The 43,177-nt window shown below is 64.5% G+C and carries 41 protein-coding genes; 27 read left to right on the top strand and 14 right to left on the bottom strand.

The features are described from left to right. Both IVB46_RS30720 and IVB46_RS30725 read left to right on the top strand, forming a co-directional pair. On the top strand, nt 1-466 hold a 466-nt coding region (locus IVB46_RS30720; RefSeq protein ID WP_276010585.1), incomplete at its 5' end, for a UDP binding domain-containing protein. 124 nt (nt 467-590) lie between these two features. After that, the gene (locus IVB46_RS30725) at nt 591-1,475 is read left to right on the top strand and encodes an aldose 1-epimerase family protein (protein WP_247314503.1); all 885 of its coding nucleotides are present in this window, start codon (nt 591-593) and stop codon (nt 1,473-1,475) included. Nucleotides 1,476-1,501: 26 nt separating this feature from the next. On the opposite strand, the gene IVB46_RS30730 is transcribed toward IVB46_RS30725, so the two are convergent. After that, nucleotides 1,502-2,350, bottom strand: a complete 849-nt coding sequence (locus IVB46_RS30730; protein WP_247314500.1) for an MBL fold metallo-hydrolase — start codon at nt 2,348-2,350, stop codon at nt 1,502-1,504. 111 nt (nt 2,351-2,461) lie between these two features. After that, nucleotides 2,462-3,619, bottom strand: coding sequence for an acyltransferase (locus IVB46_RS30735; protein WP_247314498.1), 1,158 nt, complete (start codon nt 3,617-3,619; stop codon nt 2,462-2,464). A gap of 298 nt (nt 3,620-3,917) precedes the next feature. On the opposite strand from IVB46_RS30735, the gene IVB46_RS30740 reads away from it, so the two are divergent. Further along, nucleotides 3,918-4,733, top strand: coding sequence for a response regulator transcription factor (locus tag IVB46_RS30740; protein ID WP_063979731.1), 816 nt, complete (start codon nt 3,918-3,920; stop codon nt 4,731-4,733). A gap of 34 nt (nt 4,734-4,767) precedes the next feature. Here the strand turns inward: IVB46_RS30740 and IVB46_RS30745 are convergent, their stop codons facing one another. Continuing rightward, nucleotides 4,768-5,910 carry an alpha/beta hydrolase gene (locus IVB46_RS30745; protein ID WP_247314495.1) on the bottom strand — a complete coding sequence of 381 codons (1,143 nt, stop codon included), beginning with the start codon at nt 5,908-5,910 and terminating at the stop codon, nt 4,768-4,770. 146 nt (nt 5,911-6,056) lie between these two features. On the opposite strand from IVB46_RS30745, the gene pgm reads away from it, so the two are divergent. The 5 genes from pgm (at nt 6,057) to IVB46_RS30770 (ending at nt 11,485) form a co-directional block, all read left to right on the top strand. Continuing rightward, a complete protein-coding gene (gene pgm, locus IVB46_RS30750) occupies nt 6,057-7,703 on the top strand; it encodes a phosphoglucomutase (alpha-D-glucose-1,6-bisphosphate-dependent) (protein WP_247344162.1) in 1,647 nt (548 codons plus the stop codon). Between the two features lie 285 nt (nt 7,704-7,988). Beyond that, entirely contained in the window at nt 7,989-9,038 is a 1,050-nt protein-coding gene (locus IVB46_RS30755; protein ID WP_247314491.1) for an aromatic ring-hydroxylating dioxygenase subunit alpha, read from the top strand. A gap of 5 nt (nt 9,039-9,043) precedes the next feature. Beyond that, complete coding sequence (locus IVB46_RS30760; RefSeq protein WP_028148569.1) at nt 9,044-9,805, top strand: GntR family transcriptional regulator; 762 nt, start codon at nt 9,044-9,046, stop codon at nt 9,803-9,805. Nucleotides 9,806-9,815: 10 nt separating this feature from the next. Further along, nucleotides 9,816-10,796: a PDR/VanB family oxidoreductase gene (locus IVB46_RS30765; protein ID WP_247314489.1), complete on the top strand. Its 981-nt coding sequence runs from the start codon at nt 9,816-9,818 to the stop codon at nt 10,794-10,796. Nucleotides 10,797-11,041: 245 nt separating this feature from the next. After that, entirely contained in the window at nt 11,042-11,485 is a 444-nt protein-coding gene (locus IVB46_RS30770) for a DoxX family protein (RefSeq protein ID WP_247314487.1), read from the top strand. A 6-nt stretch (nt 11,486-11,491) separates the two neighbouring features. On the opposite strand, the gene IVB46_RS30775 is transcribed toward IVB46_RS30770, so the two are convergent. From IVB46_RS30775 to IVB46_RS30785, 3 genes are all read right to left on the bottom strand, one after another. Further along, the gene (locus IVB46_RS30775) at nt 11,492-11,641 is read right to left on the bottom strand and encodes a hypothetical protein (protein WP_193375987.1); all 150 of its coding nucleotides are present in this window, start codon (nt 11,639-11,641) and stop codon (nt 11,492-11,494) included. A gap of 293 nt (nt 11,642-11,934) precedes the next feature. Then, nucleotides 11,935-13,896 carry an EAL domain-containing protein gene (locus tag IVB46_RS30780; RefSeq protein WP_247344165.1) on the bottom strand — a complete coding sequence of 654 codons (1,962 nt, stop codon included), beginning with the start codon at nt 13,894-13,896 and terminating at the stop codon, nt 11,935-11,937. 370 nt (nt 13,897-14,266) lie between these two features. Next, the gene (locus IVB46_RS30785) at nt 14,267-14,632 is read right to left on the bottom strand and encodes a nuclear transport factor 2 family protein (protein WP_247314482.1); all 366 of its coding nucleotides are present in this window, start codon (nt 14,630-14,632) and stop codon (nt 14,267-14,269) included. Between the two features lie 100 nt (nt 14,633-14,732). Between IVB46_RS30785 and IVB46_RS30790 the strand changes: the two genes are divergently transcribed. Genes IVB46_RS30790 through hemC form a run of 3 tightly spaced genes read left to right on the top strand, consistent with a single transcriptional unit; the run spans nt 14,733 to nt 18,006 of the window. Further along, entirely contained in the window at nt 14,733-15,323 is a 591-nt protein-coding gene (locus IVB46_RS30790) for a TetR/AcrR family transcriptional regulator (protein ID WP_247314480.1), read from the top strand. 51 nt (nt 15,324-15,374) lie between these two features. Next, complete coding sequence (locus tag IVB46_RS30795) at nt 15,375-17,000, top strand: choline dehydrogenase (RefSeq protein ID WP_247314479.1); 1,626 nt, start codon at nt 15,375-15,377, stop codon at nt 16,998-17,000. A 25-nt stretch (nt 17,001-17,025) separates the two neighbouring features. Continuing rightward, nucleotides 17,026-18,006: a hydroxymethylbilane synthase gene (hemC, locus tag IVB46_RS30800; protein ID WP_247314478.1), complete on the top strand. Its 981-nt coding sequence runs from the start codon at nt 17,026-17,028 to the stop codon at nt 18,004-18,006. Between the two features lie 202 nt (nt 18,007-18,208). On the opposite strand, the gene hemE is transcribed toward hemC, so the two are convergent. After that, the gene (gene hemE / locus IVB46_RS30805; protein ID WP_247344169.1) at nt 18,209-19,243 is read right to left on the bottom strand and encodes a uroporphyrinogen decarboxylase; all 1,035 of its coding nucleotides are present in this window, start codon (nt 19,241-19,243) and stop codon (nt 18,209-18,211) included. 108 nt (nt 19,244-19,351) lie between these two features. Here hemE and IVB46_RS30810 point away from each other — a divergent pair, with 108 nt between their 5' ends. Beyond that, a complete protein-coding gene (locus IVB46_RS30810) occupies nt 19,352-19,567 on the top strand; it encodes a hypothetical protein (RefSeq protein ID WP_014497480.1) in 216 nt (71 codons plus the stop codon). A 188-nt stretch (nt 19,568-19,755) separates the two neighbouring features. Continuing rightward, nucleotides 19,756-21,660, top strand: a complete 1,905-nt coding sequence (locus IVB46_RS30815; protein WP_247314474.1) for a diguanylate cyclase — start codon at nt 19,756-19,758, stop codon at nt 21,658-21,660. Nucleotides 21,661-21,670: 10 nt separating this feature from the next. On the opposite strand, the gene IVB46_RS30820 is transcribed toward IVB46_RS30815, so the two are convergent. Next, on the bottom strand, nt 21,671-21,889 hold the full coding sequence (locus IVB46_RS30820) for a SlyX family protein (protein ID WP_063985210.1): 219 nt from the start codon (nt 21,887-21,889) through the stop codon (nt 21,671-21,673). Next, a complete protein-coding gene (locus tag IVB46_RS30825; protein ID WP_247314472.1) occupies nt 21,879-22,646 on the bottom strand; it encodes a rhodanese-related sulfurtransferase in 768 nt (255 codons plus the stop codon). Before IVB46_RS30825 ends, IVB46_RS30820 begins: the two co-directional genes overlap by 11 nt. Nucleotides 22,647-22,868: 222 nt before the next feature. On the opposite strand from IVB46_RS30825, the gene ggt reads away from it, so the two are divergent. Further along, nucleotides 22,869-24,455: a gamma-glutamyltransferase gene (ggt, locus tag IVB46_RS30830; RefSeq protein ID WP_063985209.1), complete on the top strand. Its 1,587-nt coding sequence runs from the start codon at nt 22,869-22,871 to the stop codon at nt 24,453-24,455. A 67-nt stretch (nt 24,456-24,522) separates the two neighbouring features. Then, nucleotides 24,523-24,987 carry an FKBP-type peptidyl-prolyl cis-trans isomerase gene (locus IVB46_RS30835; protein ID WP_028148582.1) on the top strand — a complete coding sequence of 155 codons (465 nt, stop codon included), beginning with the start codon at nt 24,523-24,525 and terminating at the stop codon, nt 24,985-24,987. A 70-nt stretch (nt 24,988-25,057) separates the two neighbouring features. Here IVB46_RS30835 and IVB46_RS30840 read toward each other — a convergent pair whose 3' ends face one another. Then, nucleotides 25,058-25,276: a CsbD family protein gene (locus IVB46_RS30840; RefSeq protein ID WP_028148583.1), complete on the bottom strand. Its 219-nt coding sequence runs from the start codon at nt 25,274-25,276 to the stop codon at nt 25,058-25,060. A 128-nt stretch (nt 25,277-25,404) separates the two neighbouring features. Between IVB46_RS30840 and IVB46_RS30845 the strand changes: the two genes are divergently transcribed. The 3 genes from IVB46_RS30845 (at nt 25,405) to IVB46_RS30855 (ending at nt 27,007) form a co-directional block, all read left to right on the top strand. Continuing rightward, nucleotides 25,405-25,917, top strand: a complete 513-nt coding sequence (locus IVB46_RS30845; protein WP_028148584.1) for a cupin domain-containing protein — start codon at nt 25,405-25,407, stop codon at nt 25,915-25,917. A gap of 130 nt (nt 25,918-26,047) precedes the next feature. After that, a complete protein-coding gene (locus IVB46_RS30850; RefSeq protein ID WP_014497472.1) occupies nt 26,048-26,476 on the top strand; it encodes a VOC family protein in 429 nt (142 codons plus the stop codon). A gap of 42 nt (nt 26,477-26,518) precedes the next feature. Beyond that, nucleotides 26,519-27,007: a VOC family protein gene (locus IVB46_RS30855; protein WP_071916231.1), complete on the top strand. Its 489-nt coding sequence runs from the start codon at nt 26,519-26,521 to the stop codon at nt 27,005-27,007. Between the two features lie 124 nt (nt 27,008-27,131). Here IVB46_RS30855 and IVB46_RS30860 read toward each other — a convergent pair whose 3' ends face one another. After that, on the bottom strand, nt 27,132-28,289 hold the full coding sequence (locus tag IVB46_RS30860; RefSeq protein ID WP_247314662.1) for a hypothetical protein: 1,158 nt from the start codon (nt 28,287-28,289) through the stop codon (nt 27,132-27,134). Between the two features lie 2 nt (nt 28,290-28,291). Next, nucleotides 28,292-28,993, bottom strand: coding sequence for a FecR family protein (locus IVB46_RS30865; protein WP_063985207.1), 702 nt, complete (start codon nt 28,991-28,993; stop codon nt 28,292-28,294). Between the two features lie 51 nt (nt 28,994-29,044). On the opposite strand from IVB46_RS30865, the gene IVB46_RS30870 reads away from it, so the two are divergent. Then, complete coding sequence (locus IVB46_RS30870) at nt 29,045-30,475, top strand: phospholipid carrier-dependent glycosyltransferase (protein WP_247314469.1); 1,431 nt, start codon at nt 29,045-29,047, stop codon at nt 30,473-30,475. Nucleotides 30,476-30,548: 73 nt separating this feature from the next. Here IVB46_RS30870 and IVB46_RS30875 read toward each other — a convergent pair whose 3' ends face one another. Then, nucleotides 30,549-31,190, bottom strand: a complete 642-nt coding sequence (locus IVB46_RS30875) for an OmpA family protein (protein ID WP_247314467.1) — start codon at nt 31,188-31,190, stop codon at nt 30,549-30,551. Between the two features lie 468 nt (nt 31,191-31,658). Between IVB46_RS30875 and IVB46_RS30880 the strand changes: the two genes are divergently transcribed. The 3 genes from IVB46_RS30880 (at nt 31,659) to IVB46_RS30890 (ending at nt 34,965) form a co-directional block, all read left to right on the top strand. After that, entirely contained in the window at nt 31,659-33,071 is a 1,413-nt protein-coding gene (locus IVB46_RS30880; protein WP_247314464.1) for a caspase family protein, read from the top strand. A 251-nt stretch (nt 33,072-33,322) separates the two neighbouring features. Continuing rightward, nucleotides 33,323-33,568 (top strand): hypothetical protein, encoded by a 246-nt coding sequence (locus IVB46_RS30885; protein ID WP_247314462.1) that lies wholly within the window; start codon nt 33,323-33,325, stop codon nt 33,566-33,568. A gap of 233 nt (nt 33,569-33,801) precedes the next feature. Continuing rightward, a complete protein-coding gene (locus IVB46_RS30890) occupies nt 33,802-34,965 on the top strand; it encodes a crosslink repair DNA glycosylase YcaQ family protein (protein ID WP_247314459.1) in 1,164 nt (387 codons plus the stop codon). A 101-nt stretch (nt 34,966-35,066) separates the two neighbouring features. On the opposite strand, the gene IVB46_RS30895 is transcribed toward IVB46_RS30890, so the two are convergent. Then, nucleotides 35,067-35,495: a DUF2809 domain-containing protein gene (locus IVB46_RS30895; RefSeq protein ID WP_247314456.1), complete on the bottom strand. Its 429-nt coding sequence runs from the start codon at nt 35,493-35,495 to the stop codon at nt 35,067-35,069. Between the two features lie 81 nt (nt 35,496-35,576). Between IVB46_RS30895 and IVB46_RS30900 the strand changes: the two genes are divergently transcribed. The 5 genes from IVB46_RS30900 (at nt 35,577) to IVB46_RS30920 (ending at nt 43,010) form a co-directional block, all read left to right on the top strand. After that, nucleotides 35,577-36,908, top strand: a complete 1,332-nt coding sequence (locus tag IVB46_RS30900) for an MFS transporter (protein WP_247314453.1) — start codon at nt 35,577-35,579, stop codon at nt 36,906-36,908. Between the two features lie 343 nt (nt 36,909-37,251). Continuing rightward, nucleotides 37,252-38,358, top strand: a complete 1,107-nt coding sequence (locus IVB46_RS30905) for an efflux RND transporter periplasmic adaptor subunit (RefSeq protein WP_166350138.1) — start codon at nt 37,252-37,254, stop codon at nt 38,356-38,358. 174 nt (nt 38,359-38,532) lie between these two features. Beyond that, nucleotides 38,533-41,670, top strand: coding sequence for an efflux RND transporter permease subunit (locus IVB46_RS30910; protein WP_247314422.1), 3,138 nt, complete (start codon nt 38,533-38,535; stop codon nt 41,668-41,670). Nucleotides 41,671-41,703: 33 nt separating this feature from the next. Further along, nucleotides 41,704-42,303, top strand: a complete 600-nt coding sequence (locus IVB46_RS30915; protein ID WP_247314420.1) for a TetR family transcriptional regulator — start codon at nt 41,704-41,706, stop codon at nt 42,301-42,303. An 83-nt stretch (nt 42,304-42,386) separates the two neighbouring features. Beyond that, on the top strand, nt 42,387-43,010 hold the full coding sequence (locus IVB46_RS30920) for a flavin reductase family protein (RefSeq protein WP_247314418.1): 624 nt from the start codon (nt 42,387-42,389) through the stop codon (nt 43,008-43,010). The last annotated feature ends 167 nt before the right edge of the window (nt 43,011-43,177 follow it).

Raw genomic sequence — 43,177 nt, forward strand, 5'->3', positions numbered from 1 at the left:
CATCGTCGAATCCGTGCTGGCCGTCAACGAGAACCGCAAGCGCGCGATGGCGCGCAAGGTCAGCCAGGCGCTCGGCGGTAGCTTGCGCGGCAAGACCATTGCGGTGCTCGGCCTCACCTTCAAGCCCGACACCGACGACATGCGCGATGCGCCGTCGATCCCGCTCGTCACCGGCCTGATCGACATGGGCGCGACGGTCAAGGCCTTCGATCCCGTCGGCATGGAGCAGGCCAAGGGCGAACTGCCGAACATCACCTATTGCGAGGACGCCTATTCCTGCGCGCAAGGCGCCGATGCGCTCGTCATCGTCACCGAATGGGTGCAGTTCCGCGCGCTCGATCTCGGCCGGCTGAAGGCGGCCATGACCCAGCCCGTCGTGGTCGATCTCCGCAACATCTACCCGCCCGAAGAGATGCAAGCCGCCGGCTTCACCTACGAGAGCATCGGGCGATCGTCCCAGGCTTAAGCCAGTCGTTTGAAGTTCGGCTTCGCCCGCCTCATCCTGGGGCGGGCGAAATCGTTTCTGATGCGATATGATCCGGTCGCATCAGGTCGCCGCGTTTGGCCGCGTTGCCGCGATGGAGATTGTCATGACCGACGACACGCACACGATCCGCAGTGGCGGGCTCACCGCGACCATCAAGGCACACGGCGCCGAGCTGTGCTCGTTGAAGGACGGCAGCGGTGTCGAATTTGTCTGGCAGGCGGGGCCGGCCTGGCCACGCCACGCGCCGCTGCTGTTTCCGATCGTCGGGCGTCTCGCCAATGACGAAATGCGGCACCGGGGCAAGACCTACCGGATGACCCAGCACGGTTTTGCGCGCGACAGCCGGTTCGCGTGGGTAGAGCGCGGCGAGAACCGTTGCACGCTGGCGCTCGAAGACAGCGAGACAACGCGCGCGCTCTATCCGTTCGCATTTCGCCTGACGGCCACCTATGCGATCGACGACGCTGGTCTCGATCTCTCGCTCACGGTCGTGAACACTGGCAAGGAGACATTGCCGGTGTCGCTCGGTGGCCATCCCGCCTTCAACTGGCCGCTTCAGCCTGGAATGTCGAAGGAGAGCTACGCGCTGACCTTCACGAACGAGGAGCCGTCTCCGGTTCGCCGTGTCGAGGGCGGACTCCTGCTCGCGGCAACGGATCCGAGCCCCGTCAGAGGCACCGTGCTTCCTTTGTCGGAATCCCTGTTCACCAATGACGCCGTCATCCTCGACCCCGTCAACAGCCATGCGGTCCGCTATGCGGCCGGGCAGGGGGGCGGGCCCTGGCTCAAAATGTCATGGCGCGGCTTTCGCGAACTCGGCGTCTGGTCGAAACCGACAGGCGCGCCGTTCCTCTGCATCGAGCCCTGGCGCGGCTATGCCAGTCCCGTCGGTTTCGATAGCGAGTTCAGCGACAAGCCGGGTCTGATGCACATCGCGGCCGGCGCGAACGAAGAACTGTCGTACCGGATCGAGGTCGGGTCGTCCTGAGGCAGGCCTTCGCGTGCCTGTGGCTCTCAGACCTCGATCCGCGTGAGGTCCTCGCCGAGCACGACGGGACCTGCGTAGTCTCGGCGGACGTCCGCGAGAAGCGCGTTCAGCATGGAATCGTCAGTGCGCGGCCGGTGATGGGTCAGCGCGAGCCTCTTGACGCCGGCCTTGGCGGCAACCTTGCCGACCGTATCGCCGCAGGCGAGCGTATATTTCGCGAGCCGGCGGAAGTGGTCGTTGGTGATCTCAGGCGTCGCGAGAAAGCAGCACTGGACCAGCAGGTCGGCTCCCTGTGCCAGCCGCTCGAGACCGGGGCAGGGCACCGTGTCGCCGGAGATCGCTATGACCTTGCCCTCGGCTTCGAAGCGAAAGCCGAGACACATCCAGCGCGCGAGAAACGCCGGCGACATGTCGAGACCGTCGCCATGTGAGACGAGCTCGGCGCTGATCTTCCAGCGACCGGTGTCGAGGACGGGGCCGGGAATGATGTCCGTCGCGACGACCGGCTTCCATCCGCCAAAGGTCGGCTCGCCCTGATCCCGCCAGGCGATGTCCTTGTCGTAGACCTGTGTGATCAGCGTGTTGACGAGCCGTTCGGTATCGGGCGGACCGTAGATGCGTAGATCGTCCTTGCGCCCATGCATCCACGAATTCAGCATCACATCATAGAGGTCGCCGATGTGGTCGAAGTGGTGATGGGTGAGAAAGACCGTGTTGATGGCGCCGAGCGGCACGCCGGCTTTGTGGAGCTGCACCATGACGCCGCGGCCCGCGTCGAACAGGATATTCTCCTCGCCGAGCCTGATCAGCGTGGTCGTCGCCATGCGGCGCGGGTCCGGGCGTGGGCCGCCGGTGCCGAGCAGTATGACTTCCATGGCGCCTACTCCAGCGTGAAGCCGGTCGATCTGATCACGCCGCCCCGGCGTGTCTGAAGATCGTTCGTGGCGTACTTTAGATTCGAAGGCGTCAGCTAGACAAGTCGCGCGTCAGTGCAGACCGGCCACAGTGGCAGCAATGGTTGGCCGGATCGTTGACCGGTCCGATCCCGCGGACGTCAGGCGATGCGCAAAATCCTGCGCGCGCCGTTCGACCAGATGCCAGGTCGCGCGTGCGACGAGATAGCTGAGCGCGGCGGTGACGGCATAGGCGATCAGCAGCGAGACCAGTCCGTCCGCAAGCGGCCAGATCTGGCGCAGGCCGTAGATCACCGCGAAGTGCGACAGGTACATCGAATAGGAGTTGCGGCCGAGCGCCTCGATCGGCCGGCAGCGGATCGCGAGGCGGATGCAACCTGCAACCAGCGCGCCAAGCACGAGGTTGATCATCAAATAGTTGAATTCATGCGAGCCGGTCGCGCGGTCGGCAATGAAGGACAGCGCGATGAAGGCGGCGAAGATCGCTACGTCCGACTTCGCAAAGCCGTCGCGCAGCGAGAAGAACAGCGCGCATCCCACGAGGAAGACCGGCAACTGGTTCAGGAAGCTGATGTGTAGCGCATTCCAGACGAAGGCCTCGTGGCCGGGCCCGTAATAGGCCGAGAACAGCGCGAACGCCCACGGCTTGAACAGGCAGACATTGACGAGATGCAGCGCGATCGCGAGCGCAAGATAGAGGTGGCGGCGCGATCCGAAGGCCGTGATCACGAAGGGGAAGACGAGATAGAACGTCATTTCCGCCGCAATCGACCAGTCGCCCGGCACGACGCTGTTGACGCTGTCCGGCCAGAAGCCGTGCAGGAAGGTCGCGGTCAGGATCACCTGGAGCGGCCCGATGCCGTTGGGCGCGTTGTAGCTGGGACCCGTGCCGTTGACGGCGAGGTAAACCGGGATCGCGAGCCAGAACAGCGGCGCGATGCGCAGGAAGCGCCGGATGTAGAATTTGCGCGTCGGGTCGGTTTCGGTGCGCTGCGTCCACATCAGGCACATCGTCATGGCGCTGACGAAGTAGAACACGTTGACGCCGGTCCAGCCGCACATGAAGGCGAAGTCGACGGCGTGGATCTTTGAAGGAAAGGATTGTGAGACGTGGATCGCCATCACGCCGACGATGGCGAGGCCGCGCAGGACGTCGAGCGTGTGAGAACGGCCGAAAGGCGTTGCACCTTGCTCGGTTCGTTCGGCGGCCAACCGGGCCTGCCCCTGCATCACGCCTGCTCCGTGGTTTCGCATCTGCAAGCGGAGACCATAGAGGCGCGGCTGGCTGTTTCGAAGCCGAAGCCTTTCTTTACGTTAACCAGCGGTTGAGTCTGATGCCGAATGTACGGGATCGGCGGTGTCGAGGGGGCTGGTCGTCGCTCGCACGCGCCACGCCGGCATGATGATGCGCGCGATGAGAATTGTGGGGCAATTCATACTTAATACGCCAATACCATGACCAATATTGTTCGGGCAGCACAACACGCCTAGTATTCCAGCAGGCAAATTTCGGGGGCTCGAATAAGTCGTGAATGTTCGTTCACAGGACAGTGCGCTGCGCGACGACTTGAACTTTCAAGCCGCGCCACAAGCACACAGGACATCCAACAACGTGGTTGATTCCGCACGTCAGGAATTGAGGCCTGCCGGCCGCGAGCGGCTGATCGTCGTCGAAGACGATCCCGTGACGCGGACGATGCTGGTCGGCTATTTCAGCGAGAACAATTTCGATGTGGTCGGCGCCGGCTCCTGCGCGGAATGCCGCCAGGCGCTGCGCTCGCGCACCGATCTCGTCTTCCTCGACGTGCAGTTGCCTGACGGCGACGGCTTCGAGCTCGCCAAGGAGATCCAGGCGACCAGTAACGCCGGCATCATCTTTGTGACGCGCCGCGACACCGACGTCGATCGCATCCTCGGCCTCGAGATCGCCGGCGACCATTATGTCACCAAGCCGATCAATCTGCGCGACCTGCTCGCGCGCGCGCGCAGCGTGCTGCGGCGGCGTTCGATCGACCGCAAGGCGGCGCGCAACCACAATTCGATCGCCTTCGGCGACTGGATCATCGACCTGACCCGGCGCGAGCTGCTCGGCAGCGACGGCAAGCCGGTGGCGTTGACGCGCGCCGAGTTCGATCTGCTCGCGGCGCTGGTCGGCGCCGACGGCCGGCCGCTCAGCCGCGACTATCTGATCGAGGTCGTCAGCAACCGCCAGGCCGAGGTCGATATCCGCACGGTCGATGCGCTGGTGGCGCGGCTGCGCCGCAAGCTCGTCGGCAGCGGCACGCCCGTGATCGCGACCGTCACCGGCGTCGGCTACAAGCTCGCGCTCAGCGAGCGGCTCTAGCCTCATCCGTCGAAAGCTCCGATCACCCTCGCGCTTATCGCGCGCGGGCGCTCTGGTCCGTCGATGTCCTTTGCGCCGCCCCGGCCAGCTGGTCATCGACCGCATACAGCGTGCAGGTCGGCGACCATTTCATGCAGGCGCTAAGCGAATCGCGCCGGGCGTCGTCGGCGGTGGTGCGTCCTGAGCGCCAGCCGTAACCGCCGTTCGGCGACACCGCAAAAGCCTTGTGCGGCATGGTGCTGGCGAGGTAGCGCGAGAATTCGGCGCGCGCGGCCTCGTTGAGCTGGCCCGGCGGCGGCAGCGGATCGGGAAGGCTCAGGATGTCATGGCCGAGCCCGCGCTCGCGCAGGAAGGCGTCGAGATAGGGCGTCCATTGCGGGCGGCCCACCACCGAATAGAGATAGTGACCGTCGTCGCCGTAAGGCGGCGCCGCAATGAATTTCGCGTGACCGCCATTGCCGCGAAATCCGTCATAGAGGCGGCGCGCGAGATCGGGACCGAAGAACGAATCATTGGCCGCATAGACCCACAGCATCGGCACGCGCGACGTCTTGCCGAACGTGGCGAAGGCCTGCACCAGCCCATCCTCGTTGCAGACGTCGTCGTCATCGCGCGAGCCGCGGCCGCCGGCAAAGCTGATCGCGGCGATCAGACCCGGCGGTGCCTGCGCGGTCAGTGCGACGGTGGCGAGCCCGCCGGCGGAATGGCCGGCCGCGATCATGCCCGATGTCGTGACGTCGGCCCTCCGACCCATCGCATCGATCGCCGCGCGCAAATCCGCGACCGCAACCGCCGCCGCCGGCAGATAGGCGGCATTGGCGCAGCCGCCGACGCTGTCGACGCGCCCGCCGGGCGAGGTGCCGTAGCCGCGCCGCATCACGATCAGCGCGGCAAAGCCGCGCCGGGCGTATTCGAGCGCGATCCCGTAATATTTGTGCGCCGACATCGTCGCGCGGTCGTCGAAACTGCGCGGCGAGCCGTGGCTGAGCAGCGCGAGCGGATAGCGCTTCGTTCCGGCCGGCCGGACCAGAAAGGCCTCCAGCCCCTGCGGCCCGGCCTCCGTCATCGGGATGCGCAGGTCTTCCGTGTAGAACTCCGCGGCCATCGCATTGGGCACGACGCCAGCCGTCGCAAGCCAGGCCATCAGAACAACCAAGAGCCTGTGAAACAGCGTCATGCCCCGACTCGAAAAAGCCCCGATCTGAATGACCATAGCATGATCTCAGGAACGGCCAGCCCATCGCAGGTGTTGTGCCCTTGGCGGGGGGCCGGCCGATGCTATGCTATCCCGCAATCTCTGGACGACAGGACGAGGATATTTCAGTGGCTGATGTTCATCCCGCGGCGGGCAAGCTGGTCTCGCCGGACGCGCTCACCAACGTTCCTCGGCTGGTGACGGCCTATTTCGCTGGCAAGCCCGATGTCGGCGATCCCGCGCAGCGGGTGGCGTTCGGCACCTCCGGCCATCGCGGCACGTCGTTCAAGAACAGCTTCAACGAGGGCCACATCCTCGCGACCACGCAGGCCATTTGTGACTACAGAACAGAAAAGGGCCTGACCGGCCCGCTCTTCATCGGCATCGACACCCATGCGCTGGCCGAGCCGGCGCTGGTCAGCGCCGTCGAGGTGTTCGCCGCCAACGGCGTCGACATCATGATCGACAAGGACGGCGGCTACAGCCCGACGCCTGTCATCTCGCACGCGATCCTGACCTACAACAAGGACCGCACTAGCGGCCTTGCCGACGGCGTCGTCGTCACGCCCTCGCACAATCCCCCCGAGGACGGCGGCTACAAATACAATCCGCCGCATGGCGGCCCGGCCGACACCGACGCGACCTCCGTCGTCGAGAAGCGCGCCAACGCCTATCTCGCCGACGGTCTGAAGGGCGTGAAGCGCATCGACTACGCCAAGGCGCGCAAATCCGCGAACGTGCACGCCTACGACTTCATCACGCCCTACGTTGCCGATCTCGGCAATGTCGTCGATCTCGATCTGGTCAAATCCGCCGGAATCAATATCGGGATCGATCCGCTCGGCGGCGCCGCCGTGCATTACTGGCATCCGATCATCGAGCGCTACGGCCTGAAGGCCACCGTCGTGAACGAGGCGATCGATCCGACCTTCCGCTTCATGACCGTCGACTGGGATGGCAAGATCCGCATGGATTGCTCCTCGCCTTACGCGATGGCGAGCCTGATCGCGATGCGCGACCGCTTCGACGTCGCCTTTGCCAACGACACCGATGCCGACCGCCACGGCATCGTGACGCGCACCGGCGGCCTGATGAATCCGAACCATTATCTGGCGACCGCGATCTCGTATCTGTTCGCGAACCGCCCGAACTGGGGCAAGGATGCCGCGATCGGCAAGACCGTGGTGTCGAGCTCGATCATCGACCGTGTCGCCAAGAAGCTCGGCCGCAGGCTGGTCGAAACGCCGGTCGGCTTCAAATGGTTCGTCGACGGCCTCCTCACGGGCGGCTTCGGCTTTGGCGGCGAGGAGAGTGCAGGGGCCTCGTTCCTGCGCCGCGACGGCGGGGTGTGGACCACCGACAAGGACGGCATCATCCTCGGCCTGCTCGCAGCCGAGATCATGGCCAAGACCGGCCGCGATCCGAGCCAGCTCTTCAACGACCTCACTGCCGAGCTCGGCGTGCCGCACTATGCGCGCATCGACGTCGCCGCTACCGTGCCCCAGAAGAACATTCTCAAATCCGTTACGCCCGAGCAGCTCGGCCTCAAGGATCTCGCCGGCGATCCCGTGCGCGCCACGCTGAGCAAGGCGCCGGGCAACGGCCAGCCGTTCGGCGGCATCAAGGTCGAAACCGATTTCGGCTGGTTCGCCGCGAGGCCCTCCGGCACGGAGGACGTCTACAAGATCTACGCGGAAAGCTTCCGCAGCACCGAGCACCTGAAGCGGATTCAGGAAGAGGCCCAGGCGGGGCTGAAGAAGGTGTTCGGGGCGTAGGGCGCCGAGCCCAGTACGACTCGGTTGCTGCTCCGAGGAAGTGTTTGCCGCATTCTCCGCTGTCATCACCCGCGAAAGCGGGTGATCCAGTACGCCGCGGCCGTGCCGTGATGCGGAGAAGCCGCGGCGTACTGGATTCCCCGCCTTCGCGGCGAATGACATGTGGTGGAATTGTATACACCATCAGGATAATAGGTATCTAAATACGCCAAATTTAGCCTTGAACGATTCTATCCCTCCGCTATTGTATACACGACGCATACATAAGCCTTGGGAGAGCGACCCGTGACAAAACCCTTCCCGATGAACGCGTGGTACGCCGCGGCCTGGGACGCCGACGTCAAGCCGGCGCTGTTGCCGCGGACGATCTGCGGCAAGCATGTCGTGATGTACCGCAAGGCCGATGGCTCGGTGGCCGCGCTGGAGGATGCCTGCTGGCACCGCCTGGTGCCGCTGTCCAAGGGCCGCCTGGAAGGCGACACCGTCGTCTGCGGCTATCACGGCCTGAAATACAATGCGCAGGGGCGCTGCACCTTCATGCCCTCGCAGGAGACCATCAATCCGTCGGCCTGCGTCCGCGCCTATCCCGTGGTCGAGCGTCATCGCTACGTCTGGCTCTGGATGGGCGACCCCGCGCTCGCCGATCCCGCGCTCGTTCCTGACATGCACTGGAATCACGATCCGGCCTGGGCCGGCGATGGCAAGACCATCCGCGTCAATTGCGACTACCGCCTCGTGCTCGACAATCTCATGGACCTCACCCACGAGACATTCGTGCACGGCTCCTCGATCGGCAACGATGCGGTCGCCGAGGCGCCGTTCGACGTCACCCATGGCGAGAAGACGGTGACGGTGACGCGCTGGATGCGCGGCATCGAGGCGCCGCCGTTCTGGGCCAAGCAGCTCGGCAAGCCCGGCCTCGTCGACCGCTGGCAGATCATCCGCTTCGAAGCCCCGTGCACGATCGCGATCGATGTCGGCGTGGCGCCGACAGGCACCGGCGCGCCGGAAGGCGACCGCTCGCAGGGCGTCAACGGTTTCGTGCTCAACACCATCACGCCGGAGACCGAGAAGACCTGCCACTATTTCTGGGCGTTCGTCCGCAACTATCAGATCGGCGAGCAGCGCATCACCACCGAGATCCGCGAGGGCGTCTCCGGCATCTTCCACGAGGACGAGTTGATCCTCGAGGCGCAGCAGCGCGCCATGGACGAGAACCCCGATCGGATCTTCTACAACCTCAACATCGATGCCGGTGCGATGTGGACGCGCAAGCTGATCGACAGGATGGTGGCGAAGGAAAACCCGCCGCAGCAGCTCCAGGCCGCGGAGTAGGCCAGGTGAAAGCAGCGCCCGAGCGTGAGGTCGACCGCTCCGTCTCGCAGACCGTGAAGGCGCAGCTCGCGCTGCGCGACCAGATCCTGTCGGGTCGTTTACGGCCCGGCGAGCGTATCTCCGAGCTCCAGGCAGTGGAGACGACCGGCGCCTCGCGCACGCCGGTGCGCATGGCGCTGGTGCGGCTCGAGGAGGAAGGCCTGCTGGAGGCGATTCCCTCCGGCGGCTTCATGGTGAAGGCGTTTTCCGAACGCGACATCTCCGATTCCATCGAGCTGCGTGGCACGCTCGAAGGGCTCGCCGCGCGCTTCGCCGCCGAGCGCGGCGTTTCCGCGCGCGAGCTCGAGCCGCTGAAGGAGTGCCTTGCCGCGATCGACGAGTTGCTGCGCCAGGTGCCGATCTCGGTCGACGCGTTCTCCTCCTATGTCACGCTGAACGCGCGCTTCCACGCACTGCTCACCGAATTGTCGCGCAGCCCGCCGTTGATCCGGCAGATCGACCGCGCTTCGGCGCTGCCGTTCGCCTCGCCAAGCGGTTTCGTGATGGCGCAATCGGCGCTGCCCGAGGCGCAGCAGATTCTGATCATCGGGCAGGAGCACCATCGCGTCGTGATCGACGCCATCGAGAACCGCGAAGGCGCCCGCGCCGAGGCCGTGATGCGCGAGCACGCGCGCCTCGCAGTGCGAAACCTGCGGCTTGCGCTGCGCAACCGCACCCATCTCGACCTCTTGCCGGCGCTCGCGCTGATCAGGACCGCAACCGACTAGGGCAATCGCCATGCGCTTCATCGAAACCTGGATTCCGGCAACGCTGGTCGCGACGCGCGATCTTGCGCCGGGCATCCGCGAATTCCTGATCCTGCCGGATCAGTTCGACGGCACGGCCTATCCGGTCGGCAGCCACATCAATATCAGCGTGACCATCGACGGCCTGCCGGAGACGCGATCCTATTCGCTGGTCGGCGAGGCGTCCTCGCGCGGTTACAAGATCGCGGTGCGCCGTGCCGAGGATTCCCGCGGCGGCTCGCGCTGTATGTGGCAGCTCGCACCAGGCGCCCGGCTCGACATCACCCGGCCGGCTTCGCTGCTCGCGGTCGACTGGGCCCGCGAAAACTATTGCCTGATCGCCGGCGGCATCGGCATCACGCCGATCCTTGGCGCCGCACAGGCGCTGGCGCGTCGCGGCGCTGATGTCACGCTGCATTATGCCGTGCGCTCGCGCACCGATGCCGCCTATCTCGACGATCTCGCCAAAATGCTCGGTGAGCGCCTGGTCGTTCACGCGAGCGACGAGGGCCGGCGGCTCGACCTCGATGCGCTGTTCGGATCATTGCCGCAAGGTGCGCTGGCGCTGTTCTGCGGCCCGATGAGGATGCTGGATGCCGCGCGCCACGCCTGGATCGGCGCCGGCCATCCGCTTCCCGATCTCCGCTACGAGACCTTCGGCTCCAGCGGCACGCTGCCGACCGAGACGTTTCGCGTGCGCCTGAAGGGGACCGATGTCGAGCTCGAAATCCCGCGCGAGCGCTCGATGCTTGATGTGCTCAATGCCAGCGGCCACGACGTAATGTACGACTGCAAGCGCGGCGAATGCGGCCTGTGCGCCATCGACGTGGTCGAGGTCGACGGCGAGATCGATCATCGCGACGTCTTCTTCAGCGATCACCAGAAGCAAAGCAACCAGAAGATCTGCGCCTGCGTCTCCCGCGCCCGCGGCACCATCACCGTCGACACGCTGCTGCGGGCGGACGCGGTCTGACCGGGGCTGGAAGGCGTACTCGGAAAACGCGATCAGCCTGAGGCCTGCGCATCCGCTCTCCTCTCGGGAGCGGATGGGTGCAGGTCGTCCTGGCGAGGCAGATAAGGGCGGTGACGAAGCGGGCTTCGTTTGCAGCGTCAACGGGCCGGTAAGAGTGCTTCGTGCGGTCCGCCAATCATGATAGGTTTGCTCTCGGCAATAAATGCGTTCAGCCGGTCTTGGACAGCAAGGGTGGAGGTTCTGCCATGAAATCCAATTCTGTCTCGCTGGCAGTCGATGCGTTCGCCACAGGGCGAGCTGACGCGCTGATTTTAATCGGCCGCGTTCTCCTCGCGTGGGTATTCGTCGGAAGCGCGTATGGAGCAATATCCAACTTCAGCGGCTCTGTGGGTTATTTCAGGTCCCTGAACCTTCCGGCACCCGAGCTGTTCACGATGACGAACATCGTACTGGAGGTATTGATATCCGTTGGTTTGATATTGGGCGTCGGTACGCGCTACTGCGCAATTCTGACGTTTGTGTTCGTATTGGCGGCAACGGCTATTGCGCACCGCTACTGGGAGTATCCCGCGGGTGCGCAGCAGATCGGTCAATACAACCACTTCTTGAAGAACGTCTCGATCATGGGAGGCGCGATGTTGATCTTCGTCACCGGGGCGGGCCGGTTCAGTTTCGATCGAGCATCGTAGCCGAGATCACTTCAAGTCGGGCTTGAAAGCTTCCTCTATCGCGCGGCGGATGCTCTTTGAGAGCTGCTTCAGGGTCTTGCTCACGAGGGCGAAGAGAAGCATCAACCAAGTCGCAAGCGCGGCACACCACAGTACGACTTCCAATATCTCAGGCATGATGATGCCCCTCAAAAATAATTACTTTGAAATGCGGCAAGTGTTGCTTAATGGGGCCGACACGGCAAGCCGTCTTGAGAGTGGTAGCGCGCCGAAACACTCGGAAACGCTCTCAAAACAGCGGACAGCCTTAGGTCAGGGATGCAGACCAACCCTATGACCGCGAAGACTGGCGCGGGATGCAGAACTGCCTGGCAGCGATTCATTTGCGAAGGGTGGCTTGAAGAAATTCTGCCCTGCGCGAGTCAGCTTCACCCCTGGAAGCGGACCGCCTCACATTTGCGAGTATTTCCCTACGCCGCGTAAGTCGCCCGCAGCTTTTTCGTGTTCAACAGCGCCAGAACGCCATCGGCCGACACCGGCCGGCTGATCAGATAGCCCTGCGCTTCATCGCAACCGAACTGGCGCAGAAACTCGAGCTGGTCGGCGGTCTCGACGCCTTCCGCAACCACACCGATGCGCAGGTCGCGCGCCAGCGAGATCACCGACTTCACGATCGCGGCGCAGTCGGGCTGCACCAGCATGTCGCGGATGAAGGACTGGTCGATCTTGATACGGCTGAACGGCAGCTTGCGCAGATAGGTGAGGGAGGAGAAGCCGGTGCCGAAATCGTCTAGCGCCACCGTGATGCCGAGCTCGAGCAGCGCGTTCAGGATTGACGCCGCGGAGCCGTATTTCGACAGCAGCATCGATTCCGTGATCTCGATCTCGAGCCGGTGCGGGGCGACCTTCGCGTCCGCGAGCGCCTGCACGATGGTCTGGAGGATGCCGGTGCTGTGAAACTGCGCCGCAGAGAAGTTCACGGCGACCCTGATGTCTTCCGGCCAGTCCGAAAGCGTCGCGCAGGCGCGCCGGATCACCCATTCGCCGATCTCGTGGATCAGCCCGGTCTCCTCGGCGATCGGGATGAATTCGCTCGGCGGTACCAGTCCGCGTCGGGGATGCTGCCAGCGCAGCAGCGCCTCGAAGCCGGTGATGCGGTTCTCGCCGAGATCGAGGAACGGCTGGAACACCAGGAACAGCTCGTCCCTGACGATGGCGCCTTCGAGGTCCGCTTGCAGCGCTTTGCGATCGCGTGACACCCTTTCATCGGCTTCCTCGAAGAAGCAGACCGTGCCGGGGCCGGCCTTCTTGGCGCGATACAAAGCGGCGTCGGCATTCTTCATGATGTCGAGCTGCGTGGTGCCGTCGCGGGGCGCCAGCACGATGCCGACGCTGGTCGCGCCGGCGATCTGGCGGCCCTCGATCTGGAACGGTTCGTCGAAGGCCGCGACGAAGCGTTCGGCGATCTCGAGCGCATCCTCGGGCCGCGCCAGATTGGCCATCACCAGCGCGAACTCGTCGCCGCCGATTCGCGCGACGTGCTCGGCCGCGCGCGTGCAGCGTTGCAGGCGGCTTGCGACCTGGACCAGGAATTCGTCGCCGGCGGGGTGGCCGAACTTGTCGTTGACCTCCTTGAAGCGGTCGAGGTCGAGCAGGAGCACCGCGAATTCTTCGCCCGACAGGGCCATCCGCCGCAGCGCGGCTTCGAGCGTCTCATTGAAGGCGAAGCGGTTGGGCAATAGCGTGAGGGGATCCTGCCGGACCGTGCGCTCTGCCTCGATCTGCCGGATCACGCGCCGCGCGAACGCGAACGAATTGACGAACACCGCGCGCAGCAGCACGCTGCCGTAAACCACCACCAGGATGGCCATCAGCACATAGGCGGGATCGCCGTCGCGGCCGAGGCAGATGGCGATGCCGACGAAGATGGGGCTGGTGAAGGCGATGGCCGCAATCGGGATCGTGGCGAAGGCCAGCGCGCCGCCGGCCAGCATTCCCGAGCAAAGGCAGGTGATCACGAGCTGGCCGCCGGTCGCGGCATTCGCGAAGAAGGCGACCGGGACGATGCCCCAGGCAACGCCGAGCACGAAGGCGTTGCGCACCAGCCGATGCATGGCCCGGCGCGAAACGAATTGCGGTTTTGTGATCCGGCGCGAGGCGTGGGATTGCAGGCCGAATGCAATCGCGGCGCCGGCCACGATCGCGGCCCAGGCCAACGCAAACTTCCAGTCCGGCGAATGCCAGAGCGCGATGGCGAGCACGGCCGCATTGCAGGCATTGGCAAGCATGATGCCGACGGAGTAGCCGAGCACCAGTGACATCTGATCGGCGCGGATATGTCCGGCGACGGCTTCGTCGGTTGCAGGACCGCCAAAGGCCGACAGATCGCCGGCGAACAGCCGCGCGAAATAGCTGGTCGTTTGAGTCCGCATTCGAGCGCCTAGCAGCATGGGCCGTTTGTCCGGCTCGATCAGGAGGATTCGCTGCAAACCTTTGACGAAATATGAATTATCCCCGCTGGCCACGATCGCCGCGGCCACTTCTGCGTGTTCAAGCGAGGGTATCGATAACAAATCGATACAAATGCGGCGCCCCGCGTTACGGTTGTAACAGTGGGCCGATCGCAGAACGCGCTCGGCCTTCATGCTTCGAGACGCGCCGCAAGGCGGCGCTCCTCACCATGAGGGTCTAAGATGTTGCCGCGGAGCAGACCTCATCCTGAGGAGCCCGCTGAAGGCGGGTGTCTCGAAGGATGGCCGCGAGGAGGCTGCCAGCCCGCTCTGTTGCCAAATGTGCCGAACGTCACCGCCCGAGCTGCTTCGGATCATAATAGAACCGTTCTTCGATCAGCTGATCGCCCCGCCAGGTCTGCCACGCGATCTCATCCAGCGTTCGGACGACGCCTTCGGCATTGGTGAAGCTGAAGCTCCAGCGGGTCGCGACGTGGTCGCCCTCGATCATGCTCGGCCCGATGCGGACGGCCTTCACCTCCCTGGAGGCCGCGAGCACGCCGCGCTCCTTGGCGACGAGCTTGTCGCGGCCGACCGTCGGGGCGGCGTTGTTCTCATAGGTCGCGGCATCGGGCGTGTAGTACTGCTCGATCGCTTCGACAAACTCCCCATCCTCCAACCGTTTGGCAAAAGCTTCGACGACGTCACGGCTCGGCATGGTGCACCTCACGATTAAAACCGACTGATAGTCGGTAAATACCGACCGGTAGTCGAAAAGTCAACTGGCCGGGTGCGACGAATTGGACTAGACGGGAGCCATGGCAAAGCAGGCGGAGCGGCGGGCGGCGACATCGGAGGCGATCCTGACGGCGGCGCGCCGCCTGTTCGGGACGCAGGGCTTTGCCGCGACCACCATGGACGACATCGCGGCGGCCGCGGGCGTCGCCAAGGGCGCGGTCTATCATCACTTCAAGACCAAGGAGGCGGTGTTCGAAGCGGTGTTCGATTCTGTCTCGCGCGATCTCGTCGCCGAGATCGACCGGACCGCGCGCGCCGAGAAGGACGTGCTCGCCGCGATGGTCGCCGGCACCCAGCATTACTTTGCGGCGACCGCCAAGGGCCCGACCGGCCAGATCATCCTGCGCGACGGCCCGGCCGTGCTCGGCTGGGAGCGCTGGCGCGAGATCGACGCGCAGCATTTTGGCGGCAAGATGCCGCGCGCGCTGTCGGTGGCGATGGAGGCCGGCCTCATCGCAAAGCAACCGGTCGAGCCGCTGGCGCGGCTGCTGCTCGGCGCGGTGACGGAGGCGGCGGTCGCCTGCGCCGGGCGCGCGGATATCGCAAGGGCAGGGGCGGAATATGCCCGTGCGTTCAAGTCGCTGGTCGAGGCGCTGCGTCTGCGCGCATGATTGTGCTAATCACGAAACGGAAACGCCCACCAACAAGAAGAACAGTAGCGCATGAACGCAAATTCCTTCCCCGCGCCGTCCGATCCTGAGTTCGACTACATCATCGTCGGCGCCGGCTCCGCCGGCTGCGTGCTCGCCAACAGGCTGTCTGCGAACGGCAAGCACAGCGTGCTGCTGCTCGAGGCGGGACCTAAGGATTCCAACATCTGGATCCACGTGCCGCTCGGCTACGGAAAACTGTTCAAGGAGAAGACCGTCAACTGGATGTACCAGACCGAGCCGGAGCCCGAATTGAAGGGGCGCCAGGTGTTCCAGCCGCGCGGCAAGACGCTGGGCGGATCGAGCTCGATCAACGGCCTGCTTTATGTCCGCGGCCAGCACGAGGATTACGATCGCTGGCGCCAGCACGGCAACACCGGCTGGGGCTATGACGACGTGCTGCCCTATTTCAAGAAGGCCGAGAACCAGGCGCGCGGCGCCGATCAATATCACGGCAGCGGCGGCCCGCTGCCGGTGTCCAACATGGTCGTGACCGATCCGCTGTCGAAGGCCTTCATGGAAGCCGCGGTCGAGACCGGTCTGCCCTACAATCCCGATTTCAACGGCGCCACGCAGGAGGGCGTCGGCCTGTTCCAGACCACGACGCGCAACGGCCGCCGTGCCTCGACGGCGGTGGCCTATCTTGGTCTCGCGAAGGCACGCAGCAATCTCAAGGTCGAGACCGAGGCGCTCGGCCAGCGCGTGCTGTTCGAGGGACGCCGCGCGGTCGGCGTCGAATATCGGCAAGGCACAACCGTGCGCCGGGCCCGCGCGCGTAAGGAGGTCGTGCTGTCGAGCGGCGCCTACAACTCGCCGCAGCTCCTTCAGCTCTCCGGCGTCGGCCCTGCCGATCTCTTGCGCAAGCACGGCATCGATGTCGTGCTGGACGCGCCGGGCGTCGGCCACGATCTCCAGGACCACATGCAGGTCCGCATTGTGATGCGTTGCTCGCAGAAGATCACGCTCAATGACACCGTCAATAATCCGTTCCGCCGCACGTTGGCCGGCGCGCGCTATGCGCTGTTCCGGAAGGGCTGGCTGACCATCGCGGCCGGCACCGCGGGCGCGTTCTTCAAGACCAATCCTCGCCTCGCTTCGCCCGACATCCAGGTGCACTTTCTGCCGTTCTCGACCGACAAGATGGGGGAGAAGCTGCATGATTTTTCCGGGTTCACGGCGTCGGTGTGCCAGCTCCGGCCCGAAAGCCGCGGGACCTTGCGCATCAAAAGCGCGGACCCGACCGTGCCGCCGGAGATCCGCATCAACTACATGTCGACCGAGACCGATCGCACCACCAACGTCGAAGGTCTCAAGATCCTGCGCAAGATCCTGAATGCGCCGGCGCTGAAGCCGTTCGTGGTCAGCGAGTACGATCCTGGCGCGAAGGTATCCACGGACGCCGAGATTCTGGATTATTGCCGCGAGCGCGGCAGCACCATCTACCATCCGACCTCGACCTGTCGTATGGGCAATGACGCGCTGGCGGTGGTGGACCAGCGGCTGAAGGTGAGGGGGCTCGAAGGCCTTCGCATTGTCGACGGTTCGATCATGCCGGACCTCGTGTCGGGGAATACCAACGCGCCGATCATCATGATCGCCGAAAAGGCCTCCGACATGATATTGGAGGATGCGCGATAAACATTGCGCTGAAAGGACATTCGACTTGGCTACGCGACTGAAGATCGGCACACGCAAGAGCGCGATGGCGCTGGCGCAGACGGAAGAGATTGCGCGCCGCCTGACCGCCGCCATGCCCGATCTCGATGTCGAGATCGTCAAGTTCGACACCACGGGCGATCTCGACCAGACCAGCAAGCTGCTGCCGCACGGCGGCAAGGGCGGCGCGTTCGTGGCGCAGATCCGCGCTGCCGTGCTCTCCGGCGAATTGCAGGCCGCGATGCATTCGCTGAAGGACATGCCCGGCAACGAGGACACGCCCGGCCTCGTCATCGGCGCTACGCTATCGCGCGATCCCCCGAGTGACGCACTGGTGCTGCGCGATGGCGTGACGCTGGAAGCGCTGCGCCAGTCGCGCGGCAAGGGTTTCAAGATCGGCACCAACGCCGTGCGTCGCGCCGCCTATGCGCGGCGGCTGTTTCCTGATGTCGAAGTGATCCACTTCCGCGGCGCCGCCGACACCCGCGTGCGAAAACTCGACAATGGCGAGAAGCAGAAGTTGCCGGATGGCGGCGCGGTTGGTCCCGCCGATGCGCTGATCATGGCGCGTTCCGGTCTTGACCGCGTCGGCCTCTCGCACCGTATCGCCTATGAATTCACCGCGGCGGAGATGCTGCCCGCGGCAGGCCAGGGCATCGTCGCCGTGGAATGCGCCGCGCAGGACTGGCAGACGCGGCAGATCCTGGCATCGATCGACGATCCCTCTGCGCACGCTTCTGCCGATGCCGAGCGCGAGGTGCTGTGGGTGCTCAACGGCCATTGCAATTCGCCGGTAGCGGGTTTTTCGACCATCGCAGGCGATCAGATGTCGCTGACGGCGTCCGTGCTCGACCTCTCAGGCAACACCATCATCGAAGCCTCGCACACGGGCCCCGCCAACCGCCCGCGCGAGCTCGGCCGCGCAGTGGGGCTGGAGCTGCTGACGAAGGGCGCCGCCGAGATCATCGAGCGCAGCCGGCCGCGCTAGCTGGCCTGTGAAATCGCAATCGGCGGGATGATGCCATCCTGCTCCTGTTTTGCCCGACGTGTCAAACGTAGGCGCAATTTAGTGCGATGACCGCGCATCTGATTTCAGTGCCCTCTAAGTCATTGATCGGGCGTGGTCTCTCTACTGTGCATGGGGTTGTTTTCGCGGTTTTTGTTTCCGCTCCCCTCCGGGACGCAACAAATTAGCCCCGCACGCGCTTCAGCATCTGCTCGACATGGGCGATCGGCGTTTCCGGCTGGATGCCGTGGCCGAGATTGAAGATGAAACGCCCTTGCGCAAAGTTCGCCAGCACGTTGTCCACCGCGCGGTCGAGCGCCGCGCCGCCCGTGATCAGCACCAGCGGGTCGAGATTGCCCTGCACGGCGACTTTGCTCTGCACGCGCTCGCGGATGAAGGCCGGCTCGGCGGTCCAGTCGATGCTGACGGCATTCACGCCGGTCGCTTCGACATAACCCGGCAATTGCGCGCCGGCGCCGCGCGGAAAACCGATGATCTTCGCATCGGGCACTTTTGCACGCACGCCTTCGACGATGCGCCGGGTCGGCTCGACCGACCAGCGTGCGAACTCGGCCGGCGGCAGCACGCCGGCCCAGGTGTCGAAGATCTGCAACGCATCGGCACCGGCCGCGAGTTGCGGCAGTAGATATTCGATCGAGTTCTCCACGAGCACGTCGATGATTTTCGCAAACGCCTCCGGATGCCGGTAGGCCATCATCCGCGCCGGCGCCTGGTCGGGTGTGCCTTGGCCTGCGACCATGTAGGTCGCCACCGTCCACGGCGCCCCGCAGAAGCCGATCAGCGCGGTCTTGGGATCGAGCGCACCGCGCACGATTCTGAGTGCCTCGAACACCGGCTTGAGCTTGCTGAAGTCGGCGTGCGCGGCGAGCGTCGCGACTTTTGCGGGATCATCCAGCGGCTCCAGCCGCGGACCCTCGCCAACCTCGAACCGCACGGAACGGCCGAGCGCATAGGGGATCACGAGGATGTCGGAGAAGATGATCGCCGCATCGAAGCCGAACCTGCGGATCGGCTGCAGCGTCACTTCGGCGGCAAGCTCAGGGTTGAAGCAGAGATCGAGGAAGCCGCCGGCCTTGGCCCGCACCTCGCGGTATTCCGGCAGATAGCGTCCGGCCTGCCGCATCATCCACATGGGCGGGGTAGCCTGGCGCTGGCCGGAGAGCACGTCGATGAAGGGCTTTGTCGCAGACTGGGGCACGGACGGTCCTATCAAGATTGAGGTTCCTGATACACTGCCGGAAGCCAGAGCGGAACAGTGGAACCAGCGCAAATGCGCCGCGTTGACCTCCCAATCGAGGAGGACTCCATGGCTGAGACATTCAATCCCGCGCCGCACGACAAGCACGCTGATGATCTTGGCAAGGCGCTGGCCGCCGATCGCCATACCAAGCTTGAGGCCGGGCTGGAGGACAGTTTCCCTGCGTCCGATCCGGTCAGCGCTGCGCAGCCGACACCGTCGAAGGCCGATGCGGATGCCGACAGTCCCTCGCTCTGGGACAAGGTTAAGTCGATCTTCAGCTAAGGCCGACGTTCAGCGAGCGCCGGGGCGCTCGGTTTCCGATAGGGTCGCTAACGCATTGTTAGCGATCCAGCGACGCTCCAGTCCGTAGGAGTACGGGAAAACCCGCATAACGCTGCGAATGTCCTCAAGCGTTTCAGGGTTCAATAACAGAAGCGGTGGAAGTTCCGGCGATCGGAGATTTCTGCCGCATGACCGTCGCCTCACAAAGAGCCGGATGGAGCCGCCTGCCGTTGCGCGCGGCGGCGTTCGTCGTGCTCACTTGCGCGACCATCCTCGGCGTCAGCGGCTGGCGTGAATGGGCCGCGCGCGATGCCGTGCTCAAGGGCGCCGAGACCGAGATGGCGAATGTTGCGCGCTCGCTGACGCAGCATGCGGAGGACAGCCTCGACCTGCTGGATTCCGGCGTCGTCGGCGTCGTCAGCCGGCTGGAGATGGACGGCGCCGAACCCGCCACGATCGCCAAGCTCAGGAACCTCTTGGAGGCGCGCAAGAAGGCGATCGCGCGCATTCACAGCCTCGCCATCATAGACGACCAGGGCAACTGGCTGACCTCGCCGGGCACGATCGGCTCGACGCTCAGCGACGACGCTTTCTTCCGTCATCACCAACTGTCCTCGAAACGGGAGCCTCATGTCGGCCATCCGGTGCGGAGCCAGCTCGATGGCGAATGGGTCGTCACCCTGTCGCGCCGCTTCAACAAGCAGGACGGCAGCTTCGGCGGCGTCGTGCTTGCGACCATCAGCGCGAACTATCTCGCGCATTTCTACGAGCAGTTCGAACTCGGCCGCAACAGCTCCGTGGCGCTCGTGCATGGCGACGGCATGATCATCGCGCGCAATCCAAGCAACGACAGGTTCGTCGGCCGCAGCGTCGCCGACACCCCGCTATTCCGCGACGCGAGCCTGCAGCAGCCGGGCGGCGCATACCATTTCAGGTCGCCGCTGGACGGCGCCGAGCGCGTCAGCTTCTTCAAGCGCTCTGGCCGTTATCCGCTCGTCCTGCTTGCCATGGTCGACAAGGCCGAGCTGCTGGCGCCCTGGCGAGCCGCGGCGATCTCCCGCATGCTCTACGTGCTCGCGCTGGTCGTGCTGATCGCGGTCATCGGCGCGGTGCTGGTGCGGCAGTTGCAGCGGGGTCAGCGCATGGCCGCGGCCCTGGTCGAGAAAGAGGCGCATTTCCGCCTGCTCGCCGAAGGCTCCAGCGACATGGTGACCCGCATCGGGCTCGACGAGCGGCTGCGCTATGTCTCTCCCTCGTCGGTTCGCGTCGTCGGCTGGCGGCCCAATCAACTGATCGGAACGCCGGCGCTCGCCGGCATCCATGCGGATGATCGGCCGCAGGTCCAGGCGCTCGTCGATGCCATGAAGCGTGGCGAAAAGGACGAGGCGCGCGTCACCTATCGCAACGCGCACCGGCAAAACTCGGAAGTTTGGCTCGAATCGACCATGCGGGTGACGCGCAAGGAAAACGGCAACGTCGACGGGGTGGTCGCGATCTCGCGCGACATCACCGAGCAGAAGAAGCTGGAGACCAGGCTCGAGACGCTCGCGATCGAGGACAGCCTCACCGGGCTCGCCAACCGCCGCCGCTTCGACGAACGGTTGAAGGAGGAATGGGCGCGCGCCTATCGCGACCGCTCCAGCCTCGCTTTGCTGATGATCGACGTCGACCACTTCAAGGCCTACAACGACGAATACGGCCATCCCGCGGGCGATGCCTGTCTGCGCGTGGTGGCGAAGGTCATCGCGGCCGAGATGCAGCGCGCCGGAGATCTGGCTGCGCGCTATGGCGGTGAGGAATTCGCCATGCTGCTGCCGAACACCGATGCCGCCGGCTGCGCGCGGATCGGCGAGCGGATCCGCCGGGCGATCCGCGAGGCGCACCTCGTCCACAGCACCAATCACGCGTCGGGCTGCGTCACCGCTTCGCTCGGCGGCGCGGCCTGCCGGCCCGCGCTGGAACGCACCGCCGGCGTGGGCTCGCTCGTCGAGGCTGCCGATCAGGCGCTCTATGCGGCGAAGCAAGGTGGGCGCGACCGCCTGATGATGTCGGTCGAGGTGGTGAGCCTGCTGCCGAAGGCGTCAGGACTGTAGCTCATCATCCTCAATAATGCGGCGGGGGCTCGTTGGCGGGCCCCGGCGCATTCGTCTCGGCTTCCTGAAGTCGCTCGCCGAGCTCTGCAATCTTCCGCGTCAGCGCGTCGATCTGCTTCCACTGTGCGGTGATCGTCTGGTTGAGCGTCTCGATCGTATCGTCCTGATAGGCGATGCGCGTCTCCAGCGTGTCGATGCGCTCGCCCAGCGTCTTGATGTCACTCGTCACGGTCGTGCCCCACTTCTTGTTCGCGTAGGCCCCGTTCGCGCAAGCCATGACTGAGTGCGACGCGCTCGTCGAATACAAAACATTCGCCGCGCCAGCGGCTCTGCGCCTCCGGCACCTCTTCGAGATATTTGAGGATACCGCCCTTGAGGTGATAGACTTCAGCAAAGCCGCGCGCGAGCAGATGCGCGCTCGCCTTCTCGCAGCGGATGCCGCCGGTGCAGAACATCGCGATCCTGCGGTGCTTTGCCGGATCGAGCTGCTCGGCGGCAAAATCCTTGAACTGGCCAAAGCTCTTGATCTCGGGATCGACCGCACCCTCGAACGTGCCCATCGCCACCTCGAAGGCGTTGCGCGTGTCGAGCACCAGCGTGTCGGGTGCTGCGATCAGCGCGTTCCATTCGGCGGCCTCGACGTACGTGCCGACCTGGCGCGTCGGATCGGCGGCCTCATCGCCGAGCGTGACGATCTCCTTCTTCAGCCGCACCTTGAGCCGGCCGAACGGCATCGCCTCGGCGGTCGAGAATTTCAGCTCGAGATTGTTCAGCCGGCCGCCGAACAGGGCGCCGTGCGCGAGCTCGTGGACGAAGGCGTCGATCGCCTCGGGCGCACCCGCAATCGTGCCGTTGATACCTTCCTGGGCGAGCAGCACGCTGCCCTTGAGCGCGAGGCCCGCGCAGAACGCGCGCAACGGCTCGCGCAGCGCGCGGTAATCGGGCAGGGCGGCGAATTGGTAAAAGGCGGCGACCTTGTGGATCATGGCGGCTCGTTTAGCAGGCGGCCGCCGCCCAGAAAACCCGCATGGCCCCGGACGGCAAAAGGTCTATACGCCCAGCGGATGGCAGCTATTTCGCTGGTATGCCAGCATTGCCCCGGCGGGCTGGAATGTGTCATGTAGGCCCGGTTTTTCCGAGACGGCGCGCCCTCCGCGTCGACCGCCCAAGAGAGCCCCCCAAGAGAGCCCTGAGAGAGCAAAACTTCGATGAGAAACTTCCATTTCCCCGGCAGGTCCACGGTCCACGCCACCAACGCGATGGTCGCGACCTCGCATCCGCAGGCCTCCCTGGCCGCGATCGAGGTGCTGCGCGAGGGCGGTACGGCGGTGGACGCGGCGGTGGCGGGTTCGGCGCTGCTCGGCGTGATCGAGCCGCAATCGACCGGCATCGGCGGCGACTGCTTTGCGCTGATCCAGCCGCGCGGCGAGGGCAAGATCATCGCCTATAACGGCTCCGGCCGGGCCCCGAAGGCGGCGAACGCCGACTGGTATCTCGAGCGCAAGATCAATTCCGTGCCGCTGACCTCGGCGCATGCGGTCTCGATCCCCGGCGTGATCGACGCCTTCGCGACCGTGCTGCGCGATCACGGCAAGTTCGGCTTCGACCGCCTGCTCCAGCCCGCGATCAAGGCGGCGGAAGAGGGCTACGTCGTCGCCCCGCGCATCGCCTTCGACTGGAAGAACCAGTTCGAGAAGCTGAAGGGTGGCACCAACACGGTGCGTTACCTGTTGCCCGGCGGCAAGCCGCCGGTCGCCGGCGACATCATCCGCCAGGCCGAGCTCGGCAAGACGCTGCGCGCGATCGCCAAGGACGGCCGCGACGCCTTCTACAAGGGCGCGATCGCGGAGGATATGGTCGAGACCCTCAGGGAGATCGGCGGCCTGCACACGCTCGACGATTTCGCCGCCCACACCACTGAGACGACGACGCCGATCGGTACCAACTACAAGGGTTACGACGTCTGGCAGTGCCCGCCGAACGGCCCGGGCGTCACCGCGCTCTTGATGCTCAACATCCTGTCGCGGTTCGACCTGACCAAGTACGCGCCGCTCAGCATCGAGCGCTTCCATCTCGAAGCGGAGGCCGCGCGCATCGCCTACATGAATCGCGAGATGCATGTCGCTGACCCTGAGCATATGAAGATCGACGTCGCCGAAATGCTCGCGAAGGGCTTTGCCGACGAGTACATCAGCAAGATTCGCATGGACGGCATGCTCGACCTGCCGAACGTCGCGCCGCCGATGAATCCCTCGACCATCTACATCACGGTCGTGGACAAGGACCGCAACGTCTGCTCGTTCATCAATTCGATCGCACATTCCTTCGGCTCGGCGATCGTCTCGAACAAGACCGGCGTGCTGTTCCAGAACCGCGCCGGTGGGTTCCGCATCCAGCCCGGCCATCCCAATTGCATCGCCGGCGGCAAGCGCCCGCTTCACACGATCATGCCGAGCCTCCTCACCAAGGGCGGCCGCTCCGTGATGCCGTTCGCGGTGATGGGCGGACAGTACCAGCCGGTCGGCCAGACCCACGTCGTGACCAACATCCTCGACTATGGCTGCGACGTGCAGGAGGCGATCGACATGCCGCGCGGTCTGCACTACGAGGGCCAGTACCAGCTCGAGGACAGCGTGCCTGCCGATATCGTCGAAGGCCTGAAGAAGCTCGGCCACAAGACCACCAGCGTGGTCGGCCCGCTCGGCGGCGCCCAGGCGATCTGGATCGACTGGGACAAGGGCACGCTCACCGGCGGTTCCGATCCGCGCAAGGACGGCTGCGCGCTGGGCTATTAAGGGCCGAGGGCTGGAAACGATTGCTTCGTTGCGCTAGACACCTTCCGCCTCAAACGGAAGGTCTCTTATGCAGCGTTTCCAGCGCGCGCTCCTCGCCATCATGTCGGCACTCGCGATCACCGTGATCGGCAGCGTGTCGACATTCGTTTCCACCACGGCCTCGGCCCAGACCGCAGGAAAACCCATGACCACAGCTTCAGGCTTGCAGACCATTGATAGCGTTGTCGGCACCGGCGCCTCGCCGAAACCCGGCCAGATCTGCGTGATGCACTACACCGGCTGGCTCTACGAGAACGGCCAGAAGGGCAAGAAATTCGACTCGTCGGTCGACCGTAACGAGCCGTTCGAGTTTCCGATCGGCAAGGGCCGTGTCATCGCCGGCTGGGACGAGGGCGTTGCCACGATGAAGGTCGGCGGCAAGCGCACGCTGATCATCCCGCCGCAGCTCGGCTATGGCGCCCGCGGCGCCGGCGGCGTGATCCCGCCGAACGCGACATTGATGTTCGACGTGGAATTGCTCGCGGTGAAGTGAACCGCACGTCCCCACGGAAACAAAAAGACCGGCCTCGCGGCCGGTCTTTTCGCTTTCAGATTGACGCGCGTCACTCCGCCGCGCGCTTTGCCGCGGCTGCGGCGCGATCGATTGCTTCCTTCGCGGCGTCCTTGGCGTCGCCCATGGCCTGCTGGCCCTTGCCCTTCACTTCCTGGACCACGCCTTCGCCCTTCAGGCGATCGGAACCGGTGGCTTCACCGATGCCCTGCTTGGCTTTGCCAATGGCCTCGTTGGCGGTGCCCTTGATCTTGTCGCTCGTGCTACCCATGAAACTCTCCTTCCAGTTGGCTCGCGAAAACAACGCCTGCCGACTACGAGAGTTCCGATTTTGGGTATGGCTTGATAGGCCCGCTTTGGTTAGCTTGCCGCGCACGGAACCAACAGAAAGCAAGTCCCATGACCGGCCATGACCACACGCATTCCCACCATGACCACGATCATGACGATCGCTGGAAACATGACGGCGTGCGCGTCATTCCCGGCAATCAGCTCGATACCAACGTGCCGTCGACGGCCGGCATGGACCGCGCGGCCGCGATCAATTTCGCACGCGTCGGCGCGCAGAAATTGTGGGCGGGCACGGTCAGCATCAAGCCGGACGCCAAGACCGGTGCGCATCACCACGGCCATCTCGAAAGCGTCATCTACGTGGTGAAGGGCAAGGCGCGGATGCGCTGGGGCGAGAGCCTGCAATTCACGGCGGAGGCCGGCCCCGGCGATTTCATTTTCGTCCCGCCTTACGTGCCGCATCAGGAGATCAACGCCAGCCGGGACGAGGTGCTGGAATGCGTGCTGGTGCGCAGCGACGGCGAGGCGGTCGCGATCAACCTCGACATCGAGCCGGTCGAGAAGCCCGAGACCGTGCTGTGGATCGACCCCGTCCACCGGGATCCCAACGAGAAGAAGTAAGGGCCTGAAAGCCTGCTGGTTCTGTGCGACAGAACCACGCAGGCACAGCCTTCAAAAAATATTCGGAAGCCGTGTCGGATGGCCGTCGGGCCATCCGTCCTTGGGCAGAACCCCGCCCAAGGAGCCTCCGATGCCCAAAATGATCTTCGTCAATCTGCCGGTGACCGACCTCAAGCGCGCGACGGCCTTTTACGAGGCGGTCGGTGCGGTCAGGAACCCGCAATTCAGCGACGAGACGGCGAGCTGCATGGTCTTCTCCGAGACCATCTTCGCCATGCTCCTGACCCACGACAAATTCCGCAAGTTCACGCCGAAGCCGATCGCGGATGCCAAGACCTCGAACCAGGTGCTGCTCTGTCTGTCGGCCGACAGCCGCGACGAGGTCGATGACGTCGTCGGCAAGGCCGAGGCCGCGGGCGGTGTGGCCGATCCAAGCCCGAAGGACGAATACAGCTTCATGTACGGCCGCAGCTTCGAGGATCCGGACGGTCATATGTGGGGCGTGAACTGGATGGACATGGCAGCCTTCGCCGCGCAGTCCGACATGGCGAACGCCTGACCGAAGCCAACGAAATCGACCATCTGAAGAGGAGCATTCACGATGTCCAAGCTCGTGCCTTGCATGTGGTTCAACGGCGATGCCGAGGAAGCCGCGAAGTTCTACGTATCGCTCGTTCCGAACTCGGAAATCACGCACGTCCAGCGCAACGTTTCGGACGGCCCGTCCGGCAAGACAGGCTCCGTGCTCGTCGTCGAGTTCACGGTGGCCGGGCAGCCCCTGGTCGCGCTCAACGGCGGCATGAAGGTGGAATATACCCACGCAATCTCGCTGATGATCCATTGCGACGACCAGGCTCAGGTCGACAGCGTCTGGAGCGCGTTCCTTGCTCATGGCGGCAAGGAGCAGCAGTGCGGCTGGATCAGCGATCGCTGGGGCGTATCCTGGCAGGTGGTGCCGAAGGTGATGTTCGAATTCCTGTCGAGCCCCGACAAGGCTGCGGCTGCGCGCGCGATGCAAGCCATGATGAAGATGGTGAAGCTCGATGTGGAAGTCTTGCGTCGCGCGTTCGAGGGCAAGTCGGCAGCGTGACGTCAACACAGGTGCTGTAGGGTGGGCAAAGGCGCAAAGCGCCGTGCCCACCATTCATCGACCATTGAGAGAGTTGGTGGGCACGCTCCGCTTTGCCCACCCTACGAAACCTTGCCTAGAGGCCTCAGTAATTGATCCGCAGCCCCACGCCGCCATGGATGGTGTTCCCCACCGGCTGCGGGCCCAGCGTGCCGTTGGCGAACAGGTCGACGATCCAGCCCTTCTGCACGCGGAAGCCGAGGCGGCCGCCATATTCGAACCAACCCTGGTTGCCCATCGTCGGCACCACCAGGCCGTCGCCGGTCACGGTGGCGACGATGCCGCCATGGCTGGCGAAGGACTGCACCCAGCCGCCATTGATGTTGGTCTCGATGTTGCTGCCGAAGAGGTGCGTCCACTGGCCGCCGATCTTGACCAGGCTGGTGCGGTCGGTGCCGGTCGCAATGGAGGCGTCGAACGGATTGAACGCCACGGCGCTGTCCGAATAGCCGGAGACGCGCTGCCAGAGCTGCCAGACCTCGATCGAGGCCGCGAATTCGTCGCGCGGGGACACGCGGCTCATCCAGCCGGCACGGCCATAGACGGCGTAGTTCGACGCGTTGGTCGAGCCCGTGACGCTCACCGGCCCGAGGCTGGTGTTGTAGTTGCGGGTGTAGCGCGCCTTCTCCCATGGCGTCAGGATGGTGCCGACGTCGAAGAATGGGCGCGACGAGCCCCAGTCGGTGAAGTCATAGCGCAAAGCGAAGGCGCCGATCGGCGCGCTGGTGATATTGTAGCCGCCCTCGCTGTACTGCGTGTAGGCGATGCCGGCGAGCAGCGACAGGTTGTTGGTGAGCTCCTTGCGGCCGTGGATGCCGGCCGAGAACGAGCCGGCGGAGCCGAATGCGCTGATGCAGTCGCTGCAATTGACCTGCTCGTTGACGCCGAGCAGCACCGTGCCGAGCACCCGGTTGGTGATCATCTGGTTGAAGCGCTGGTTGGCGAGGCCGCCGATCGAATTGCCGCTGGAGTCCGCGCCGGTCGGGCCCGAAGGTGGAGGCGGTGGATACGGGCTCGGCGAGGACGACGGATAGGGGCTCGGCGAAGGCGAGGGGGTCGGTGTGGGTGTCGGCGACGGCGACGGTGAATAGGTCGGCGACGGAGAGGGCGTCGGCCCACCGCATCCGGACTCGCAAGACGCCTGCGCTGCCGCCGGTCGCGCATTGAACGCGAAGAACGCAAACGCAGCGGTTGCGGTCAGCGCGGCGGCGAGGACGAGGCGTCTGACGTCGAGTTTCGCCATCATCACCGCCCGCACAGCATGCCGTCGTCGTGGACGGCAGGCGTGATGGTCGGCGAGGCGTCCGCATACTGGTTGACCGAGCACAGCCCGGCGCTTGCGGCGCAGTTGGCGGCAAAGGTCCAGGGCGGCGTGTTGGTCTTGGTGATGCTGACCTTGCCGCCGGCCGAGGTGATGATTGCGGTGTCGCCGGGCTGGGTGAGCTGCACGCACTGGGAGCTGGTCGTGCACACGCTGGCGGCGCCATCCTGAAGCACGACGACGGAGCGGCCGCGCTGGGAGAGGATGTCGAGCGTGGTGCCACGCACGCCGATGGTCGCGAGCGGTGTCGTGATCTTGTAAGCGGTCTTTTCCGAATGTCCGGTGACGAAACGGAATGCGCCTGTGGTCATGCGGATCGCGACGTCGCGATAGCTGTGCTCGTCGTTGAAGACGGTGCGGTCGAGCTTCAGCGTGGCGCTCGGGCCCAGCGAGAGGTTGGTGCTGTCGGCCATGACGAAGCGCGCGGCGCTGTCGGCGCCGGTGCGCACGGTCTCGTCGCGCAACATGCTGTCGCCGACACTGATCGGCGTCGTGGTCGTGGCCACGCGCACCACGTCGTTCTGGATCACGACGGCTTCGCCGACGCGCGTCTGTGCCTGCGCGCAAGGCGCCGCGCAGACGAGTGCCGACAACAGAGTTGGGAAAAGCCAGAAACGCAAATTCATTTCGCAACCGATCGATATGTCCCTGATCGTACCGGATCGCGCGCGCTTCTGATGTGGCGAAATTATCACAAGCGGCGCTGGACGTGCGTTATGCTTAGTGACAGTTGCGGCAGAATGCGTTCAATGAAAAGTGCCGTCTTTGTTTTTCTCCGCGGTGAAGCAGATTTGCCACGCAAAATAGCCCCACAGCAGCAGTTCGAATTGCCCGCGGTTCCGAAGGTGTCGCAGAGCGCAGTGATCGCTGTCGCGATTTTCCTGGTCGCGCATCTCGCGCTGCTGATCGGCCTGACGGCACCGGAGAAGTTCGTCTTCGACGAGGTGCATTACGTGCCCGCGGCGCGGCAGATGCTGGCACCCACGATCTCGCAACCGATGCTCAACCCGATGCATCCGCCGCTGGCCAAGGAGCTGATCGCGGCATCGATCGCCGCCTTCGGCGACAATGCGCTGGGCTGGCGCTATCCGTCGACCTTGTTCGGCGCGCTCGCGATCGTCGCGATCTATCTGTGCGGGCTCGCGCTGTTCTCCGCGCAAGGCCCGGCGATCGCCGCCGCGGCGATCGCGGGCTTCAACCAGATGCTTTACGTGCAGGCGCGCATCGCCATGCTGGACATTTACGCGCTCGGATTCGGCCTGCTCGCGATTGCGGCCTTCATGCACGGCTTTCGAAGAGAGCGCCCGCATGCGTTGTTCGCGCTCGCGGGCGCCTTGTTTGGCCTTGCCGCGGTTTGCAAATGGAGCGGCCTGTTTCCGCTCGGCATCTGCATCGTTGTGGTTGCGGTGATCCGGCTGATGCAGGGCTGGCGCACGCTGTTCGCCGACGCGAAGCCGAGCGACTGGTATCGGCCCGATCTCTGGCCCGATCTTCGCGTGCAGCATGTCGCGCTCTGCTTCGCCGTGCTGCCGGCGCTGACATATCTTGCCGCCTTCGTGCCGCTCTACGGAGCGTCGCTGCCGGATCTGATCGAGGCGCAGCGCCGGATATTCGCCGACAACACCACGACCGCGATCGCCGGCCATACCTATATGAGCGCGTGGCCATCCTGGCCGCTGCTCGCGCGCCCGGTGTGGTTCCTGTTCGACAAGACCTCGGAGAACAATGTCTCCGCGATCGTCTTCCTCGGTAATCCGCTGGTCGCGTGGCCGGCGCTGCTCGCGCTCGCCGTCGTGCTGCGCGACTTCACCGCCGCGCGGCGCTGGGATGCGTTCCTGATCGCGGCGTTCTATTTCGGCTCCTGGCTCGCCTGGGCTTTGCTGCCGCGCACGCTCGGCTTCCTCTACTATTATCTGCCGGCCGCAACCGTGGCGTCGCTCGCGCTGGTCTATGTGCTGCGACGAGAGGGACTGCCGCGCTGGCTGCTGTGGGCCTATGTCGTGGTCGCGGCGATCGGCTTTGCGGTGATGCTGCCGATCTCGGCGGCCTTTGTCGGCACGTCCATGCAGACGTTCAACCGGTTGATGCTGTTCCAGAGCTGGATATGAAATCGCCGCCTGTCACGATCGTGGCAGGCGGCGTGTTTCACGCGGCGATGACTTGAATTTCACTTGGACAATTTTACTTGGACGCCGTCGTCTTGGCTTCCATGTTGACGACCTGGACGCGGCGGTTGATCGGGTCGGCGCCGTTGGCGGTGTCCTTCAACTTGGTCTTGCCATAGCCGACGGTGACGAGATCGGTGCCGTTGAGGCCATAGTTCTGCACCAGGTACTTCTTGATGGTGTCGGCGCGACGTTCGGAGAGGCCTTGATTGTACTCCTCGCCGCCGATCGCGTCGGTGTGGCCGGCGACCACGAAGGTCGAGCCTTTCAGCGACGGATCGGACAGCGCCTTGCCGAGCGCCTGCACCGACGGCACCGACGTCTTGGCGATGTCGGCCGAGTTGTAGTCGAACTGGATCTCCAGATCGATCTTCGGCTTGGTGGCGGCGAGCTCGGCGATCTGCTCGCGCTCGCCCATCGAGAGCGACCGGGTCGAGCGGTTGCGCACCGTGTTCAGGAACGTCGCTTCCTTGGCCTGCGCGGTCGGATCGGCTTGCGGACCGACGGACAGGCCGCGGGTTGCCGGCTTCGGCTTCAGCGCATCCAGGATCTGGTTGGCGGAGACGTTATCGCCGGCGAAAGCCAGGCCCGCCGTCATCGACAGCGCGGCCGTAATTGTAATCGCCTTCAGTCCAAAAAACTTATCAAAACGGGTCATTGTCGTATCCTCGCTGTTACGCCTGATGGCGATTTGATGTTGCGAGCGTAGGGAAGGTTCAACAGCCTCGATGTGATGCGGGTCACATTCCAGATGGCCGAAATGACCCGTGCATCCTAGCGCCGGCGCCGATCGGCATCCATGGCATGTCGCGCCAGCGGCGGTGCCCTGCCACCGGGAAGAACCGCTGTATCATTCGGCATCGACTGCAGAATGCTGAACCGGCTGGACTCGCAGCCCGCGCAGGTACAATCTTTCGGCCATTGTTCGTCACCAGCCGTATTGCCCGCTGCGTCAGCAGCCCGAAAAGCGACCGTCGCAGCGACTCTCAGCTCGGTTCGAGCAGCAGAAATCCCCGAGTGATCCAGATCACAGTGCGTCGTCGTGAACTGGATCAGATTGCTCTCATCGGATCGGCTCAGGTCGAACCGAGAGCAGCGAGGAAGTTTGGATCAGGGGAGAATGATCATGCGCTTCTTGATCGCAGCAATTTCAATCGCAGTATTTCTCGTCAGCGGCAACGCGGCCTTCGCGGACAAGCGCGTCGCCTTCGTGGTCGGCAACGCCGCCTACAAGAACGTCCCGCAGCTTCCCAACCCCGCGATCGATTCCAAGGCGATGGCCAGGGTGCTGCGCAATGTCGGCTTCGACGTCGTCGAGGGCGCCAACCTCACCCGCGATGCCATGACCGCGAAGCTTCTGGAGTTCGGCAAGAAGAGCGAAGGCGCCGACGTCGCGGTGTTCTTCTATGCCGGCCACGGGATTGCGGTGAACGGCGTCAACTACCTGTTGCCGGTCGACGCAGACCTGAAATCCGAGATGGACGTCAAGCTGGGCGCTGCGATCAATGTCGACCTCACGCTCGATCAGACCATGTCGGACGCGAAGGTGAAGCTCGTGTTCCTGGACGCCTGCCGCGACAATCCGTTCGCGGCAAAGATCCGCTCGGCCAGGGCCACCCGCTCCGTCAACGTCCAGACCGGTCTTGCCGAGATGAAGTCGGGCGAGGGTACGCTGATTGCCTTTGCCACCGGCCCCGGCCAGACCGCGCTCGACGGCGAGGCCGGCACCAACAGCCCGTTCACCCGCGCGCTCGTCGCCAACATTGCCCAGCCCGGGATCGAGATCCAGCAGGCGATGACCAAGGTCCGTGCCCAGGTCAGTGACGAGACCAGCAAGGGGCAATTGCCCTGGGGGCACACCAACCTGACGGGCAACGTCTATCTCAATCCGGTCGGCGTGCCGGCTGCGGCCACGACCGATCCGTCGAACGCGCCGGCCTTGGCCGCGAGCAAGCAAGGCTCCGACGTCGAGCTCGAGTTCTGGCGCTCGATCAGGGACTCCAACAAGGTCGAGGAGCTCAACGCCTATCTCACCAGCTATCCCAACGGCACGTTCAAATCGATCGCGCTCGCCCGCATCGCGGCGTTGCAGGATGGTCCATCCATCACCACCCGCAACCTCTCGGCCGGGATCGATCCTGCGACCTTTACCGAAGAAGCCAACCAGGTGTCTGAAGACCAGATCGGTCTGGACAAGAACCAGCGCCGCGACGTGCAGCGCCGCCTCACCGGGCTCGGCTTCGACGTCAAGGCGACGGGCAAGTTCGACGATGAGACCCGTTCCGTGATGAGGCGGTGGCAGGCTGCCCGTGGCTATCCTGCGACCGGTTATCTCAACAAGCTCCAGCACAAGGCCCTGCTGTCGGAGATTGTCTCGACCCGCGCGGCCTCCTCCGAACAGGCAGACGACGAGCCGGCGCGTCGCCGGTCCTCCGGCGGTGGCGGCCGGCGCCATTACGGCGGTGGCGGTGCCGGTCCGCCAGGCGGCCCCGGCGGTCTGTTCGGCGGTATGATGGGCGGGTTGTTCGGCCGCCGCTGAGCCGGCAGGCAAGCAACAGGCGGCCCGGCTCGGGCCGCCAATTTGTTCCGGAAACCCTTGCTCACCGATCGTCGCAAAGCCGTCGCGTGATGGCCCGCGTGCGAACAAGAATTCGGCCAGTTGGGCGCCTAGCAGGACTCCGCGTCCAATAACCGCCGAGGAACGGAGCCGAGTTCAGTCCAGTGCCCAGGCCGAGTGATTACCAGTTCTATCGTGGCGGGCCGCCGGATCGGACAGTCTTTCTGAGCTCAATGCCCATCTATGTCGGTGCGGCGATGATCGCGGTGGCGATCCTGCTGTCGACGCTGATCACCGGGCTGACCAGCCGTTACGTCGGCCTCGATGGTCCGAACGACGAGAACATGTGGCTGGTCGACCGCCTCACCGGCAGCGTCTATCGCTGCCAGGCGGAGGGGCGTGGCAAAGCGTCCTGCGAGCCTGACGTTGCCACCGGCAGCCTCGGTGACCGGCCCAAGGTGCAAAAGAACGGCAATTGAGGCCTTTCACCCTCGCAGCGCAGCCATGGCCAACACCGTTATGAGCAACGGCAAGATGAAGAGCGCCTGCATGCATTAAATGAAGGCGCAGAAGGCCATGTCGATGAAGTAAGGCGCGAGGCGCGCACGGTTCGGCCGCGCTGTCAGCAGTTGGCAGCGCGGCTTTTTCTTGAGAAAGCTTCTTTGGCGTCTCTCTTTTTCCTGGCGCGAATCCGGCTACATTGCCTCCTGCAATGTCACGCGCGCCCAAACCCTTTCCGATCCCCACGACACAGGCCCGGCAGATCTGGCTGCATGCCCAGCGGCTGGACGAGCGCGTGCCGTTCGGCGAGGGCGCGCGCGCGGTGGCGGATGCGATCGACCATCTCGGTTATGTGCAGATCGACACCATCAACGTCATCGAGCGCAGCCACCACCACATCCTGTTCAGCCGCATTCCGTCCTACCGGCGTGCCGATCTGCGCCAGGCCCAGAGCGTCGACAGGAGCGTGTTCGAATACTGGACCCATGCGCTGTCCTATGTGCCGGCGAACGATTTTCGCTTCTTCCTGCCGGCGATGCGCGAGCACCGGCGCGAGGGGCACAAATGGTACGCCTCGGTCAAGCCGGCCGATACGCGCAAGGTGATGCGGCTCCTGCGCGCCGGTCCGCTGACGATCCGCGACATCGAGGACGACGTGCTCACCGAGAAGGAGCATCTCTGGCAGAGCCGAAAGCCCTCGAAGCGGGCTTTGCAGCTCGCCTTCTACACCGGCGTTGCGACCGTCAGCGCGCGCCAGGGCATGCTCAAGACCTATGAGCTGATGACGCGGCACTTCGGCTGGGACAAGCTGCCGAAGCCGGCGTCGGCGAGAGACATCACGGCCTATCTGCTCGACCGCGCGATGCGGTCGCAGGGCTTGGTCAGTCTGGATTCGATCTGCCACCTCGATGCGCCGAGCAAGAAGGCGATCGCTCAGCTGGTCGCCTCACGCGTCCGCCGCGGCGAGCTCGTGCCCGTTGCGATCGAGGGCGCCGGCAAGCAGGAGCATTGGGCCGCGCCTGCGGCGCTGGAGCCGGGTGAGGGCGCCGCGCCCGATCTCGTTCACATCCTCTCGCCGTTCGATCCCCTGATCATCCAGCGCAAGCGCACCAATCTGTTCTTCGGCTACAACCATCTGTTCGAAGCCTATGTGCCGAAGGCCAAGCGCAAGCTCGGCTATTTCGCCTTGCCTGTGCTGGTGGGCGACGAGATCGTCGCGGCGCTTGACCTCAAGACCGACCGTCAGGCGAAGAAGCTGTTGATGCAGAAATGGACCTGGGTCGGGCAGGGGAAGAAGACGGCGGGGCGCAAGGAGCTGAAGCGCGTGATCGAGGAGGAGCTCGATCGCTTCGAGCGGTTTCAGCTCGCGGAGTGAAGGCTGCGTGCCGTGGCGCCGGTCTCGTAGGGTGGATTAGCGAAGCGTAATCCACCACTTCTGTTGCCGCGGACGCAAACAGTGGTGGGTTACGCCTTCGGCTAACCCACCCTACGCAGTTGGACGAGCCGATCAATCCAAACGCCAAACGCAATCCCGATGAAGTAAGCCACCAAATTCCACAGCGAAAAGATCCGTCCTAGCAGCAGCGCGCCCGCGGTGGTGAGTCGAAACGCATCGAGCCAGGGCGCATGCACCAGCCGGGAGAACTCGACGGCGATCGCGATGGCCACGGCGATGGCTGCAAGTCGGCTCCGCGACATCCCCGGCAACAAAACCCCGACCAGCAGAAACACCATCGTCGCCCACAGCAGCGAGCCGCCATACTTCACGACGAAGGCGGGAAGGCCGAGCGGAAAGCCGTACCAGCGCAACGACAGCCCGCAGGCGATGACGACCAGCGCAAGGGCGGCGCGGGTCAGCGACCTCCGTCGCAGCGCAACAGGTTTATCCCGCTGCGCCCCGTGCATTGCTTGCTCCATTGACTCTTTCGCGGTGATGCTGAAAACCCCGGATCAGCCCATAAGAGCAACAACCCCGGGGGGAAAGCCATGAGCCAGACCACGACCTATGCCGGTTCCGCCGGCTCAGCCAAGTCGGAAATCGAAACCTCGACGATCCGCGCCATCTCCTGGCGCCTGATTCCGTTCCTGGTGCTGGCCTACTTCTTCTCCTATCTCGACCGCGTCAATCTCGGCTTCGCCGCGCTGACCATGAACGCCGAGCTCAAGTTCACGCCGCTGATCTTCTCCTGGGGCGCCGGCATCTTCTTCATCGGCTATTTCATTTTCGAGGTGCCGAGCAATCTGGCGCTGGAGAAGTTCGGCGCGAGCCGCTGGATCGCCCGCATCATGGTGACCTGGGGCATCATCTCGGCGCTGATGGCGCTGGTCAGCGGCGTGACGAGCTTCTACGTGCTGCGCTTCCTGCTTGGCGTCGCCGAGGCCGGCTTCTTCCCTGGCATCATCCTCTATCTCACCTACTGGTACCCGGCCGAGTATCGCGCCCGCTTCCTCGCCGCCTTCGCCATCGCCGTCCCGGTCTCCACCGTGATCGGCGCGCCGGTCTCGGGCCTGCTGCTCGGGCTCGACGGCGCGATGGGGCTGAAGGGCTGGCAGTGGTTGTTCATCATCGAGGGCATCCCCTCGGTGCTGCTGGGCATCGTCACCTGGTTCTATCTCACCGACAAGCCGGAGAAGGCGGACTGGCTCTCGGCTGATCAGAAGGCCTGGCTCAAGTCCAGGCTCGATTCGGAAATCGCGGCCAAGCAGGCGGTGAAGCATCTGTCGCTCGGCGAAGCGCTGTCGTCGCCGAAGGTGATCATGCTGAGCCTGGTCTATTTCGGCTTCGTTGGTGCGCTCTATGGCATGCAGTTCTGGCTGCCGCAGATCGTCAAGGCGTTCGGCCTCACCAACGCCCAGACCGGCTTCGTCACCGCGATCCCCTATTTGTTCGGCACCATCGCGATGATCCTGTGGGCGCGGCATTCGGATGCGACGCGCGAGCGCGTGAAGCATGTCGGTGCGCCGCTGCTGCTCACCGCCGTTGCGCTGGCCGTCTCCAGCTTCCTCACCGATCCCACCATGACGATGGTGGTGCTGACGGTGGCCGCGATCGGCGTGTTCTGCTGCTTCGGTGTGTTCTGGACCCTGCCGACCGCCTGGCTGTCCGGTACGGCGGCGGCCGGTGCCATTGCATTGATCAACTCGATCGGCAATCTCGCCGGCTTCGGCGGCCCGTATCTGATCGGCTGGGTCAAGGAAGCCACCGGCCAGACCTCGACCGGCTTGCTGGTGCTGGCAGTCCTGCCCCTGATCGCCGGCATCCTTGTGTTTGTCGGCGGCCATGAGAGCAAGCACGAGTTCGCCGGGCAGGGGCGTTAGAGCTGCACCCACCACTGCGTAGCCCGGATGGAGCGAAGCGAAATCCGGGAGCGCTCCGAGCTACAGCCTGCAGGCCCCGGATTGCGCTGCGCTCCATCCGGGCTACGGACTCTCGTAGGGTGGACAAAGGCGCGCTTTGCGCCGTGCCTACCATTTTCCTGATTCCGGCAGGCATGGTGGGCACGCTTCGCTTTGCCCACCCTACAATCGCACCCTCCCGGCAACCGCCATGCAAATCCTTACCACCCCTTAACGATCACGCTTTCCTGATGACTGACGATTATTGACTTTTATCAGTGATTAGTCGACATTCCTCTCATTGCAGTCGCGGGAGTGTCCTCCGATGTTCGTCCGGTCAGTTTTGTCCAGCTATTCCAAGCTCTTGGCGGGTGTGTCGCTGGCCCTCATGGCCGCTGCGCTGGCCGGGTGCAATGATACCGTCGCTGAAAAGGCCGAGCCGCCGCGGCCGGTTCTGGTCGCGACCGCTCATTATGATGCCGAGACGCCGGAGCGCAGCTTCGTTGGCACCGTCAGGCCCCGGATCGAGAGCGATCTCGGTTTCCGCGTGGCCGGCAAGGTTGCCAAGCGCCTGGTCGAGGTCGGCCAGACCGTCGAAATCGGCCAGCCGCTCGCGACCCTCGACGAGGTCGATCTGAAGCTCCAGGCTGAACAGTCCGTCGCCGAGCAGACCGCTGCGACCGGCGTGCTGGCCCAGGCCGCCGCGGCCGAGCAGCGCGCCAAGGATCTGAAGGCCAAGGGCTGGACTACGGATGCGGCGATGGATTCGAGCCGCGCCGCCGCCGATGAGGCCCGCGCGCGTCTGGACCGAGCCGTGCGCTCAGTCGAGCTGACCAAGAATTCTCTTTCCTACGCGACGCTCAACGCCGACGCCCGTGGCGTCGTCACCGCAACGCTGATCGAGCCCGGCCAGGTGGTTGCCGCAGGCCAGACTTCGATCCGTGTCGCCCGCTTTGCCGAGAAGGAAGCGGTCGTCGCGATCCCTGAGACGCTGGTCGGACGTGCCAAGTCGGGCGCCGCCAGCGTCACTCTTTGGTCGGAGCCGGACAAGAAATATGCGGCCAAGCTGCGCGAGATCGCGCCGACGGCCGATCCGTCGACGCGCACCTATCTTGCAAAGTTCTCGCTGCCCGAGGCCGACGACAAGGTTTCGCTCGGCATGACCGCGACGCTGACGCTGTCGGATGCCGCGACCGAGCGCGTCGCGCGGCTGCCGCTGTCGGCGCTGTTCAACGAAGGCGGCAAGCCCTCCTTCTATGTCGTCGACGACAATGGCGCCGTCACGCTCAAGCCGGTCGTGGTGAAGTCCTACGAGAGCAACGACGTCATTATCACCAGCGGTGTCGAAGAGGGCGCCAAGATCGTGGCGCTCGGCGTGCAGAAGCTCGATCCGGGCCAGCGGGTGCGGATCGTCTCGTCACTGTCCTTCTAGTTTACGAGTCACGTCGTGTGAGGTGAGTTTCGGCCCAAGCGCAAATGCCGGGGCTGAAGCGGCGAAGCGATCCAGAACCTGCCCAGCCCCCTGGATTGCTTCGCTGCCTCGCGACGACGGTTTGAACAGAGTGGCTGTGGTTTTTTTGCAATTGGATCATCTTTGGAGAGTGCGATGAAGCGCTTCAACCTTTCGGCCTGGGCCGTCAGCCATCCGACGCTGGTCCTGTTCCTGATGATCATACTCGGCGTCGCCGGCTTCTTCTCCTATCAGAAGCTCGGGCGGGCCGAGGATCCGTTCTTCACGGTGAAGGTGGTCAACGTCTCCGTGATCTGGCCGGGCGCGACCGCGCAGGAAATGCAGACGCAGGTCGCCGATCCCATCGAGAAGAAGATCCAGGAGCTGCCCTATTTCGAGAAGGTGCAGACCTATTCCAAGCCGGCATTCACCGCGCTCCAGGTGACCTTCCGCGATTCCACGCCGCCGAAGGACGTGCCGTATCTGTTTTATCTGCTGCGCAAGAAGCTCGCCGACGTGCAGGGCCAGTTGCCTTCGGGCATTCTGGGACCCGTCGTCAACGACGAGTTCTCCGACGTCGATTCCATCCTCTACATGATGACCGGCGACGGCGCCGACTATGCCCAGCTCAAGAAGGTCTCGGAAGGCTTCCGCCAGCGCCTGTTGAAGGTGCCTGGTGTGACCAAGGTCGACGTCTACGGCAACCAGGACGAGCGCATCTTCGTCGAATTCTCGCACGCCAAGCTCGCCACCCTCGGCATCACGCCGCAGGCCCTGTTCGATTCGCTCGCCAAGCAGAACAACGTCGTGCCCGCCGGCACGGTCGAGACCTCGTCGCAGCGCGTGCCGCTGCGCGTCACCGGCGCGCTCGATGGCGCCAAGGCCGTGGCCGAGACGCCGGTCGAGAGCAACGGCCGCGTGTTCCGTTTGGGTGATATCGCCACCGTCACCCACGGCTATGTCGACCCGCCGAGCTTCATCGTGCGCCAGGAAGGCAAGGCCGCGATCGGCATCGGTGTCGTCACCGCCAAGGGCGCCAACATCCTCGATCTCGGCAAAGAGGTCGAGAAGGCCACCGCCGAGTTCATGAAGGCGGTGCCGCAGGGCATCGACGTCAAGCTCATCGCCGACCAGCCCAAGGTGGTCGAGCACGCCGTCGGCGAGTTCGTGCACTCCTTCATGGAAGCCCTCGTCATCGTGCTGTTCGTCTCGTTCCTGGCACTCGGCTGGCGCACCGGCATCGTGGTCGCGCTGTCGGTGCCGCTGGTGCTCGGTATCGTCTTCGTCGTCATGAACATGATGTCGCTCGATCTGCACCGCATCACGCTCGGCGCGCTGATCATCGCGCTCGGCCTGCTGGTGGATGACGCCATCATCGCCGTCGAGATGATGGTGGTGAAGATGGAGCAGGGCTGGGACCGTTTTCGCGCGGCCTCCTTTGCTTGGGAATCCACTGCGTTTCCGATGCTCACGGGAACGCTGGTCACGGCCGCTGGCTTCCTCCCCATCGGCTTTGCCAATTCCGCGGTCGGCGAATATGCCGGCAGCATCTTCTGGATCGTGGCGATCGCGCTGGTCGCCTCCTGGTTCGTGGCGGTGATCTTCACGCCCTATATCGGCGTCATGTTGCTGCCCAACATCAAGGTGCACCACAATCACGATCCGCACGCGGTCTACGAGACCCGCATGTACCGCGGCCTGCGCGCCATCGTGCAATGGTGCGTCAACCACCGCATCACCGTGGTGGCCGCGACCGTCGGCGTCTTCATCGCCTCGATCGTCGGCTTCGGTCATGTCCAGCAGCAGTTCTTCCCGCTGTCGGAGCGGCCCGAGCTGTTCCTCCAGCTCCGCCTGCCCGAGGGCACCGCCTTCAACGTCACCGAGAAGGCGGTGAAGAAGGCCGAGACGCTGCTCAAGGACGACAAGGACATCGAGACCTATACGTCCTATGTCGGTCAGGGCTCGCCGCGCTTCTGGCTCGGCCTCAATCCGCAGCTTCCGAACGAGGCCTTTGCCGAGATCGTCATCGTCGCCAAGGGCGTCGAGGCGCGCGAGCGCATCAAGGCCAAGATCGAGAACGCGGCTGCGGAGGGCATGCTGACCGAGGCGCGCGTGCGCGTCGACCGCTTCAACTTCGGTCCGCCGGTCGGCTTCCCCGTCCAGTTCCGCGTGATCGGCCCCGACGCCAACAAGGTGCGCGAGATCGCCTATCAGGTCCGCGACGTCATGCGGCAGAACAAGAGCGTCAAGGACGTCCAGCTCGACTGGAACGAGCAGTCGCCTTACCTCAAGCTCGTCGTCGACCAGGATCGTGCCCGCGCCATGGGCCTGACGCCGCAGGACGTCTCGCAGGCGCTGTCCATGCTGATCTCGGGTGCGCAGGTCACGACCATTCGCGACGGCATCGAGAAGGTGGCCGTGGTCGCTCGTGCGGTCCCGTCCGAACGTCTCGATCTCGGCGGCGTCGGCGATCTGACCATCACCTCGAAGAACGGCGTTGCCGTGCCGCTCCAGCAGATCGCCAAGATCGAGTATGCCCATGAGGAGCCGATCATGTGGCGGCGTAACCGCGACATGGCGATCACCGTGCGCTCCGACGTCGTCGACGGCGTGCAGGCGCCCGACGTCACCGGCCAGATCACGCCGAAGCTGAAGGCGATCAAGGACAATCTCGAGCCGGCCTACCGCATCGAGCCGGGTGGGGCGTTCGAGGAATCCGCCAAGGGCAACGCCTCGATCTTCATCCTCTTCCCGCTGATGGTCATGGTGATGCTGACGCTGCTGATGTTCCAGCTTCAGAGCTTCTCGCGCCTGATCCTGGTGTTCCTCACCGCGCCGCTCGGCATCGTCGGTGCCTCGTTCGGCCTCAACGTCGCCAATGCCCCGTTCGGCTTCGTGGCGCTGCTCGGCCTGATCGCACTCGCCGGCATGATCATGCGCAACACCGTCATCCTGGTCGACCAGATCGAGACCGACGTCTCCCACGGCCTGACCCGCCGTGAGGCGATCGTGGAGGCAACCGTCCGCCGCGCCCGGCCGGTGGTGCTGACGGCGCTCGCCGCGATCCTGGCCATGATCCCGTTGTCGCGCTCGGCCTTCTGGGGCCCGATGGCGATCACGATCATGGGAGGCCTGTTCGTCGCGACCTTCCTGACGCTGCTGTACCTGCCGGGCCTCTACGCCCTGTGGTTCAGGAAGAGCCTGGACGAGGCGGGCACCCCTGAGCAGCCTGCCGCGCCGCAGCATGGGAGCGATGACCAGCACGCAATTCCGCTTGCTGAAGCGGCTGAATAAATGAGAAGACTGCTGATGGACGAGTCCTGACACATGACACTGGTTGCGGAACATATCGAAGGCGACACCCGGGATCGTATCCTCGAGGTGGCCGAGCGGCTGTTCCGCCAGATCGGCTACCAGAAGACCACGGTCGGGGACATCGCCAAGGAGCTCAGGATGAGCCCCGCCAATGTCTATCGCTTCTTCGAATCGAAGAAGGCGATCCACCAGTCGGTGGCGCGGGCCTTGATGGGCGAGGTCGAGATCGAAGCGCTGCGGATTGTGGCGCGGCCTGGTCCGGTGCTCCCGCGCTTCCGCGAGCTGCTCACCACCATCCATCGCATGAACACCGAGCGCTATGTCGGCGATAACAAGCTGCATGAGATGGTCGAGATCGCGATGCAGGAGGACTGGGACGTCTGCGTCGCCCATATGGAGTGCATTGCCGGCGTCATCGGTCAGGTGATCGCGCAGGGTACCGCGTCCGGCGAGTTCGAAGCGCCGGACCTGCAACTGGCCTCGATGTGCGCCTGCACCGCGATGATGCGCTTCTTCCACCCCCAGATGATCGCCCAGTGCGCCACCAAGCCGGGCCCGACCATCGACCAGATGATCGATTTCGTCATCGCCGGTCTGTCGCCGCGCCACTGACGGGCGCTGGAATTTCCCCTATAAACTGCTTAGCGCCGCCCTTAACGGGTGGATGGCGGGCAATGACGAAAAGGAAGCAGCGCGTGACCGACAAAGACCTCTATTTCTACGAGCCCTCCAAGGGCCACGGCCTCAAGCACGATCCCTTCAACGCCATCATCGCGCCGCGGCCGATCGGCTGGATCTCCTCCCGCGACACCAAGGGCCACGTCAATCTCGCGCCCTACAGCTTCTTCAACGCCTTTTGCTACGTGCCGCCGATCATCGGCTTCTCCTCCACCAACTGGAAGGACACGGTCTCGAACATGGAGCAGACCGGCGAGTTCGTCTGGAATCTCGCCACCATGGACCTTGCCAGGCACATGAACGCGACCGCCGCGCATGTCGCCCCCGAGGTCGACGAGTTCGAGATCGCGGGCCTCACCGCCGTCCCCGGCAAGCTCGTCAACGTGCCGCGCGTGGCCGAGAGCCCGGTTGCCTTCGAGTGCAAGGTGTCCGACATCGTCCGCCTCAAGGGTGCCGACGGCAAGGAGGCCGATGCCTGGCTGACGCTGGGCGAGGTCGTCGCCGTCCATATCTACAAGGCCATGATCAAGGACGGCGTCTACCAGACCGCCGCCGCCCGCCCCATCGTCCGCGCCGGCCGTCGCGGCGACTACTTCGAGATCAAGCCGGAAAACATGTTCGAGATGGTGCGGCCGGACTGATCTGATCCAGGTTAAGCCACTCTCTCCGCATCGTCATTCCGGGGCGCGCCGTTAGGCGCGAGCCCGGAATCCATACTCCCGATGGTGGTTATGGATTCCGGGCTCGACGCTTGCGCGTCGCCCCGGAATGACGACGGGGCATTCAGCCCGATTCCCCTCCCCGCCAT

The sequence above is a fragment of the Bradyrhizobium sp. 61 genome (assembly GCF_023073075.1).
In the GTDB taxonomy this organism is placed as follows: domain Bacteria; phylum Pseudomonadota; class Alphaproteobacteria; order Rhizobiales; family Xanthobacteraceae; genus Bradyrhizobium; species Bradyrhizobium barranii.

Excerpts from the sequence above, each read along its gene's own strand:
- IVB46_RS30725 (WP_247314503.1), top strand. The coding sequence starts at position 591 with ATGACCGACGACACGCACACGATCCGCAGTGGCGGGCTCACCGCGACC.
- IVB46_RS30730 (WP_247314500.1), bottom strand. The coding sequence starts at position 2,350 with ATGGAAGTCATACTGCTCGGCACCGGCGGCCCACGCCCGGACCCGCGC.
- IVB46_RS30735 (WP_247314498.1), bottom strand. The coding sequence starts at position 3,619 with ATGCAGGGGCAGGCCCGGTTGGCCGCCGAACGAACCGAGCAAGGTGCA.
- IVB46_RS30745 (WP_247314495.1), bottom strand. The coding sequence starts at position 5,910 with ATGACGCTGTTTCACAGGCTCTTGGTTGTTCTGATGGCCTGGCTTGCG.
- IVB46_RS30765 (WP_247314489.1), top strand. The coding sequence starts at position 9,816 with ATGCGCTTCATCGAAACCTGGATTCCGGCAACGCTGGTCGCGACGCGC.
- IVB46_RS30770 (WP_247314487.1), top strand. The coding sequence starts at position 11,042 with ATGAAATCCAATTCTGTCTCGCTGGCAGTCGATGCGTTCGCCACAGGG.
- IVB46_RS30775 (WP_193375987.1), bottom strand. The coding sequence starts at position 11,641 with ATGCCTGAGATATTGGAAGTCGTACTGTGGTGTGCCGCGCTTGCGACT.
- IVB46_RS30780 (WP_247344165.1), bottom strand. The coding sequence starts at position 13,896 with ATGCGGACTCAAACGACCAGCTATTTCGCGCGGCTGTTCGCCGGCGAT.
- IVB46_RS30785 (WP_247314482.1), bottom strand. The coding sequence starts at position 14,632 with ATGCCGAGCCGTGACGTCGTCGAAGCTTTTGCCAAACGGTTGGAGGAT.
- IVB46_RS30790 (WP_247314480.1), top strand. The coding sequence starts at position 14,733 with ATGGCAAAGCAGGCGGAGCGGCGGGCGGCGACATCGGAGGCGATCCTG.
- IVB46_RS30795 (WP_247314479.1), top strand. The coding sequence starts at position 15,375 with ATGAACGCAAATTCCTTCCCCGCGCCGTCCGATCCTGAGTTCGACTAC.
- IVB46_RS30810 (WP_014497480.1), top strand. The coding sequence starts at position 19,352 with ATGGCTGAGACATTCAATCCCGCGCCGCACGACAAGCACGCTGATGAT.
- IVB46_RS30815 (WP_247314474.1), top strand. The coding sequence starts at position 19,756 with ATGACCGTCGCCTCACAAAGAGCCGGATGGAGCCGCCTGCCGTTGCGC.
- IVB46_RS30825 (WP_247314472.1), bottom strand. The coding sequence starts at position 22,646 with ATGATCCACAAGGTCGCCGCCTTTTACCAATTCGCCGCCCTGCCCGAT.
- ggt (WP_063985209.1), top strand. The coding sequence starts at position 22,869 with ATGAGAAACTTCCATTTCCCCGGCAGGTCCACGGTCCACGCCACCAAC.
- IVB46_RS30835 (WP_028148582.1), top strand. The coding sequence starts at position 24,523 with ATGCAGCGTTTCCAGCGCGCGCTCCTCGCCATCATGTCGGCACTCGCG.
- IVB46_RS30840 (WP_028148583.1), bottom strand. The coding sequence starts at position 25,276 with ATGGGTAGCACGAGCGACAAGATCAAGGGCACCGCCAACGAGGCCATT.
- IVB46_RS30845 (WP_028148584.1), top strand. The coding sequence starts at position 25,405 with ATGACCGGCCATGACCACACGCATTCCCACCATGACCACGATCATGAC.
- IVB46_RS30850 (WP_014497472.1), top strand. The coding sequence starts at position 26,048 with ATGCCCAAAATGATCTTCGTCAATCTGCCGGTGACCGACCTCAAGCGC.
- IVB46_RS30855 (WP_071916231.1), top strand. The coding sequence starts at position 26,519 with ATGTCCAAGCTCGTGCCTTGCATGTGGTTCAACGGCGATGCCGAGGAA.
- IVB46_RS30860 (WP_247314662.1), bottom strand. The coding sequence starts at position 28,289 with ATGGCGAAACTCGACGTCAGACGCCTCGTCCTCGCCGCCGCGCTGACC.
- IVB46_RS30865 (WP_063985207.1), bottom strand. The coding sequence starts at position 28,993 with ATGAATTTGCGTTTCTGGCTTTTCCCAACTCTGTTGTCGGCACTCGTC.
- IVB46_RS30870 (WP_247314469.1), top strand. The coding sequence starts at position 29,045 with ATGTGGCGAAATTATCACAAGCGGCGCTGGACGTGCGTTATGCTTAGT.
- IVB46_RS30875 (WP_247314467.1), bottom strand. The coding sequence starts at position 31,190 with ATGACCCGTTTTGATAAGTTTTTTGGACTGAAGGCGATTACAATTACG.
- IVB46_RS30880 (WP_247314464.1), top strand. The coding sequence starts at position 31,659 with ATGCGCTTCTTGATCGCAGCAATTTCAATCGCAGTATTTCTCGTCAGC.
- IVB46_RS30885 (WP_247314462.1), top strand. The coding sequence starts at position 33,323 with ATGCCCATCTATGTCGGTGCGGCGATGATCGCGGTGGCGATCCTGCTG.
- IVB46_RS30890 (WP_247314459.1), top strand. The coding sequence starts at position 33,802 with ATGTCACGCGCGCCCAAACCCTTTCCGATCCCCACGACACAGGCCCGG.
- IVB46_RS30895 (WP_247314456.1), bottom strand. The coding sequence starts at position 35,495 with ATGCACGGGGCGCAGCGGGATAAACCTGTTGCGCTGCGACGGAGGTCG.
- IVB46_RS30900 (WP_247314453.1), top strand. The coding sequence starts at position 35,577 with ATGAGCCAGACCACGACCTATGCCGGTTCCGCCGGCTCAGCCAAGTCG.
- IVB46_RS30905 (WP_166350138.1), top strand. The coding sequence starts at position 37,252 with ATGTTCGTCCGGTCAGTTTTGTCCAGCTATTCCAAGCTCTTGGCGGGT.
- IVB46_RS30910 (WP_247314422.1), top strand. The coding sequence starts at position 38,533 with ATGAAGCGCTTCAACCTTTCGGCCTGGGCCGTCAGCCATCCGACGCTG.
- IVB46_RS30915 (WP_247314420.1), top strand. The coding sequence starts at position 41,704 with ATGACACTGGTTGCGGAACATATCGAAGGCGACACCCGGGATCGTATC.